48 protein-coding genes and 2 tRNA genes (2 of these 50 only partly in view) are annotated in these 57,671 nt (G+C 35.0%); 25 read left to right on the top strand and 25 right to left on the bottom strand.

Annotated features, from left to right (window positions below; all coding sequences use genetic code 11):
* Positions 1-1,068, top strand: the 3' portion of a protein-coding gene (locus tag RM520_RS12420; RefSeq protein ID WP_311388211.1) for a M3 family metallopeptidase. Its footprint begins 957 nt before the window's first position; only the last 1,068 of its 2,025 coding nucleotides appear in the window; its start codon lies beyond the left edge, outside the window; its stop codon occupies positions 1,066-1,068.
* A 15-nt stretch (positions 1,069-1,083) separates the two neighbouring features.
* Here the strand turns inward: RM520_RS12420 and RM520_RS12425 are convergent, their stop codons facing one another.
* Positions 1,084-2,226, bottom strand: a complete 1,143-nt coding sequence (locus tag RM520_RS12425) for a sterol desaturase family protein (RefSeq protein WP_311386000.1) — start codon at positions 2,224-2,226, stop codon at positions 1,084-1,086.
* Positions 2,227-2,466: 240 nt separating this feature from the next.
* On the opposite strand from RM520_RS12425, the gene RM520_RS12430 reads away from it, so the two are divergent.
* From RM520_RS12430 to RM520_RS12445, 4 genes are all read left to right on the top strand, one after another.
* On the top strand, positions 2,467-2,970 hold the full coding sequence (locus tag RM520_RS12430; protein ID WP_311386001.1) for a GbsR/MarR family transcriptional regulator: 504 nt from the start codon (positions 2,467-2,469) through the stop codon (positions 2,968-2,970).
* A 389-nt stretch (positions 2,971-3,359) separates the two neighbouring features.
* A complete protein-coding gene (locus tag RM520_RS12435) occupies positions 3,360-4,271 on the top strand; it encodes a TIGR01777 family oxidoreductase (protein WP_311388212.1) in 912 nt (303 codons plus the stop codon).
* Positions 4,272-4,420: 149 nt separating this feature from the next.
* Positions 4,421-4,975: a sigma-70 family RNA polymerase sigma factor gene (locus RM520_RS12440; protein WP_311388284.1), complete on the top strand. Its 555-nt coding sequence runs from the start codon at positions 4,421-4,423 to the stop codon at positions 4,973-4,975.
* A 3-nt stretch (positions 4,976-4,978) separates the two neighbouring features.
* Positions 4,979-5,209: a hypothetical protein gene (locus RM520_RS12445; RefSeq protein ID WP_311386003.1), complete on the top strand. Its 231-nt coding sequence runs from the start codon at positions 4,979-4,981 to the stop codon at positions 5,207-5,209.
* Here RM520_RS12445 and RM520_RS12450 read toward each other — a convergent pair.
* A complete protein-coding gene (locus tag RM520_RS12450; RefSeq protein WP_311386004.1) occupies positions 5,206-6,030 on the bottom strand; it encodes a UbiA prenyltransferase family protein in 825 nt (274 codons plus the stop codon). The genes RM520_RS12445 and RM520_RS12450 overlap by 4 nt on opposite strands.
* A 126-nt stretch (positions 6,031-6,156) precedes the next feature.
* On the opposite strand from RM520_RS12450, the gene gcvP reads away from it, so the two are divergent.
* The 4 genes from gcvP (at position 6,157) to RM520_RS12470 (ending at position 11,782) form a co-directional block, all read left to right on the top strand.
* Positions 6,157-9,018 carry an aminomethyl-transferring glycine dehydrogenase gene (gcvP, locus tag RM520_RS12455; protein ID WP_311388213.1) on the top strand — a complete coding sequence of 954 codons (2,862 nt, stop codon included), beginning with the start codon at positions 6,157-6,159 and terminating at the stop codon, positions 9,016-9,018.
* Between the two features lie 171 nt (positions 9,019-9,189).
* A complete protein-coding gene (locus RM520_RS12460; protein WP_311388214.1) occupies positions 9,190-10,248 on the top strand; it encodes a 3-oxoacyl-ACP synthase III family protein in 1,059 nt (352 codons plus the stop codon).
* Between the two features lie 151 nt (positions 10,249-10,399).
* Positions 10,400-10,921 (top strand): methyltransferase, encoded by a 522-nt coding sequence (locus RM520_RS12465; RefSeq protein ID WP_311388215.1) that lies wholly within the window; start codon positions 10,400-10,402, stop codon positions 10,919-10,921.
* Positions 10,922-10,930: 9 nt separating this feature from the next.
* On the top strand, positions 10,931-11,782 hold the full coding sequence (locus tag RM520_RS12470) for a glycosyltransferase family 2 protein (protein ID WP_311388216.1): 852 nt from the start codon (positions 10,931-10,933) through the stop codon (positions 11,780-11,782).
* A 5-nt stretch (positions 11,783-11,787) separates the two neighbouring features.
* On the opposite strand, the gene pafA is transcribed toward RM520_RS12470, so the two are convergent.
* The gene (gene pafA / locus RM520_RS12475) at positions 11,788-13,455 is read right to left on the bottom strand and encodes an alkaline phosphatase PafA (protein ID WP_311388217.1); all 1,668 of its coding nucleotides are present in this window, start codon (positions 13,453-13,455) and stop codon (positions 11,788-11,790) included.
* Positions 13,456-13,567: 112 nt separating this feature from the next.
* On the opposite strand from pafA, the gene RM520_RS12480 reads away from it, so the two are divergent.
* Both RM520_RS12480 and RM520_RS12485 read left to right on the top strand, forming a co-directional pair.
* Positions 13,568-14,308 carry an MlaE family ABC transporter permease gene (locus RM520_RS12480; protein WP_311386010.1) on the top strand — a complete coding sequence of 247 codons (741 nt, stop codon included), beginning with the start codon at positions 13,568-13,570 and terminating at the stop codon, positions 14,306-14,308.
* Positions 14,305-15,072 (top strand): ABC transporter ATP-binding protein, encoded by a 768-nt coding sequence (locus tag RM520_RS12485; protein WP_311386011.1) that lies wholly within the window; start codon positions 14,305-14,307, stop codon positions 15,070-15,072. Before RM520_RS12480 ends, RM520_RS12485 begins: the two co-directional genes overlap by 4 nt.
* A gap of 1 nt (position 15,073) precedes the next feature.
* On the opposite strand, the gene RM520_RS12490 is transcribed toward RM520_RS12485, so the two are convergent.
* The 3 genes from RM520_RS12490 to RM520_RS12500 are packed head-to-tail and all read right to left on the bottom strand — an operon-like array spanning position 15,074 to position 18,228.
* Positions 15,074-16,528 carry a DUF389 domain-containing protein gene (locus tag RM520_RS12490; RefSeq protein WP_311388218.1) on the bottom strand — a complete coding sequence of 485 codons (1,455 nt, stop codon included), beginning with the start codon at positions 16,526-16,528 and terminating at the stop codon, positions 15,074-15,076.
* Positions 16,529-16,531: 3 nt separating this feature from the next.
* Entirely contained in the window at positions 16,532-17,611 is a 1,080-nt protein-coding gene (locus tag RM520_RS12495; RefSeq protein ID WP_311388219.1) for a mannose-1-phosphate guanylyltransferase, read from the bottom strand.
* Positions 17,612-17,622: 11 nt separating this feature from the next.
* Entirely contained in the window at positions 17,623-18,228 is a 606-nt protein-coding gene (locus RM520_RS12500) for a SprT-like domain-containing protein (RefSeq protein WP_311388220.1), read from the bottom strand.
* A 66-nt stretch (positions 18,229-18,294) separates the two neighbouring features.
* Here RM520_RS12500 and RM520_RS12505 point away from each other — a divergent pair, with 66 nt between their 5' ends.
* From RM520_RS12505 to RM520_RS12520, 4 genes are all read left to right on the top strand, one after another.
* A complete protein-coding gene (locus RM520_RS12505; protein ID WP_311388221.1) occupies positions 18,295-20,673 on the top strand; it encodes an alpha-L-rhamnosidase-related protein in 2,379 nt (792 codons plus the stop codon).
* An 11-nt stretch (positions 20,674-20,684) separates the two neighbouring features.
* Entirely contained in the window at positions 20,685-21,317 is a 633-nt protein-coding gene (locus RM520_RS12510) for a peptidylprolyl isomerase (protein ID WP_311388222.1), read from the top strand.
* A 64-nt stretch (positions 21,318-21,381) separates the two neighbouring features.
* Entirely contained in the window at positions 21,382-21,801 is a 420-nt protein-coding gene (locus tag RM520_RS12515; RefSeq protein WP_311388223.1) for a 3-keto-disaccharide hydrolase, read from the top strand.
* A 6-nt stretch (positions 21,802-21,807) separates the two neighbouring features.
* Positions 21,808-22,107: a 3-keto-alpha-glucoside-1,2-lyase-like domain-containing protein gene (locus RM520_RS12520; protein ID WP_311388224.1), complete on the top strand. Its 300-nt coding sequence runs from the start codon at positions 21,808-21,810 to the stop codon at positions 22,105-22,107.
* Here the strand turns inward: RM520_RS12520 and RM520_RS12525 are convergent.
* The 6 genes from RM520_RS12525 to porV form a co-directional block, all read right to left on the bottom strand.
* The gene (locus RM520_RS12525) at positions 22,104-22,784 is read right to left on the bottom strand and encodes an SDR family NAD(P)-dependent oxidoreductase (RefSeq protein WP_311388225.1); all 681 of its coding nucleotides are present in this window, start codon (positions 22,782-22,784) and stop codon (positions 22,104-22,106) included. The genes RM520_RS12520 and RM520_RS12525 overlap by 4 nt on opposite strands.
* On the bottom strand, positions 22,785-23,804 hold the full coding sequence (locus RM520_RS12530) for a M28 family metallopeptidase (protein WP_311388226.1): 1,020 nt from the start codon (positions 23,802-23,804) through the stop codon (positions 22,785-22,787). It lies immediately after the preceding gene.
* 85 nt (positions 23,805-23,889) lie between these two features.
* On the bottom strand, positions 23,890-25,524 hold the full coding sequence (locus RM520_RS12535) for a dihydrolipoamide acetyltransferase family protein (RefSeq protein WP_311388227.1): 1,635 nt from the start codon (positions 25,522-25,524) through the stop codon (positions 23,890-23,892).
* A gap of 5 nt (positions 25,525-25,529) precedes the next feature.
* A complete protein-coding gene (gene pdhA, locus RM520_RS12540) occupies positions 25,530-26,528 on the bottom strand; it encodes a pyruvate dehydrogenase (acetyl-transferring) E1 component subunit alpha (protein WP_311386022.1) in 999 nt (332 codons plus the stop codon).
* Between the two features lie 81 nt (positions 26,529-26,609).
* Positions 26,610-27,098 (bottom strand): cytidine deaminase, encoded by a 489-nt coding sequence (cdd, locus tag RM520_RS12545; RefSeq protein ID WP_311388228.1) that lies wholly within the window; start codon positions 27,096-27,098, stop codon positions 26,610-26,612.
* 83 nt (positions 27,099-27,181) lie between these two features.
* Complete coding sequence (porV, locus tag RM520_RS12550) at positions 27,182-28,324, bottom strand: type IX secretion system outer membrane channel protein PorV (protein ID WP_311386024.1); 1,143 nt, start codon at positions 28,322-28,324, stop codon at positions 27,182-27,184.
* 365 nt (positions 28,325-28,689) lie between these two features.
* Between porV and gldJ the strand changes: the two genes are divergently transcribed.
* From gldJ to RM520_RS12570, 4 genes are all read left to right on the top strand, one after another.
* Entirely contained in the window at positions 28,690-30,351 is a 1,662-nt protein-coding gene (gldJ, locus tag RM520_RS12555) for a gliding motility lipoprotein GldJ (RefSeq protein ID WP_311386025.1), read from the top strand.
* A gap of 65 nt (positions 30,352-30,416) precedes the next feature.
* The gene (locus tag RM520_RS12560) at positions 30,417-31,691 is read left to right on the top strand and encodes a UDP-N-acetylmuramoyl-tripeptide--D-alanyl-D-alanine ligase (protein WP_311388229.1); all 1,275 of its coding nucleotides are present in this window, start codon (positions 30,417-30,419) and stop codon (positions 31,689-31,691) included.
* Positions 31,692-31,770: 79 nt separating this feature from the next.
* Positions 31,771-32,142: a thiol-disulfide oxidoreductase DCC family protein gene (locus RM520_RS12565; protein WP_311388230.1), complete on the top strand. Its 372-nt coding sequence runs from the start codon at positions 31,771-31,773 to the stop codon at positions 32,140-32,142.
* A 156-nt stretch (positions 32,143-32,298) separates the two neighbouring features.
* A complete protein-coding gene (locus RM520_RS12570; RefSeq protein ID WP_311388231.1) occupies positions 32,299-33,102 on the top strand; it encodes a hypothetical protein in 804 nt (267 codons plus the stop codon).
* Between the two features lie 50 nt (positions 33,103-33,152).
* Here RM520_RS12570 and RM520_RS12575 read toward each other — a convergent pair.
* Together RM520_RS12575 and RM520_RS12580 are read right to left on the bottom strand one after the other, a co-directional pair.
* Positions 33,153-33,227, bottom strand: a tRNA-Val gene (locus RM520_RS12575).
* Positions 33,228-33,254: 27 nt separating this feature from the next.
* Entirely contained in the window at positions 33,255-33,665 is a 411-nt protein-coding gene (locus tag RM520_RS12580; RefSeq protein WP_311388232.1) for a 6-carboxytetrahydropterin synthase, read from the bottom strand.
* A 135-nt stretch (positions 33,666-33,800) separates the two neighbouring features.
* Between RM520_RS12580 and RM520_RS12585 the strand changes: the two genes are divergently transcribed.
* Positions 33,801-35,627, top strand: coding sequence for an arylsulfatase (locus RM520_RS12585; protein WP_311388233.1), 1,827 nt, complete (start codon positions 33,801-33,803; stop codon positions 35,625-35,627).
* 19 nt (positions 35,628-35,646) lie between these two features.
* Here RM520_RS12585 and uxuA read toward each other — a convergent pair whose 3' ends face one another.
* The 5 genes from uxuA to RM520_RS12610 all read right to left on the bottom strand — a co-directional run bounded on the left by uxuA (position 35,647) and on the right by RM520_RS12610 (position 41,565).
* On the bottom strand, positions 35,647-36,807 hold the full coding sequence (gene uxuA, locus RM520_RS12590; protein WP_311388285.1) for a mannonate dehydratase: 1,161 nt from the start codon (positions 36,805-36,807) through the stop codon (positions 35,647-35,649).
* 36 nt (positions 36,808-36,843) lie between these two features.
* A complete protein-coding gene (locus RM520_RS12595; protein ID WP_311388234.1) occupies positions 36,844-38,157 on the bottom strand; it encodes a gluconate:H+ symporter in 1,314 nt (437 codons plus the stop codon).
* A 77-nt stretch (positions 38,158-38,234) separates the two neighbouring features.
* The gene (locus tag RM520_RS12600; RefSeq protein WP_311388235.1) at positions 38,235-38,948 is read right to left on the bottom strand and encodes a gluconate 2-dehydrogenase subunit 3 family protein; all 714 of its coding nucleotides are present in this window, start codon (positions 38,946-38,948) and stop codon (positions 38,235-38,237) included.
* A 2-nt stretch (positions 38,949-38,950) separates the two neighbouring features.
* Positions 38,951-40,672, bottom strand: coding sequence for a GMC family oxidoreductase (locus RM520_RS12605; RefSeq protein WP_311386033.1), 1,722 nt, complete (start codon positions 40,670-40,672; stop codon positions 38,951-38,953).
* Between the two features lie 23 nt (positions 40,673-40,695).
* Positions 40,696-41,565 carry an AraC family transcriptional regulator gene (locus RM520_RS12610; protein ID WP_311386034.1) on the bottom strand — a complete coding sequence of 290 codons (870 nt, stop codon included), beginning with the start codon at positions 41,563-41,565 and terminating at the stop codon, positions 40,696-40,698.
* Between the two features lie 386 nt (positions 41,566-41,951).
* Between RM520_RS12610 and RM520_RS12615 the strand changes: the two genes are divergently transcribed.
* The 3 genes from RM520_RS12615 to RM520_RS12625 all read left to right on the top strand — a co-directional run bounded on the left by RM520_RS12615 (position 41,952) and on the right by RM520_RS12625 (position 50,251).
* Positions 41,952-45,110, top strand: a complete 3,159-nt coding sequence (locus RM520_RS12615) for a SusC/RagA family TonB-linked outer membrane protein (protein ID WP_311388236.1) — start codon at positions 41,952-41,954, stop codon at positions 45,108-45,110.
* 4 nt (positions 45,111-45,114) lie between these two features.
* Entirely contained in the window at positions 45,115-46,803 is a 1,689-nt protein-coding gene (locus RM520_RS12620; protein ID WP_311388237.1) for a RagB/SusD family nutrient uptake outer membrane protein, read from the top strand.
* Between the two features lie 127 nt (positions 46,804-46,930).
* A complete protein-coding gene (locus tag RM520_RS12625; protein ID WP_311388238.1) occupies positions 46,931-50,251 on the top strand; it encodes a VCBS repeat-containing protein in 3,321 nt (1,106 codons plus the stop codon).
* A gap of 58 nt (positions 50,252-50,309) precedes the next feature.
* Here the strand turns inward: RM520_RS12625 and RM520_RS12630 are convergent.
* The 6 genes from RM520_RS12630 to nhaD all read right to left on the bottom strand — a co-directional run bounded on the left by RM520_RS12630 (position 50,310) and on the right by nhaD (position 55,212).
* Positions 50,310-50,384: transfer RNA gene (locus RM520_RS12630), tRNA-Val, on the bottom strand.
* A gap of 75 nt (positions 50,385-50,459) precedes the next feature.
* Positions 50,460-51,671 (bottom strand): bifunctional folylpolyglutamate synthase/dihydrofolate synthase, encoded by a 1,212-nt coding sequence (locus RM520_RS12635; RefSeq protein ID WP_311386038.1) that lies wholly within the window; start codon positions 51,669-51,671, stop codon positions 50,460-50,462.
* Positions 51,671-52,573 carry an energy transducer TonB gene (locus RM520_RS12640; protein WP_311386039.1) on the bottom strand — a complete coding sequence of 301 codons (903 nt, stop codon included), beginning with the start codon at positions 52,571-52,573 and terminating at the stop codon, positions 51,671-51,673. Before RM520_RS12640 ends, RM520_RS12635 begins: the two co-directional genes overlap by 1 nt.
* A 165-nt stretch (positions 52,574-52,738) precedes the next feature.
* Entirely contained in the window at positions 52,739-53,125 is a 387-nt protein-coding gene (locus RM520_RS12645; protein WP_311386040.1) for an ExbD/TolR family protein, read from the bottom strand.
* Between the two features lie 9 nt (positions 53,126-53,134).
* A complete protein-coding gene (locus RM520_RS12650; RefSeq protein ID WP_311386041.1) occupies positions 53,135-53,827 on the bottom strand; it encodes a MotA/TolQ/ExbB proton channel family protein in 693 nt (230 codons plus the stop codon).
* A gap of 56 nt (positions 53,828-53,883) precedes the next feature.
* Positions 53,884-55,212: a sodium:proton antiporter NhaD gene (gene nhaD / locus RM520_RS12655; RefSeq protein WP_311386042.1), complete on the bottom strand. Its 1,329-nt coding sequence runs from the start codon at positions 55,210-55,212 to the stop codon at positions 53,884-53,886.
* A 220-nt stretch (positions 55,213-55,432) separates the two neighbouring features.
* On the opposite strand from nhaD, the gene RM520_RS12660 reads away from it, so the two are divergent.
* Both RM520_RS12660 and gltB read left to right on the top strand, forming a co-directional pair.
* Positions 55,433-56,575 (top strand): acyl-CoA dehydrogenase, encoded by a 1,143-nt coding sequence (locus RM520_RS12660; protein ID WP_311386043.1) that lies wholly within the window; start codon positions 55,433-55,435, stop codon positions 56,573-56,575.
* Positions 56,576-56,879: 304 nt separating this feature from the next.
* On the top strand, positions 56,880-57,671 hold the beginning of the coding sequence (gltB, locus tag RM520_RS12665; RefSeq protein ID WP_311388239.1) for a glutamate synthase large subunit. It continues 3,714 nt past the right edge of the window; the window shows 792 of its 4,506 coding nt (coding positions 1-792); its start codon is at positions 56,880-56,882; the stop codon falls past the right edge of the window.

Consider the following 57,671-nt stretch of genomic DNA (forward strand, 5'->3'; position numbering starts at 1 on the left):
GACGGAATTGGCCAATTAGAAAAATGGGATAATTCTTATTATTCTGAAAAATTGAAACAGAAGCTATTCAGTTTAGATGACGAATTGCTAAAGCCATACTTTAAGTTAGAAAATGTTATCGATGGAGTTTTCAAGGTAGCAGAAAAACTTTTTGGATTACAATTTAAAGAAGTTTTCAATGTAGATAAATATCACGAGGAAGTAAAAACCTTTGAAGTCTATGACGAAGATCAAAATTTCGTCTCTTTGTTTTATGCCGATTTTCATCCAAGATCAGGAAAAAGAGGTGGAGCGTGGATGACTTCATTTAAATCACAGTTTAGAAAAAACGGTGAAGAATATAGGCCACATGTTTCTAATGTTTGCAATTTTACTCCATCCACACCTACCAAGCCATCATTATTAACTTTTAATGAGGTAACTACTTTATTTCATGAGTTTGGTCACGGTTTACATGGAATGCTCGCTGACACCATATACCCCAGTCTTTCCGGTACCTCTGTTTATTGGGATTTCGTAGAGCTACCAAGTCAAATATTAGAAAATTGGTGTTACGAAAAAGAAACACTTGAACTTTTTGCGAAACATTATGACACGGGCGAGTTAATTCCAATGGATTTGATTCAAAAAATAAAAGATTCTGCAAGCTTTCAAGAAGGCATGGCAACCCTAAGACAAATTAGTTTTGCAAAATTAGATATGGCATGGCATAGCAATGACCCCACCCCAATAACTAATGTAAAAAGCTTTGAGAAAGAATCCTTTGAAGGAACAAATTTATTTCCAGACACTCCTCAAACCTGTATGAGTACTGCTTTTGCTCATATTTTTCAGGGAGGATATTCTTCAGGGTACTACAGTTATAAATGGGCAGAAGTACTTGATGCTGATGCTTTTGCATACTTTAAAGAGCATGGTATTTTCAACAAAGTCATCGCTAAAGACTTTAAAGACCATGTACTATCTAAAGGTGGCACAGAAAAACCAATGATTCTTTACAAACGTTTTAGAGGAACAGAGCCTAAAATTTCCGCCCTTCTTGAACGGGGAGGCTTAATCACTGCTTAATTTTAAAACAAAAAATTATCGGTCACTTCGCTCTTCGGGGAGTAAATCATTCTTAAATGGGTTTTTCACAAAAGGAAAAATAAACTGTTTCATAAACCCTTTAGGAAAAGAGGCATCTACCAAACCTGTACCTTTCGGCCATTCATTACCAGGCAGGTAATAGGTGCCAAAAATCTTATCTATAAAAGGAAATACTACGGCAAAGTTATTTCCGTAATGTTCTGGCTCTTGGCAATGATGCCAATGATGATATTGCGGAGTTGTGATAATATATTTCAAGAATCCAAAATTGATTCTAGTATTTGCATGAATAAAGACCGCATGGATAGCTATAAAAACTATATATACATTGAAAGTGAGTGTTGAAAAACCTAAAACGTACAATGGCATATAAGACATGCTTCGAGTAAAAAAGATATCAATAAAATGGGTTCGAGAACCCGCTAGCCAGTCCATATTTTCAGTCGAATGATGGATGGAATGAAAACGCCAAAGAAAATAGTGTGAATGAAAAATACGGTGAGCGGCGTATTGAAATAAATCTGTGACCACTAAAGCAATTAAGAGTTCAATTACAAATGGTAACTCATTTACCCAAGTATGAACCCCGTCAAGATTCATCCAACCAAAAAAGGCCACCGCCGGCTTCTTGGTTAGCACGCCAAATAATTGAATTGCTAAATGACTAATACCAAAATAAACAAGGTCAGTGCGCCATTCTGGATGAAATTTAGATTGAAGCTTATTCTTTGGAAAAACCAATTCTATTGGCACAAATATCAATACCATTACTAATAAATCCAATATAAGCCAATCTAATCCTAAACTCCAATTCATTTTTTCTACCGCCCTACCCTCTACGGTCATTCCCCCTAGTAATACTGCCAAAGCACCTAATACTACTCCAACAACCGCATACTTTTTATTATTTGCTAGCAGTAGGCTTACCAGTGCAAACAGAAAGGTTGCTATAATACCTCCTAACATTAAATTTTCAACAATTTCAGGAGTGTAAACCTCTCTAAATTCTGGTGTGGTTAGTTGCTCAGGAAATTTAAAACAAAGAATTCCACCTAAAGAAAGTGCACCCAAAAATATTGATAGTGCACCACTTATCTTTCCTTCTCCAATACGCATTCGTTTATGTTTGTTTTCCATTATCCAGTATAAAATGGTGAACTTTTATATTAAAAATAATCTTCAATAAAATTCGCACAAAAAATGAATAGTAATTTCGGGCTTAAAAATAACATCATAAAGATATTCATTAATGTAAACCTAATCTTGATTAGTCATAACGACTGAAACAAAAGAAGATTATGAAAAGCCGTTGACTACATATCATTTCAAACTTTCAATAATTATTGAAAGTTTGAAATAAATTATTATATTTGTGTTATGGAATATCAAGAAGCAAAAAACAAATTTATAAGCACATGGGGTAGTTTAGGCACTTTATGGGGCATTAATAAAGCAATGGCACAAATTCAAGCGCTTCTTTTTATTTCTACTAAAGCACTGACGACTGAAGAAATTATGGAGGAGCTAAAAATCTCTCGAGGCAATACAAGTATGAATGTGAGACAACTTATTGATTGGGGTATTGTTAAAAAAGAATTGGTTGCAGGAGAGCGCAAAGAGTTTTTTTCTACCGAAAAAGATGTGCAGGAATTGGCTAGAATCATTGCGACGGAACGCAGTAGACGAGAAATTAAACCAGTTATCAAAACTCTAGAATCAGTGAGCAGCATAGCGAATGATGGAACTGCAGCCACCCAAGAGTTAATTAAACAAACCAAGGCATTACATGAATTGGCCGAAACAGCGGACACTATGCTCAATAAAGTAATTAATCAAAAACAAAACTGGCTTACCAAATCATTATTTAAAATGTTGAGCTAATTTTTTTAATTATTAGTTTCAATTTTTTCTGAAACTTTTAAAATAAATATTATGAAGAAAATATATTATATAAACCTTATAGCTTTCATTATTACTTTACTGCTTTATTTAACGATTTGGCTCGGCCTAATTGCTCAAATTGCCCTAGGCTTTATTCAGCTTATATTAAGTTTGATTCTGAGGTTTGACTTCAACTACTCCGATAAGCGGAAGCATCTTAACTATTATCATTTAATTGTAATTTTTTACTCAGGTCTGTTCTTTATACCTGTAGTATTTGAAAGTTTTATGAATAACATTTTTGGTATTATTATTTATATCATTCTACCAATGTCAATAGCCTCTTATTTCACATGGATTGTTGATTCACCAAAAAAAACAATATTATAATGAAGAAACTAATAATAGCCGGTGGAACCGGTTTTCTAGGAAAATCGCTGATTGAATATTTTAGCCCAAAATTTGACAATATTACAGTTCTTACACGAGGTAAAAGTCGATTGATTAAGAATATTAAATATTTGAATTGGGATGCAGAAAACATTGATGATTGGCAACAAGAAATTGAAGGAAGTGATGTTCTTATAAACATGACTGGTCGTTCTGTGGACTGCCGTTATAATCAAAAGAATAAAAAAATAATCCTTAATTCTCGGGTTAATTCTACAAAGGTTCTAGATCAAGTCATTCAAAACTCCATTGAACCTCCCAAAGTATGGTTAAACTCTTCAACTGCAACTATCTATCGTCATTCTTTGGATATAGAGATGAGCGAGAATGGAGGCGAGATAGGTAGTGGGTTTTCAGTTGAAGTGGCCAAAGCCTGGGAAAATGCCTTTTTCTCTTCGGTTAAAACAGGAACAAGAAAAATAGCACTGCGTACGAGTATAGTATTTGGTAAGGGTGGCGGAGCGTTTACTCCTATTAAAAATTTAGCTAAACTTGGTTTTGGGGGTAAACAAGGCTTAGGAAATCAAAAAGTAAGTTGGATACATATAGACGATTTTGTTAGAAGTATAGAATTTATTCTTCAAACAGAAGATATTAATGGGGTAATTAATCTTGTGGCTCCAAAACCAACAAACAATTTTAAATTAATGAAAACAGTAAGAAATAGTCTCGGAGTTCCATTCGGGATTCCATTACCAAAAGGTTTATTGGAAATTGGAGCAAGACTAATCCAAACTGAAACCGAACTTATTCTGAAAAGCAGAAATGTAATCCCGACAAAACTTTTGAAGGCCGGATTTAAATTTAAGTACAACACTATTTTTAGCGCCATAGAAGAAATATGCAACTAATGAACATATTTATAGATATCAATAATTTCGTTAAGATTAGGCCAAAACTTCTAGCTGTGAACTTCTTGTGATATATTTTGAAGTCGTTTGTACGAAAACAAAATATAGTTAACTTAAAACCTGTAATTTTGAAATTCCGAAAAACGACTATGCCCCTTAATGAATTAGATCCTAATACTTGGATAGACAATTATGCGGATTACCTCTTTAATTACGCAATTACACGTGTGAGCGATGCAGAAATTGCTAAAGATTTAGTACAAGAAACTTTTTTCGCTGGTTTAAAATCTGCTAAAAATTATAAGGGTGATGCTGCAGAACGTACATGGTTAATCGCAATTTTAAAAAGAAAAGTGATTGACCATTATCGTAAAATCAATTCTAAAAAAGGTAAGGCTGAAGTTCGTATGAGTTATGCAAACACTTCTGAAGACGAAGGAGATTGGTTAGAAGAAAGAGTTGCAGACCCCTCTAATTTGGGTGGTGATGAAACCATTGAGAATCAAGAGCTTGGTATGGCAATTCATGATTGCATATCAAAACTACCTAAAAAACAGTCTTTAGTTTTCACAATGAAAACAATTCAAGGCATGAGTACTGAAGATATTTGTAATGAATTAGGCATAAATCCGTCAAACTTGTGGGTAATGATACATCGTGCCCGCACCGCATTAATGGGGTGTATGAATCAAAACTGGTTTTAGATTATGATGATTTCCTGTGAAAAAGCAGCTGATATTTGCAATAAGAAACAATATAAAGAAGCGTCTTGGTGGCAAGTTGTAAAACTTCGGTTTCACATTCTTATATGTAAAACCTGTAATCAGTTTTCAACAAAAAACACCAAGTTCACAACGTTATGTGACAAAGCTAATCTTCAAATGATTTCAGAAGAGGAGAAAAAAACGATGAAAAAAGAATTGGAAAAACAGTTTTAATAGACCGCTTTTACCAATACCAATAGCATTAAATAAACCAAAGGCAGTACTTCTACCCAAAAAGAAGCGAAAAATTTGCTTTGGTCTTCTTTGGTCATTTTAATTATTGCAAAAAGCAATAAACTAAACATAACAACACTTATCCACTCAGCTTGTAGCGCAGTCGTTTTAAAAAACTGAAGTGAAAAATAGGCCACGATTAAAACATAGCCGATGGATTTTGTCTTCAAAATACCAATTCGTTGAGGCAAAGTTCTAAGGCTTGGTTCGTCATATTTTAAATCTCTTATTTCAAAAGGAATCAATAAAATTAAAACCAATAATACTCTTTGAGTTATTAAAAGAAAAACTTCACCCGTTAGTGATAAATTAGCATCTAGCACAGGCAATATTACTGTGCAGCCCATCCAAACGAGGGCAACTAAATAAACTTTCATCCCTCCTAAACTCCTCAAATTTTTTGTCTGTGGCAAAAAAGGAATAGCATATAAGGCGCTTATTAATATTAAAATTAGGATGCTGAACCAAAGGTTATTATCTAACTGCAAGAAAAAATATAATGCTGAACTAAAGGCTAAAAAACTAAAAATTTGAATTAAACGATGATAAGGATTTGATACGATTATATACTTTTTTGCTTCAACACCAAACTTCATAAAATTGTAACAAACAATAGTACCGAAAAAAAGAAAACCTACAAGGTCATAATTTGTTGAAACTTTTAAGAGTTGAAGCGAAATAAAATAAAGACACACAACAGCTAAAGCCACGTGTATACTAGCATCTAGATAAAAATTAAAAACTTGCTTAAAAAGCTTCATTAAACAAAATTAGACAAACCAAAGTTTTGGTGAATTTCCCGTTAAAAACTTTACATTCAAGGTCTTCAAAAGTGCTCAATTTCATAGAATAAATGCCTAATTTTGTGGTCTTTATTTTGATATAATATGAATACAGACGCGTTTGCATTGCGCCATATTGGCGTTCACGAAAAAGATTTAAAAAAGATGTTCGAAATCGTTGGCGTAAATGATTTGGAAGAACTTATTAGTCAAACCATTCCTCATGATATTCGCCTTAAGGAAAAATTGAATTTACCAGAAGCCATTAGTGAACATGATTTTTTAAATCATATCCAAAATCTTGCGAATAAGAACAAAGTATTCAAATCTTATATTGGCTTAGGTTATCATGAAAGCTTGACACCTTCAGTTATCAAAAGAAATATTCTTGAAAATCCAGGCTGGTATACAGCCTATACTCCTTATCAAGCTGAAATTGCACAAGGCAGATTAGAGGCCCTATTAAATTATCAAACCATGATTTGTGATTTAACAGGTATGGAACTCGCAAATGCATCACTTTTAGATGAAAGTACCGCTGCCGCTGAAGCAATGACCATGTTGTATGATATCCGCAGCAGACAACAGAAGAAAGCAGGGGTCTTAAAATTCTTCGTTTCTGAAGAAATTTTACCTCAGACATTGAGTCTTTTAAAAACACGTTCGACACCTCTTGGTATTGAGTTAGTTATCGGTGATCATGAAAAGTTTGAATTTTCAAATGATTTTTATGGCGCCATTTTGCAGTACCCTGGTAAATACGGACAAGTTCATGATTATGAGGCTTTTGCAACAAAAGCGCAAGAGAATGATATTAAAGTTGCTGTTGCAGCAGATATTTTAAGTCTAGTTTCTTTAACTGCACCTGGTGATTGGGGTGTTGACGTAGTGGTCGGAACTACCCAACGTTTTGGAATTCCGCTGGGTTATGGTGGCCCTCATGCGGCTTTTTTCGCAACGAAAGAAGCATACAAGCGAAGTATTCCTGGACGTATTATTGGAATGACCAAAGATACTGATGGTAATCCTGCCATGCGTATGGCTTTGCAAACAAGAGAACAACATATTAAACGAGATAAGGCAACCTCAAATATTTGTACTGCTCAAGTACTATTAGCCGTAATGGCTGGCATGTATGCTGTTTATCATGGTCCTGAGGGATTAAAATTTATAGCGAATAAAGTTCATGATAAGGCTAAATTATTTAGTAAATTTCTTCAAAAGCTAGATTACAAACAACTTAATTCAGTTTTCTTCGATACCCTTAAGATTCAAGTTAACGATTCAATGAAAATTAAAAACGTTGCGGAAAAGCATGGAGTGAACTTGAATTACATTGACGAAAATATGGTTTCATTATCTTTTAACGAAGCAACTTCAAATAATGATTTAAAAGCTTTGATGAGTATTTTTTCTTCTGCAAAAAAGGACAAAACAGAGAGTCATGGCTTTAAGTCTTATGCCAATGAAATAGATGTTATTCCACATGAATTAAAAAGAGACTCAACATTTTTAGAGCAACCGGTATTCAACTCTTATCATTCAGAAACCGAATTGATGCGTTACATTAAAAAATTGGAGCGAAAAGATTTAGCTCTAAACCATTCTATGATTTCATTAGGTAGTTGTACCATGAAATTGAATGCCGCTTCTGAAATGCTACCCTTAAGCTTAGCTAATTGGGGTAATATTCACCCCTTTGTTCCACTAAATCAAGCCGAAGGATATCAGTTTATGCTTCAAGAACTTGAAAAACAATTAAATGTGATTACCGGTTTTGCAGGAACTTCGTTACAGCCAAATTCAGGAGCACAAGGAGAATATGCAGGTTTGATGACAATCAGAGCTTATCACGAGTCTCGAAATGAAGCACATCGTAATATTTGTATTATTCCAGCTTCAGCTCATGGAACGAATCCAGCTTCAGCTGTGATGGCCGGCATGAAAGTAGTTGTAACAAAAACTGATGAGCACGGTAATATCGATGTGGTTGACTTAGAAGAAAAAGTCAATGTACATTCTGAAAATTTAGCAGCCCTAATGGTTACTTACCCTTCTACCCACGGGGTGTTTGAATCTTCTATTAGATATATTACAAAATTAATTCATGATAATGGAGGCCAAGTTTATATGGATGGCGCTAATATGAATGCTCAAGTTGGACTCACCAACCCTGCAACTATTGGAGCCGATGTATGTCACTTAAACCTACATAAAACATTCGCCATTCCGCATGGCGGGGGTGGTCCTGGCGTTGGTCCAATTTGTGTAGCTCCACAATTAAAACCTTTCTTGCCTTCTAATCCCGTTATTCCAACCGGGGGAGAAAAAGCGATTACAGCAATTTCTGGCGCTCCTTGGGGCAGTGCTTTGGCGTGTCTAATTTCTTACGGATATATAAAAATGCTTGGTGCTGATGGGGTAACCGATTCCACTAAGATAGCCATCTTGAGTGCTAATTATATCAAAGAAAGACTTAACGGCAAGTATGATGTGCTTTACACCGGAGAGCAAGGCAGAGCTGCACATGAAATGATTATAGATTGCCGACCTTTTAAAGAAAATGGTATTGAAGTCACTGATATTGCCAAACGACTTATGGACTATGGATTTCATGCACCGACCGTTTCCTTTCCAGTTGCAGGTACTATGATGATAGAACCTACCGAAAGTGAAAGTCTAGCAGAGTTAGACAGATTTTGTGATGCCATGATTTCCATTAGAAAAGAGATTGATGCCGCTATAATTGAAAACCCGAATAACGTATTAAAAAATTCACCACATACATTGGCCATGGTGACATCTGATAACTGGGATTTCCCTTATTCTAGAGAACAGGCTGCTTTTCCTCTCGATTTTGTTGGGGATAACAAGTTTTGGCCAACAGTAAGGCGCACAGATGAGGCATTTGGAGACCGTAATTTAATATGTACTTGCACACCTATTGAAGCATACGCAGAAGCCTAATTAGCTCAATGTTTTAAAGAGATAAGCCCATTATTTTAAATTAATAATGGGCTTTTCAATTTTACAGAAATCGTTTACTTGGTCTTGGCTGTCGTAACAACTACTATGCATGCATAGTAGCTAATGTTGTTTTAATGTATATTGTGCATTACATAGAATTACTAACCACTCATGAAAATAGGAATTACCGGAACAGGGAGCTATTTACCAGAAATTATTACTAAAAACGAAGATTTCATTAATCATAAATTTCTAGGCTTAGATGGAAGTGAAATACCCAACTCCAATGAGGTCATTATTGAAAAATTTCAAGCAATTACGGGCATTGCTGAACGCAGATACGCTAAAGCAGAATTAAAAACTTCTGATCTTGGTTTTCTTGCTTCCGAAAAGGCTATTGCTGATGCTGGTATTAATAAGGAAGAATTAGATTATATAATTTTTGCACATAATTTTGGTGATGTAGAAAAAGGTAAAATTCAAGGTGACACTTTGCCCTCTCTTGCCACAAGGGTGAAACATCTGCTACAAATTAAAAACACCTCTTGTGTTGCTTATGACATGCTTTTTGGCTGCCCTGGTTGGATTGAAGGCATTATTCAAGCCAAAGCTTTCATTCAGAGTGGAATGGCTAAAAAATGTTTGGTTATTGGCGGTGAAACCCTTTCAAGAGTAATTGACCCGCATGACCGAGATAGCATGATATACTCTGATGGTGCCGGCGCGTGTATTTTAGAAGCAGATAGTAAGAAAGGTGAAATTTTAGCACACGCAAGTCAAACCCATGCTAATGGCGAGGCTTACTACCTTTTCTTTGATAAAACTAATGACCAAAATGGGTGTTCAGATACCCGATATATTAAAATGCATGGTCGCAAAATATATGAGTTCGCTTGTTCCAATGTTCCACAAGCCATGGCTGACTGCTTAAACAAAACAGGTATTTCAATTGATGAAGTCAAAAAAATATTTATTCATCAAGCCAATGAGAAAATGGATGAAGCTATAATAAAACGTTTTTATAGACTTTATGGCAAAGAAGTGCCTGAAGGTGCTATGCCGATGATTATAAAAGAAATGGGGAACAATTCGGTAGCCACCGTTCCTATTCTTTATGACCGCGTCCGAAAAGGCAATGTAGAACATCATAGCTTAAAAAAAGACGATGTCATAATATTTGCAAGCGTAGGTGCAGGAATGAACATCAATGCTATCGTTTATCGCTATTAAAAAACAAGGCGTCTAAGTGAGTAGATACATAACTTCAATAGGGTAACTTTTAAAGCCGCCGATGATTGGCTTAAGGTGACATTATTTCAAGACTTATCTTTTTTAAATGATAATTATGGAATTTGTCATTTGAAATTTAGATTTTTACAAGATGTACGAAGGTAAATATCCACACAAAAGGTATCGAATCACCCTTGAATTTCTTCAAAAACATATTTCTAAAGAAGTAAATATTTTAGATTTAGGAGTTGAAAACCCCTTTTCTGAAATCATGAAATCTGAAGGTTTTAATATTGAAAATACTTCAGGGGAAGATTTAGATATTGATTTTAAAAGTGTTTCTAATTCGAACGCTGAAGTGGTTACAGCATTTGAAATTTTTGAACATTTAATTGCACCTTTTAACGTTTTAAGAGAAATAAAGGCTGATAAATTAGTAGCCAGTATTCCAATGCGTTTATGGTTTTCTTCAGCTTATAGAAGCAAAACAGACCCTTGGGATCGTCATTATCATGAGTTTGAAGATTGGCAATTTGATTGGTTATTAGAAAAAGCAGGTTGGAAAATTGTTGACTCCGTTAAATGGACTAATCCGACCAAAAAAATAGGCTTTAGACCTTTATTACGCTTCTTTACAAATAGGTATTATCTTGTTTATGCCGAAAGAGCCTAAATTTGTTCTATGCGCATAAGCATTATCATTCCAGCTCATAACGAAGAAAAGTTTTTACAAACTTGCTTAGTATCATTTGTTTCTCAATCGCAACCTCCTGAAGAGCTTATTATAGTTGATGATAATTCTTCTGATGATACTCTTAAAATAGCAACCAGATTTAGTCAAAAATATGATTGGATTTCAGTTTTACAAAGAAAAAGCACCGACGAACATATTCCAGGTAAAAAAGTGGTTGACACCTTTAATTATGGCTTAAAACATACCTCGTCATATGATTTAATAGGAAAATTTGATGCTGATATAATTCTGCCAAGTAACTACTTTGAGCAAATGAGAATCCATTTCCAAAGCAATTGGAAACTGGGCATGTGCTCCGGCTTATTATATATAAAAAAGGGGGAAGACTGGTTTTACGAAACTATTGCAACTAAAACACATATTCGCGGACCAATAAAATTGTACCATAAAGCGTGTTTTAATAAAATTGAAGGACTAAGACCTGCAACGGGCTGGGATACCGTGGACACTTTACTTGCAAAATATCATGGCTTTGAAACTTTTACCGATGAGCACTTAAAGGTCAAACATTTAAGACCAACTGGTCATGGTTATAGCACCAAGAATTATAAAGCCAAAGGAGAGGCTTTATTTAAAATGCGTTATAGTTTACCATTGGCAAAAATCGCATTGTTAAAAATGGCCTTGCAAGCTAATAGCCCTAAGCTATATTTACAAGGAGTGTTTAGTTACTTGGGAGCTTGGTTTAGTGGCAAAAAAAGTTTTGTTACCTCTAATGAAGGTAAGTTTATACGTAGACTTCGATGGAAAGGTATATTAAATAAGATATTTAATATTTAACCATTTTACTTTAAAACCTCAACTATTGGCTTACCGGTTGTTCCATTTGGAAAAGCCACACCTAACATACTGGCCAAAGTTGGCGCAATATCAGGTATCTCTGTTCTTGAAACCGTCCCTCCCTTTTTAATACCATTCCCATAAAACAACAAAGGAACATGAGTATCATAAATTTGTGAAGAGCCATGAGTTGAACCTGTTTTTGGATATGATATAAATCCAGGTTTTAAAACATAAAGTACGTCCCCTGAACGTTTCTGATTCCATCCATTTTGCAAAACATAAGGAATACCTCTTGTATACTCTTGCTGCCACATTTGATACCCAGTAAAAACTTTATCAACATCAGCATAACTTTGTAACTCCAGCGCAATTTCTTCTTGAACATCATCTAAGTCCATATCTAAATTGTTGATGACCTTTCTATCTAAAAACACCTGATAGTTACTTATGTTTTTAACTAAATCAGTAGTTCCATATTTGTATTTTAAGAACTCGTTGAACTCTTCTTTAAGTTGTTTTCCATTCAAATAACCCGCGGGTATTTTTTGATCTATTAAAAATGATGGTACATGAATAGCGCCATGATCAGCAGTTAAAAAAACAGTATATTGACCAGCACCTACTTGACTATCTAAGGTGCTTAACAACCTCGCTAAATCTTGATCTAAACGTAAATATGTATCTTCTATTTCTTTAGAATTAACCCCAAACTTATGCCCTACATAATCTGTACTCGAATAACTTATTGCTAAAAAGTCAGTATCAGAGTCCATACCTAAATTTTCATTATTTAAAGTTTCAATAGCAAAATCTGTTGTAATGCTATTTCCATAAGCAGTAGATCGTAGAGAATTGAAATTACCATTAGCTTCCCAAAACTTTGGTAAATCATGTGGAAAGGTTGTCGTGGTTTCACCCTTTGATTTCCCTTCATAAGTATTCGCATCTGAACCACTTTCAATATAACTACTAATCGGTTTTAAGGTTTCCCAAGGTTTTTTATATACTTCAACGGCATCTGAAGCATTGAAATTCGCAACCCAATTTGGTAAAACATCCATATAATAAGAACTTGTAATCCAGTTTCCAGTTGTTCCTCCCTCAAACCAATAAGCAGCATTAGCAGTATGTCCACCCGGTAATACCGCTCCCCTATCCTTTAGGGCTACAGCTATAGTTTTACCTCTCATCTGAGTATGTAATCGCAATTGGTCCGTTATCGTTGTTGTTAACATTCGATGAGGAGACATTTTACCAGCATCCGAACTTGAACCTACAGTATTGAAGGCCTCATCAGAGGCACAATACACTTCCTTATCATTTACTTTGTCATACCAATTATTCCCTATAATGCCATGAGAAGAAGGACTCGCTCCAGTATAAACAGAAGCATGCCCTGGTCCTGTGCTAGTTGGAGCATAATTAAAATGATGGTTTTTACAGTTAAAGCCTTGGTTAACCATTCTTTTAAAACCGCCATCTCCGTATTGATTCCAAAAACGAGTCAAATAATCATAACGCATTTGATCAACTACAATACCAACAACCAATTTTGGATTTTGCCCTGATTCTGACACAACAACTTTACTTTTTCCTTTTCGTTGTGCCGTACTTATTGAAAAACTCAATACAACAGCTATCACTAAAAGAACTAGATTATTTTTTTTCATCTTCTTAATTTGAATGTAACAAAGCTATCAATTAATATTTTTTAAAATTTAATTCAAGGTTAAATACACAGCAATATTGTTATTTTTACTGAACAAGTTGATTTTCATTTTAATGAATTACATAGCTGCAATTGGCAAGTATTTTATAATGGTTAGGGAGGTTTTTAAAAAACCAACTAAATGGCGCATTATGCGTTCTTTAATTTTGAAAGAAATTGATGAACTAATTTATGGCTCTATGGGCATTATTATTTTTATTGCCTTTTTCATAGGTGGTGTTGTTACCATACAAACAGCCCTCAATTTAAACTCCCCTTTTTTACCAAAAAGTTTAATTGGTTTTGCCACGAGACAGTCCGTAATATTAGAATTTGCACCAACATTTACCTCAATAATTATGGCAGGTAAAGTGGGGTCTTATATCACATCGAGCATTGGTACCATGAGAGTTACTGAACAAATTGATGCTCTTGAAGTAATGGGTGTAAACTCACTAAATTATTTAGTTTTTCCTAAAATTATCGCAATGCTAATGTATCCTTTTGCCGTTGCAATTGCCATGTATGTTGGTGTATTAGGTGGTTGGGTAGCAGCAGTGTTTGGAGAGTATGCACCAAGTGGAGAATTTATTAAAGGATTACAATTAGATTTTATTCCATTCCATATTACCTACGCTTTCGTAAAAACCCTTGTTTTTGCCATTGTTATTGCAACTGTGCCTTCTTTTCATGGGTTTTATATGAAAGGTGGAGCATTGGAAGTTGGTAAGGCAAGTACCACAGCTTTTGTTTGGACTAGTGTAGTCATTATCATTTTAAACTATGTATTAACACAATTAATGCTTGGACAATGATAGAAGTAGAAAACGTACATAAATCTTTTGGTGACACTCATGTTTTAAAGGGTATTGACACTTGTTTCGATCAAGGCAAGACTAATCTAATAATTGGACAAAGTGGTTCCGGAAAAACAGTATTCCTAAAATGTTTATTAGGTCTTTTTGTTCCTGAAGATGGTACTATAAGTTATAGTGGTCAAAAATATTCTGAGTTATCAAATAGCGAAAAAAGAGACTTAAGACAGGATATGGGTATGGTTTTTCAGGGTAGCGCACTCTTTGATTCTATGACTGTTGAAGAAAATGTAATGTTTCCAATGGATATGTTCACCAAACGCAATATGAGTGAAATGCGTGACAGAGTAAATGAAGTATTAAAGCGCGTAAACTTGGTAGATGCCAATACAAAATACCCCTCTGAAATTTCTGGTGGAATGCAAAAAAGAGTGGCAATCGCACGAGCAATTGTGATGAATCCTAAATATCTTTTTTGTGATGAACCTAACTCTGGTTTAGATCCAAAAACAGCTATCGTCATTGATAATCTAATTCAAGAAATCACAGATGAATATAATATTACAACCGTTATTAACACCCATGACATGAATTCGGTGATGGAAATTGGTGAAAAGATTATTTTCTTAAAGAATGGTTTTAAAGAGTGGGAAGGGACCAATAAAGAAATCTTTAAAACTGACAATCAAGCAGTAACTGATTTTGTGTATTCTTCAGAATTATTCAAAAAAGTACGCCAAATGTACATTGAAGAAAGAAATTAAGTTACTCTACTTTATTCACTTGTATCGTACTATCTTTTAAGCGCACTTTAAGCCAACTTCTTATTTTGGTCATTTCAGTGTTAGTAACTTCTTCAGAAAGGCCATCTTTCAACCTTACCTCAAAGAGCGAAATAGTATCTTGCTTGTTAAAATCTGTTTGAATTCTGTTTGAAAATCCAATTCCGGCAACGTGCTCATAATTGACTTTTGCCTCCGCAGTAATCTCATCAAACGGAATACTTTTTTCTGCGTATTTACCTAAGTTGGCTACTTCCTCTTCCAATACACGAATTCGTTCATCCTTGGTTAGTAATTCGGCCTTTTTTGACTCATACAACTCATTAACATAGTTAAATTTCTGTTCTGAATCGTCACGACCTCCATGCAAGACTCTTAATTCCGTATCCATAAGCCTTGAAAAGGTGTTCTTTTTATTTCGCCACATATTGATGATATTCTCAGGAACTTCTTCAGTACCTAAAATAGCTAACTCTAAATAAGAACCTGCTTTTTTATCAAAATGAACATCAGTTAAATCGTTTTCATAACGCCCATTGCCTTTGAACTCATAAATTTCAACAGTATCAGCCAAAAATTCTTGTGCTTGCTTTCTAAACAAAGATTCTTGTAACACGTTATAAAAAGTAATCCCTGCAGGAATCATTACGGCCAAACCAACCAAGGAAGCTAGTCTGGCAATAAACCTTCTTCGTTTTGAATTCGCATAACGCACCATTGGAAAACGAAGATATTTAATAACTAAAAATGTTGCTAAAGCAATAAAAATGGTATTTATGGTGAATAAATACATCGCTCCTAAAGCGTAAAGTGGTTTTCCTATTGCTAGACCAAAACCAACTGTGCACAGCGGCGGCATTAAAGCAGTTGCAATTGCCACACCAAAAATAACACTGGCAATAGTTCCTTTTTTTGCACGTGCAATGACCAAAGCTAATCCACCAAAAAATGCAATTAATACATCTCGAATATCTGGGGCTGTTCGAGCCAGCAGCTCAGAAGATTCGTCTCTTAATGGAAATAAATAAAAGAATAGGAAAGCAGTTAGAACGCTTAAAACTACCATAACCCCAAAATTCTTCAGAGAACGTCTCAGCATGTCAATATCATTAATTGCTAATGATAAGCCCATACCTAAAATAGGTCCCATGAGTGGGGAAATTAACATCGCTCCAATAACTACAGCTGTAGAGTTAGCATTTAAACCAACGGAAGCTATAAAAATGGAACAAATTAAAATCCATGAAGTATGCCCTTTGAAAGGAATATCAACAATAATGGATTCTTTAGTAGCTACGGGATCTGTGTTACTACGTATTTCTAATAACTCAAAAAGAAATTTTCTTCCACTACCTAATAGTCCTTGAAAGTCTTTTTTTACTTCTTGCCCTGTAGCGTCTGTAGCCGCCTCTTTATCTTCAAATAGATTATCACTCATAATTTATGCATACTGATCACCAAATTCATCTTTTACTTGGCCACGTACCTGCTTGATATCTTGCTGTTTCGATTTCGGGTAAATTAATAAAACATCATCTTTATCTACTATTATATAATCTTCCAATCCATCAACTACAACAATTTTACCTTTTGCCGCACTAATCATATTACTTTTAGATTCTATCAAAAGTGATTGTGCATTTACAACAGCATTTTCCGATTGGTCTTTATCTAGTTTTTCATAAAGTGCACCCCAGGTGCCTAAATCGTTCCAATCAAAGGTCGCTGGCAACGTAAAGATTGATTTAGAGTTTTCCAAGATAGCATAATCTATTGAAATGTTTTCTGCTTTAGGATAATTCTCTGCTATAAACTCTTGTTCATCAGCGGTGTTATAACAAGATATTCCGTTATTAAAAAGTTCAAATTGTTTCGCCTGATAGCTTTTAAAAGCATTCACAATCGTGGAGACACTCCACATGAAAATACCAGCATTCCACAAGAAATTTCCTTGGGCTAAAAAGTCTTTAGCCGTTTCTAAATTTGGTTTTTCACGAAATTGAGCCACCTTTTTTATTTGATTAGCATCTTGCTTTTCATACTCGATATAACCAAAACCGGTGTTCGGATAAGCTGGTTGAATACCCAAAGTACAAAGTACATCCTCATTCTCACACTTTTCAAAACATGCGGTCACATCATTCTCAAAGGCTTGCTCATCTTCAATCCAATGATCACTTGGAGCTACTATCATTACTGCGTTAGGATTCATTTTTTGAATCTTCAAGGCAGCATATAAAATACAAGGCGCTGTATTTCTCATGGCAGGTTCCAAAACTACTTGGTCTTGTTTTACCAATGGCAATTGTTCTAAAACCAAATCGTTATAGCGCTCATTTGTCAAAATCAAAATATTCTCTGTTGGAATAAATTTATTAAGTCGAGAAAAAGTTTTTTGAATTAAGGTATCACCAGTACCCAACATATCATGAAATTGTTTTGGGTTATCTGTTGTACTCACAGGCCAAAAACGAGATCCTACACCACCAGCCATTAAAACGGCATAATAATTCTTATTCATAGTTGATTGATTTAATCACTTATTAATTCTACTTCGGCATTGGGCTGAAACAAGTATAACCTGCCGCTTGCTAGTTCAATACATTCATAACGTTTAACGCGCTTTTTACCTTTTTGAAAAAGCTTTCCATTATAAATTCTGAATTTACTCCCCAATGGTATTTCAAAAACGTAAGAATATTCGTTCTGTTGCGTTTCATCAAAAGCTTTTAATGCTATTGATAGTTTTGCATCTGTACTACTACTTGCTTTAGGGTTTTTAAAGTGCTGAGCAATTAGAGGTAACAATTTCGTAGGGAAAATTTCTGGTCTAATGAATGGAATCATCAAATGTTGAAAGGTTCGTTTCCATTCTAATCCATGAGGTTTAATTCGGCGACCAAATTTTTCAAATGCCACTAGGTGTGCAATCTCATGTACTAAGGTTATCAAAAAACGGTATTTATTTAGTGAAGCATTGACCGTAATTTGATGTAGTCCATTAGGTAATCTTCTATAATCACCATGGCGTGTGACACGATGATTCACAATTTTAAGATTTACCCCATGTGTTTTTATCAAACCAAAACAAGGTGCTACAGCTCTCTCAGGAAGGTATTTTTGTAATACATCGCTCACACTACAAAAATAAAGGATTATATCAATTGTTGATATTGGCTATATTTATATATCAAATAATTTTCTATGAAATACGCCTCTAATATCTGCTTTTTTCTTTTGATTATGTTGCTGATTAACTGTCGTGAGCAGGCAGAGATTACCATAGTTAAAGAACTAACTAAGGTTAATGGAATTAAGGGTAAATCTGAATATTTAGCTTCACCCTTTGTGACCGCTGGCAACCGAGTGTATATGGTGGGGCACCAAGATGGTTCTTTTCCTGAACTAGGTTGGCATATTAAAGGAGAAATGGGAGGTATTTGGAATCACCCCATAAAATTGATGGATGGATTTGAGATTGAATTTAATTGGGAAGGTGATTCTCTTTCTTTAAACCAAGCTGAGTCGTTTATAAACTATCCATTTGCCAATTCACATGAATTCTCTTTTAAAAACAAAGGGCTTAAAATAAAGCGAAGTCAATTTGTACCTGACGATACGGAAGGTTTAGCTGTACAACTTGAAATTTATAATGATAGTAACGCACGTCAAGCTTTTCAACTTTCTTTTACGGGTCATTCTGATTTAAGACCTACATGGCTAGGCGAACGCACCGATATGATTGATAGTAAAGATTCTGCTATTTTTAATGATGCTATTGATGGATGGGTAATAAAAGACGAGAATAATCCTTGGTATGTTTGTTTTAATGCTTCTATGAAGTCCAATAGACATGCATTTAGTCCCAATTCTTATCAAGGCATTGGCAGTTCTAATCTACTAGGGTTTGATTTAACCTTAAAACCTAACGAATCAAAAACCATAACCTTTACAATAGCAGGGTCATACAAATCTGAAGCAGCAGCCATTTCAACCTTGCAAAACATTCAAAAAAACTTCCCGACCTTATTACGAGAAAAAAAAGAGCGTTATCAAAAATTAGCCGAGAAAACTAAACTTACTATTCCTGATAAAAAGTTAGAACAAACTTTTGAATGGCTTAAATACAATTGTGATTGGCTCATTAGAACAGTTCCTGAAATTGGAACAGGAATTACGGCTGGTATTCCTGATTATCCGTGGTGGTTTGGTGTTGATAGTGAGTATGCCTTACAAGGTTATATGGCGGTAGGGCAAGAAGATGCTGTTTATAACACTATCAAATTGCTAGATAGCGTTTCTGAAACCTTAAATGGGAACGGAAAAATCATACATGAAATGTCTACAAATGGGGCAGTTTTTAATCCAGGAAACATTAATGAGACCCCACAGTTTGCCACTTTAATTTGGCGTATATACCAATGGAATGGTGATAGGCAATTTTTAGAGAAGTATTTTCCAACTGTTGAAAAAGGTTTGCAATGGCTTATGGAGGCCAATGATTTAGATAAAAACGGATTCCCAGAAGGATTTGGAATGATGGAAATCCATGGACTAGATAGTGAAATGATTGATGTTGCTGTCTACACTCAAAAAGCATTTGCTGATGCTGCTAAAATGGCCAAAATTCTAAAAAAAAATGCTTTATCCAATACCTATGAAGCAATTGCAATAAAACTAAAAGAGAAAATAAATACAGATTTCTGGTCAGAAGATTTTAATTCGTACGCAGATTTTATTGGAACTGATGAACAGACTTTACACCTTATCGAAGATGCTATTATCAGAGCAGATACACTTGATAAACCCTGGTCGATAAAAGAGATGAAAGAAACAAAGCAATTTATTTTAGCCAATCCTTCTGATAAACCAAGACCTTTTGTTTTACATCACAATTGGGTGGTTAACACTCCTATGGAAATGGGTATTGCGGACAAAGAAAAAGCTTTAAAAGCTCTAGTAACTGCCAAAGATTATGTAAATCCGTTTGGGGTTTTTGTAACAGGAATTGACAGAGACGAATCCGCTGGCGCTAACGAAAACACGTATAAAGCACCACCCATTTTTACTTATACAGGTGCTGTAATGACTTTACCTACTGGGGTTTCTGCCATAGCCGAAAATAATTATGGAAGACCAAACCACGCCTTGGATTATTTGGAACGTATGACTCGTTCGTTCAGTTATGCACTACCTGGCAGTATGTATGAAGTATCACCTGATTTTGGAATGATGGCACAGGCATGGAACATCTATAGCTATGCCTACCCTATTGTGCATCAGTTTTTTGGTATACAACCTAATGCCGCAGAAAAAGAAATTGTAATCAGGCCTCAAATGCCTGATAAATGGAACGAAGCTTCATTAGAAAACATAAAAATTGGGGATAACGAAATTTCTGTTTACTATGAATTAATAGAAGGAAAACCTTCGGTTAATGTTAAACAAACCAATACAGAATGGACCATCAAGCTAGAACTTTCGAATACCGAGCAACCGGCTAAGGTAATTGGTAATATAAAAACAATAGATGGTACGATGATGGTTGAGGGTAAAGGCGATACTATTTCGGTAATTTATTAACTCTTGAATAAATGAAAAAGCTAAGAAACTGTTTATCTCTTATTTCAATTTTTGTTTTAATCATAGCCTGTTCAAGTTCAAAATTCAAAACGAGCTGGACAAAAATAGAAGCACCAGAAACATTCAAGACTGAGTTTAAAACTTCAAAAGGCATTTTTACGGTTGAAGTTGAACGAAAATTATCACCTAAAGCAGCTGACCGCTTTTACCAATTAGTAAAAACTCGTTATTTCGACACTATTTTATTTTACCGTGTTAACCCTGGGTTTGTAGCGCAATTTGGGAGTAATGACAGCGTGATTTACAAGGCATGGAATAGCTACAAAATCCCTGACGAACCAGTTTTACAAGGGAACAACAAAGGCACTTTGAGTTTTGCTCGAGGAGGAAAAGAAAGTAGAGGCACTGATTTGTTTATCAATTTAAGAGACAACCATCGGTTAGACACGCTATATTATAACGACGTGACTGGTTTTCCAACATTTGGCAAAGTGACTAACGATATGGAAGTTTTGGAAGCTTTGTATGATGGTTATGCGGATACTACCATGGATACTCTTAATTTGATGTATAAAGATTTGAATGCTTTTATAAAAAAGTATCCAAATCTCGATACTATTTATAAAGTGGAGTTTATTAATTAATAGAGTTATAAAGTTCAATTTTAATAATTGTATTTATCTTTAATAACCTCAAAACCAAAATGATATGAGACATGTTTTAAGCTTATTCAAGGCAGGTCTAATTGTTTTGTTATGTTTTTCTTGTAATGAAACTAATGAAGTTAAACTTTTTGATGGCACCTCATTAGACGGTTGGGAAGGGTCAGAAACTTTTTTTAGAATTGAAGAAAAAGCAATAGACGGTGGAAGTCCAAAACAACCTATAGATAAAAGCTACTACCTATGTACTAAAAAACACTTTGAGAACTTCGAATTGAAGTTAAAGACAAAATTTAATACTAACTATCTTATGATTAATGGAGGTATTAGCTTTAGAGCAAAACGCGTACCTAATTCAAATGAAGTAATGGGATATCAAGCTGATGTGGGCTATATTGATGCAAGTGCTTTAGCTATATTTTCGGATTTTACACCCAAGGATACCACTGATATTTATCCGCTTTGAGGTAGTTTGGTTGATGAAAATAGACTTGATATAGCACGCAATCCAAATCCAGAAATATTTCCGGTAATTTTTTATAAGGTAGCTGATAAAAAACTGATTGAAAGTATTATTCAACCAAAAGACTGGAACGAAGTAATGATTAAAGCGAATGGCCCCAATATTGAAATTAAAATCAATGGTGTTTCCACAGCTAAATTTACAGAGGAAGGCAATGTACCGACAACAGGGTGTGTTTGCCTGCAAACACATGCTGGCGCACCTTACGAGGTTCTGTACAAGGATATAACAATAAAACAAATAGATTAGGGGGTACTATTACTTACTTGCAGCAACTTACCATTATAAAGCTTATTTCCATTAAGTGAAAAGTTAAGTATGTATTGAGCCATTTCTTTTGCACCTATTGGTGCTTCGTACCCTGGGAAAGCCTCTGCTAGCATTTCAGTTTGCACGGCACCTAAGGCTAATACATTAAACGACGGGCCGGTTTCCTTAAATTCTTCTGCCCAAAGCTCTGTTAAGGTAATTACCGCTGCTTTACTAGAACTGTAAGCCGAAAGGCCAGGGAATTTCATACTACCCTGCACACCGCCCATGGAACTAATTGTAACAACATGAGACTCTTTATGCATTTTAGGCAAGAGTATTCTTGTCAACTCTGCTACCCCAAAAACATTTACACGATAAACCTGTTCAAAGTCTACTGAAGTTGTGTCAAAAAAAGGTTTATTCAAAAGGCAACCTGCGTTATTAATCAATATATCTAAAGTCTCCCAATCACGAATAAACTCAGTTACTTTTTTATAAGCATCAGCTTCGCCCAAATCAAAAGCAAATGTTGCGATATTAGCATGATTTAAATCTAGAATTGGTCTTGGGTTTCGTGAAAGGGCAAGTACTTTATGACCTTCGTCCGCAAATAATTTTGCTAACTCAAAACCAATTCCTCGACTAGTTCCTGTAATAATAATATTTTTTGACATCTATTTCAACTTAACTTCTTGACCTTCAGTATTGGCAATTCCCTCTAATACTGGAATCATTTTATTAACCATGGTGGCCATGTGTTCAAAATCTAAAATTTCATTCTCATCACCTACTTTATGGTAATGGTCAAAATTTGTAAAATCAAAAGTGCAAAAGGTATGTGAAGGCACTTCAAATTCGTTATGAAAAGGGTAATTATCGGAGCGTTGAAATAAATTAAATTCCTTAGCAGTAGGTAAAAATCCAACTAAATTTTCTTTTGCTATAACATTACTTACAGCAGCCAAATTTGACATTTCATATCCAGTAATATACACTTGATAATCTTTATCTTGCAATGGGACTCCGGTCATTTCAAAATTCAGCATTGCATATAGATTTAGATTCTCGCTCTTCATTCTTTTAGCCAAATGTTTAGACCCTAACAATCCTTTTTCTTCTGCACTAAAAAGAGCAAAAATCAGACTTCTTTTATTAGTATTCGTTGTGCCAAAATAGCGTGCAAATTCCATAACGGATGTTGTACCTGAAGCGTTATCATTAGCTCCATTAGCAATTGCATCACCATTTTCTGGTGTAATCATTCCAATATGGTCATAATGTGCTCCAATCAAAATATACTCGTTCTTTAAGATTGGGTCAGAACCTTCTACAACACCAACAATATTATAAGAGACTTTATCAAAATTTGATAGTGTATCACGATAAGTTGAATAGTATGATTTTATACCATTCTCCTCAAAACCTTTTTCAATATAAACGGCCGCCTTTGCAATTCCTTCACTACCGGAATCTCGTCCTTGCAACTCATCAGAAGCTAAAAAATTCATGATCTCACCAATTTTTTGACTATCCGTAAAACTATTATCATCAACGGAAGCCACCTTTGTGATTTTAGCCTTAACTCCTTCTGGGCCACGAATATCCGTAGCGGCATCAGTCGAAGTTTCTTTCATTTGAGTAGTTCCACAGGTATAGGCTAAAGCTAGTACACCAATTGCAAGTAAACTTTTCATAGTTATTGATTTATTTTTAAAGATAAAAAAAGCATCCCATTAAAATTAGGATGCTTTTCTATGTAAATTAAATTAGCTTATCAACTTAAGCCAACATTGTAACTGGGTTTTCTAAATAAGCCCTTAAAGTTTGTAAAAATTGAGCTCCCGTGGCACCATCAACTGTTCTGTGATCACATGCTAGTGTAACTTTCATAGTATTACCAACAACAATTTCTCCGTTTTTAACGACAGGCTTTTCAACTATAGCACCTACCGATAAAATAGCTGAATTGGGTTGATTTATAATGGAAGTAAACTCCAAAATTCCGAACATACCTAAGTTAGAAACAGTAAAGGTGCTTCCTTCCATTTCAGCAGGAGTCAACTTTTTATTTCTTGCACGACCTGCCATATCTCTTACGGCACCGCCAATAGTAGTTAAATTCATTTGGTCTGTAAACTTTAAAACAGGAACAACCAAACCATCATCAACTGCAACTGCTACACCAATATGAACATGGTGATTGTATCGAGTAGTATCATTATTCCAAGTCGTATTGACTTGAGGATGTTTTTTCAAAGCCATCGCACAAGCCTTTAATACCATGTCATTAAATGATACTTTAATATCTGGTAATCCATTAATCTGAGCACGAGAAGCCTTCGCATTATCCATATCCACCTCAATGGTTAAGTAATAATGCGGAGCAGCAAATTTTGATTCGCTAAGGCGTTTGGCAATTACCTTACGCATTTGAGAATTTTTAACTTCTTCAGAACCTTCTTCACCTACTGGCAAATTAATAGGAGCCATGGCAGTTACTGGAGCCGAAGCTGTTTCAGTTTTGGACTCAGGAACAGAGGTAGAACTAGCGATATTTGGCTGAAAACTTTCAACATCTCGTTTAACAATTCTCCCATTATCTCCACTTCCTTTAATATCAGCAAGATTAATTCCTTTATCTGAAGCAATTCTTTTTGCTAAAGGTGAAGCAAAAATTCTACTACCATCACTAACAACAGTGTTACTTGCTTGAGAAGTCACATCTGATTTTGGAGCTTCAACGGCTGCTTCTTTGTTTTCCGCTGGAACCGCTACAGCCCCACCTGAACTAGCACTTAAAACAGCGTTTACATCAGTACCTTCTGGACCTATTATCGCTAGAAGAGAATCAACTGGAGCACCTTCACCTTCTTGAATACCAATATGTAACAGAGTGCCAGAATAAAATGATTCAAATTCCATTGTTGCCTTATCTGTCTCGATTTCAGCAAGAATATCTCCCTCTTCAACAAGGTCACCAACTTTTTTAAGCCAAGCAGCAACAGTACCTTCTTCCATAGTATCACTCAATCTAGGCATTGAGATTACCTCAACTCCTTCAGGAATTTCAGTAAGACTACTTGCTTCTGCTTCAACAGCAGGAGTTTGCGTAACAACCGCCGCTTCTTCAGCAACTGGGGCTGCACTTCCTCCGATTAAATCAGAAATGTCTTCACCTTCTTCACCAATAATTGCTAATAAGGTATCAACCGGAGCACCTTCACCCTCTGCGATTCCGATATGTAAGAGCGTACCTTCATTAAAAGACTCAAATTCCATGGTCGCTTTATCCGTCTCAATCTCGGCTAAAATATCACCTTCTTCAACTTTTTCTCCTACTTGCTTTAGCCATTTTGCAACGGTACCTTCTTCCATGGTATCGCTCAAACGAGGCATATTGATTACTTCTGCCATCTACCTTAGAGTTTATGTTTTAAAAATGGATAGTCTTCTTGTTCGTAAACCATATCATATAATTGTTGTACTGGCGGAAATTCTGATTCTTCAGCAAATTTTTCACATTCCAATACTAAGCTTTTGACTTTTTTATCAATAGCTTTTAAATCATCTTCAGAAGCATACTTCTTTTCTAGAATCACGTCTTTTACCTGCGTGATTGGGTCAATTTTTTTGTATTCTTCAACTTCAGCCTTAGTTCTATAATGCTGAGCATCTGACATTGAATGACCACGATAACGATAAGTCTTCATTTCTAAGAATGTTGGACCACCACCTGTTCGTGCTCGCTCAACAGCTTTATCAACTTCCTTGGCAACAGTAACAGGGTCCATACCATCTACTTGAGCACATGGCATTTCATAACCCAATCCTAATTTATAAATATCAGTTGAATATGACGTTCTTGCTACAGACGTTCCCATAGCATACCCGTTATTCTCACAGATAAATACAACAGGTAATTGCCAAAGCATTGCAAGATTAAAAGATTCATGCAAAGAGCCTTGTCTTACAGCACCATCTCCCATATAGCACAAGGTCACATTATCACGTTTAAAATATTTATCAGCAAATGCCATACCAGCACCTAAAGGAATTTGTCCCCCAACGATACCATGACCTCCATAGAATCGGTGTTCCTTTGAAAATATATGCATGGAACCACCCATACCTTGTGATGTACCCGTAACCTTTCCATAAAGTTCTGCCATAACCCTTTTTGGGTCAACACCCATACCGATTGGCTGTACATGGTTTCTGTAAGCAGTAATCATTCTATCTTTAGTTAAATCCATTGCGTGCAATGAACCTGCTAAAACCGCTTCTTGACCGTTATATAAATGCAGAAAACCTCTAACTTTTTGTTGTATGTAAACTGCCGCTAGTTTATCTTCAAATTTGCGCCAAAACAACATCTCTTCGTACCACTTAAGGTAAACCTCTTTTGTGACTTTTTTCATCAATAGGTATGTTAAATAAAATTACCCTGTTTTTGGGAAAAACAAAAATAGGGATATATCTCTTTTTGAGAAAAATTTGGATTAAGAATCACTCAAAAAAGAATTATTAAATGCTAAAGGCAAAATGTCTGCTATAGCACTACATTTAAAAATCTGCCCGCTTTCACCTCTCATAATCACGCTAATTGGGCTTTTTTGTTTATACTCATACTCAGCAATAGCTTGACGACAATTACCGCATGGACCAGCAGGTTCTTTTACTTCATGCTCTAAAGATGTTGCACTAATAGCTATACTTTTAATAATTTGATTGGGGTAATTTGCCCCAGCATAAAAAATTGCAACACGTTCTGCGCACAATCCTGATGGATATGAAGAGTTCTCTTGATTATTACCCAACACTATTTCACCATTACCTAAAAGAATTGCAGCTCCTACTTGAAATCTTGAATATGGAGCATAAGCTTTATTTCGTGCCGTAACCGCCATTTGCAATAGATTGGCTTCTTCTTTTGCAAGCTCCTTCTCCGTTTCAAAAACGCTTAGTTCAAAAGCAATTTTCTTTTTCAAATTAAATACAATTAAGTAATGGTCTAAAATAAGAAAACCCCGACGCAATGTCAGGGTTTTACAATGAATTTAAATATTTCTTATTAATCGTTATAAAATTCTTCTCCAAAATTAAATGTTAAAGAAAAACGCAACGTATTCTCTAAAGGATTTCTTACTTGAGAGGTAGAAAACAAATAGGATAAATCAACTTGTGCCGACTTGAATTTAAAACCTGCTCCTAAAGTGAAAAATTGTCTTGCACCTTTATTAGGGTTTTCATTAAAATATCCTGCTCTAAACATAAAAGCATCTTGATATTTATATTCTGCGCCTAAAGACCAAGTAACTTCTTGAAGTTCTTCACTAAAACCATCTGGCGCATCACCAAAAGATTCAAACACACCATTAAAGAAACTAATATTATTGTATTCATCATTATCCTCAGCATCAATATCGCCATCACCGTCAAAATCTCGAGGAGTTGGCACTAGTAACTTATTGAATTCAGTGTAAAGCCCTAAAACATTGTCTTGGTCTAAGATAAAATCAAACCCACCACCAAACTTTAAATTGGTTGGCAAAAAGTTTTGTTGGCCTCCTTCATCATATTGAATTTTTGCCCCAAGGTTAGAAATATTAAAACCTGCTCTCCAACGTCCATCAAAAGAGTTATAAGCAATTTCTCTAGAACGATAAAAACCAGCTACATCAACTGCAAAAGAATTTGCTGCTTGAGAATCTTGTTGTCCGTCTTGAAACCTTAAGTTCGAACTAATAAAGCGACCACCAACTGCCATTGAAAAGGTAGGGCTTAGCTTTAAAGAATATGAACCATCTAAAGAAAATTCATTAGGCTTTACAATTGTAGGTGTTTCATCAATTGTTTGTCTTAATTCAATTTCACCAAGACCAAAATATTTTATTCCAAAAGCGAAAGCACTTTGGTCATTTAACTTATTGTAGATACTTGCATTTAACAACGAAATATCTGTAACGATACTTTCTAAATAAGGTGTATAACTAACACCTATACCCATTTTCTGAGTTGCAAAGGCATATTTTGCCGGATTCCATTGTTGAGAAAACGCATCTACTGAGGTAGCAACACCCATATCACCCATACCAGCAGCTCTGGCATCGGCGGCTATATTCAAAAAGGGTACGGCTGTTGTAATAGTACGTTCTTGTTGTGCAGATACTTTAACGATAAAGCATAAAGCAATCAAAAGAATTAACTTTTTCATTTTTTTCATTTAAATTTTAAAGTGGTCGAAGGTCTTAATTAGTTAACAAATGCTAAAATAATTTAGACGTATTACTCTTAAACGAGCTTTTCATCGAATTCTTATACCCTAATCCCGAATTTTCGATAAAAAGAACCACATAATTATTCCGTAAGGTTGTTAAAGCAATGAACTCACCATACTATATCTCTTTTTCGTGCGTTATTTGGTAAGATAGAACTGGAAATAAAATTTGGACATAAAAATTTTCATTTTATAAAATATTGTATCCATCTTTTCGTTCTATTGCCGAAAGTGATTCAAATCAAATAAAACTAAAGTGCCGATATATTAAGTTTAATCGGTTTTGAACTCAAGTCCTAATTATGAAAAAATACTTTTTAAAAGTTGTACTTTCTTTAGCTGTGATAGGTGGAACAATGTCGAGTTGTAAAAACTCTTCATCATCATCTTCTAAAAACGTCTCAAGAGCTACAGGATGGAAAATTAATGCCAAGGAAGGCGGTTTTCAGTACAATTCTAGTTTCAAAGAACAAGAAACACCTCCAGGAACTGTCTTTATTGAAGGTGGTACCTTTACTAAGGGACAAGTTCAAGATGACATCATGCATGATTGGAATAACTCTCCAACCTCTCAGCATGTTCAGTCATTTTACATGGATGAAACTGAAGTTACTAATGTAATGTATTTAGAATATTTAGATTATTTGAAGGCTGTATACCCTCCAGAAAATCCTATGTATGAGAATATTTATAAAGGTGCTTTACCAGATACTTTGGTATGGAGAAATAGATTAGGTTTTAACGAAACTATGACTAATAGTTATTTACGCCACCCAGCTTATGCAGAATACCCTGTTGTCGGCGTTAACTGGATTCAGGCCACTCAATACGCAGAATGGAGAACTGACCGTGTTAACGAAGCCACTTTAGAAAGAGAAGGTTATTTAGCTAAAGATGCTAAATACCAGGTTCTTAATGGTGAAATAGGTGGGACTTTTAGTACAGAAGCTTATTTAAACAACCCAGAATCGGTATATGGCGGACAAATTGATTCACTTCAAGGAAATCAAAAGAAAGATTCTATTAATAATTTTGCTAAACGAAGCAGTGGAATTATAACACCAGAATACCGTTTACCTACTGAAACGGAATGGGAATATGCTGCCCAGGCCTTAATTGGCAGCAGAGAATACAATAATTATAGAGGTAGAAAAAAATACCCTTGGGAAGGTGACTACACTAGAAACGGACAACGTTTAGGTCGTGGTGATCAATTGGCAAACTTCAAACAAGGAAAAGGAGATTATGGCGGAATCGCAGGTTGGTCTGATGATGGTGCTGATATTACTGGTGAAGTAAAATCATACAAACCAAATGATTTTGGATTATATGACATGGCCGGTAACGTATCTGAGTGGGTTGCTGATGTATATAGACCGATTGTGGATGATGAAATTAGTGATTTCAATTACTACCGTGGTAATATTTATATGAAGAAAGCAATTGGTGAAGATGGCAAGGTTCAAATTTTAAGAGACTCAGTCGTTTTTGACACCTTACCTAATGGTAAAGTAGTTGCAATGAACTTACCAGGTGAAATTAAAATGGTCGCTGTTGACGAAGAAGAAACCTATTTAAGAACTAACTTTTCTTCTAGTGATAACAGAGGTTATCGTGATGGAGATGCCGGATCTTCAAGATTCTTCCAAAGATTTAGTGATGAGGAGTCGGACAACAGAAAAATGTATGATTCTCCAAAGCACAAAGTAGATCGTGACTCAACAGGAAAATTATTACGTCAATATGATACTTCTAATTATAGAACTTCATTAATTAATGATGAAGTACGAGTATACAAAGGAGGGTCATGGAGAGATAGAGCTTTCTGGTTAGACCCTGCACAACGTCGTTATTTGCCGCAGTATATGGCAACTGATGATATCGGATTTAGATGTGCAATGTCTAGAGTTGGTTCTAAATCAAAAACAAAGAACAAAACAGTTCGTCATAAGAAAACGAAATAGTGTTTTATTTAAATAAAATTAAAAGCCCTTAGCTTAACTGTTAAGGGCTTTTTTTATCTTCGATTATGGATTTAGCCGAATTGCACAAGATTTTTTTACAGCACCCCAATGCCTGCACAGATACTCGAAAAATAGAGAAAAACTGTATTTACTTTGCTCTTAAAGGACCAAACTTTAATGGAAATAAATTTGCCAAAGATGCATTGAATAAAGAAGCTGCATATGCAATTATCGATGAAGAACAATTCCATATAATAGGCAAAACCATTTTGGTAGCTGATGTTTTAAAAACACTCCAAAATTTAGCCTCTTACCACCGAAGTCAAAATAGAGCAAAAATCATATCACTCACAGGTAGCAATGGTAAAACCACTACTAAAGAATTAATTTATTCAGTACTCTCAAAGAAATATAAAACTATTGCAACTGAAGGTAATTTAAATAATCATATTGGTGTTCCGCTTACACTTTTAACGATAAAAGAAGATACTGAAATTGCAATTGTTGAAATGGGTGCTAATCATCAGAAAGAGATTGAATTTTTGAGCTCTATTGCACAACCAGATTTTGGCTATATCACCAATTTTGGAAAAGCTCATTTAGAAGGATTTGGAGGTCTTAAGGGTATAATTAAGGGTAAAAGCGAATTATACGATTATTTACTCAGTAATAAAAAACATGTTTTTCTTAATGCTGATGACAATATTCAAGAGCAAAAACTTTCACATTACATTAAAAAATTTGGTTTCAGCGAAACTAATAAGCAATACTATCCAATAAAATTTTTAGATGCCAATCCATTAGTCAGTTTAGAGTTCGAGAATATCATTGTAAGAACTCAATTAATTGGCTCCTATAATTTCACAAATTGCGCTATTGCCATTTTAATTGGCAAATATTTCAATGTCTCAAAAACAGATATCAAAGCGGCGATTGAAGGTTATGAGCCAAAAAACAATAGATCTCAACTCATCAAAAAAAATGAACACCGCATTGTTCTTGATGCTTATAATGCTAATCCTAGTAGTATGAAAGCCGCCTTAGAAAGTTTTTCTAAACTAGATTCAGAAAACAAAATTCTTTTTTTAGGTGATATGTTTGAACTTGGTAAAACGGCTTCTGATGAACACCAAGCTATTGCGAGTTTAGCACTCAAAATGGGGTTTGAAAATACTTTTCTTATTGGAGAAAATTTTTTTAACGTTGCTACTTCATTTCAAAAATTTAAATCTTTTGAAGATCTTAAAAATTATTTAAAAACGATAATCTTAAAGCCTTCCTCTATACTGATAAAGGGATCTCGTGGTATGGCTTTGGAACGTATAATAGAAAATCTTTAAATCTTAAACTTTTCTAAAACTTATTTTTTCTTGAAATGAATTTTAGCCTTTTCCGACCTAAGGGGCATATTTAAATGTCATGAAAGAGAATATTATAATTTTTGATGGGGAATGTAGTCTATGTAATGGTGTTGTAGGATGGTTGTTAAAATTTGCACCTACAGATAGTTTCAGTTTTGTTGCATTTCAGTCGTCTTACGGTCAAAATCTTTTACACACATATGGATTTCCAAAAAAGGAACTAACTACGGTCATTTTAATTAACGAGGCTGGAGCACATACACATTCTGATGGTTTTTTGAAGATAGTTGCTCAAATACCGGAATGGAGATTCGTTGCTGCCTTACTTGCCTTTATTCCTCGAATAATTAGAGACGCTATTTACAATTTAGCATCTAAGAACAGAATAAAATGGTTCGGAAAATCAAAAACATGCGCTATAGGGTTTTAACAGAAGTTGAGGATTGCTACCGAAATTCAAATCTTTGAAATTTTGGTTTCAATTACAAAATTCATTCAATAGTTGTAATTCACGACGTTTATCGAAAAAACAAGGTTTTTAGCAATATGGTTTTAAATCCATGCGTTCTCTAAGAAACCTACTTATATGAGAACTCTAATTCGTACAATTCTAATATTTTCAATTGCTTTTCAATCTTGTAGCATAGATGAAGAAACCGTTAATCAAATAAGCCAAGAAAATTCTGAAGAGTCTTCTGATGATTCCGCTGAGGAAGTAGAAACTGGAAGTGATGAAGAATCTTCGGAGGACGGAAGCAACTGTCCTGAAAATATCGGATTTCTGTTTGAAGAAGCAAACGGCCTTGTCTCAATCGAATTTGAGGATAATGAATTTCCTGATGGATGGGTCTTAAAAAATGATGTTTCTGGTGTTTCTGGTACTGGTTATATGCAATGGGAGGGTAATCCTAGTTTAGGGAATCCAGGCACTGGTATGATTACATTTCCGATAAGAATTAGCAATGCCGGAACATATAGGTTTACTTGGAGTTCTTCTTACAGAAAAGGGGATAATGGCACAGAACACAATGATACTTGGCTAAGATTTCCTGATGCAGATGATTTCTATGGGAAGAAAAATGATGGAAGTATCGTATACCCAAATGATTCCGGAAAACAACCAAATCCAAATGGTTCATCAAAAGATGGGTGGTTCAAGATATATCGTAGCGGAGATAATAATGAATTTAAGTGGCAGGCAAGGACTTCCGATAACGATGCCCATGATATCTACATTACTTTCGAGAATGAAGGGACTTATTTAATGGAAGTATCAGCGCGTTCAGATTTTCACGCCATTGATAGAATATTAATGCATAAAGATGAGATATCCAATAATGATGCAATAGAGCAAGCGGAAAATTTTAGTGCAAAAACAGTCTGTGATTAAAAAAGACCTTCGTAAAATAAAATATTCATTCTTGTCCTGAAGGATTAAAGTGGAGTATACTGGATTCGAACCAGTGACCTCTGCCCTGTCAAGGCAGCGCTCTAAACCAACTGAGCTAATACTCCAATAAGTTTCGCAATATCGTAAAAATGTTACCAATCACCATATTCTGCTGAATTCTTTTGTGTTTCATGCAATGTAATTTGAAGTAACTGGCTTACATCCAATTCAGGCTTTAAAATATCATAAATTATTTTGACAAAATATTCAGTTGACGGCAAAATGTCTTCAAATTCAGGACAGTCTTCATTAAGGTTTTTATGATCAAAACGATCTTCAACTTCTTCCTTAATCAATTTACCCAAAACAGCTAAATCCATCACAAAACCAGTTTCTGGATTTACCTCACCGCGTATTCTAACCTCTAAATCAAAGTTATGGCCATGATAATGAGGGCTGTTGCATTTGCCAAAAACCTTCATGTTTTTTTCATCACTCCATTTAGGGTTATGTAAACGATGTGCAGCATTAAAATGTGCCTTTCTACAAATTGTAGCTATCATATTTTATCAATAAAAGTGCAAATTTAATTTAAAATTCACTCCTGAATTAATTTAGTCAAGAAAATGACAAAATAGTATTTAAAATTAGAAAAGACTTCAAGTAATTTTAAACCAACTTTTAAATCAAAGTCATACATGAAAACTAATAAACATTTTTTTTTTGGTTTATTGGTGGTTTTATACTCTTGTAATACTCAAACTGAAAAAGTATTCGTAAAACCTAACGTTATTATCATTCTGACTGACGACCAAGGCTGGGGTGATTTGAGTTTTAATGGGAACACAAATTTGAGCACCTCAAATATTGATGCTATTGCATATGAGGGAGCAGTTATGAAAAACTTTTTTGTACAACCCGTATGCTCACCAACAAGAGCAGAGCTCCTTACAGGTCAATATTTTCCTAGGCTTGGAGTTTATGCAACATCTGCTGGTGGAGAACGAATGGATTTAGGTGTACCAACAATTGCTGAAATTTTTAAAAACTCGGGGTATCAAACTGCTGCCTACGGTAAATGGCATAATGGTATGCAACCACCCTATCATCCAAATTCAAGAGGATTTGATGATTTTTATGGTTTTTGTTCTGGACATTGGGGAAACTATTTTAGTCCTATGTTGGAGCATAATGGCAAAATAACCAAAGGCGAAGGTTTTTTGGTGGATGATTTAGTTAACCACGGAATAGATTTCATTTCAGAGAACAAAGATGAGCCATTCTTTTTATATCTACCTCTAAATACACCTCATAGCCCGATGCAATCTCCAGATCAATATTGGGCTAAATTTGAAAATAAACAGCTAGTAAAGAAATACCAAGGCTCAGAAGAAGAAGATGAACAATTTACTAAAGCCGCCTTAGCTATGGTAGAAAATATTGATTGGAATGTGGGGCGATTGAATACTTATTTAGAAGAATCAGGGCTTCAAGAGAATACCATCATAATATTTATGTCTGATAACGGGCCTAACGGATGGCGTTGGAATGGCCATATGCGCGGTAAAAAAGGGTCAACAGACGAGGGTGGTGTTAAATCTCCATTCTTTATTAAATGGCCTAAGAAAATTGAGGCAAATAGCTCTTCTCAACAAATTATGAGCTCAATTGATTTATTACCAACCTTAAGTAGTTTGGCGAACATTTCTCTGGCAGATAGCATTAAATTAGATGGAATTGATCTTAGCAAGAATTTATTACATAGCGAATACCCTTTAAAGGACAGAGTTGTATACAACCACTGGAATGGCAATACAAGTATTCGCACACAACGTTATCGTTTAGACCAAGAAAATAGGCTTTACGATATGGAAGTTGACAATGCCCAGAAAAATGATATCTCAAGTGAACTAGTGCTTATTAAAGATTCTTTAGTTAACCTAAAAACCAACTGGGAAAAGGAAGTAAAAGTTGCAGTTTTTGCTAGAGAAGAATCTAGCTCCAATTTGTTACCGGGAGAAATAAGTAAAAGTATTAAACCCAAAGAAAAAAGACTTTTCCCAATTGGAGCGAAAGATTTTCCATTCACCCAATTACCGGCACGAGATGGTATTGCTCATGGCACAATCAAAAGAAGTAATCGTTGGCCAAATGATTCCTTTTATACGAATTGGACCAGTATCAACGACTCTATAACTTGGGATGTGAAAATTTTAGAAAGTGGGACTTTTGAAGTATTCCTTTATTATACTTGTAAAGTCGAGGACATTGGAACCGAATTAGAGCTCACTTTTAAGACTTCAAAGATTACTCGGAAAATCATCGAAGCCCATGACCCACCATTGATTGGTAAAGAAAAGGATAGATCACCGCGAATGGAATCTTATGTTAAAGATTTCACTAAAGTCAAAATGGGAAACATAAAATTAGACAAGGGGTCCGGAACTTTAGTTTTAAAGACGATAGACATACCAGGAAACCATTCTATTGATTTTCGTCTCTTGAATTTTAAAAGTATAAATTAGAGTTTTTCCAGAATATTGATCAATCCAACATGGCAATGATACCTTTTTCTAGCCCTCGTAATTCGGCCAATCCTTTTAAACGTCCAATTGCTGAATATCCAGGATTGGTGTTTTTAAGAAGGTCATCCAAAATTTGATGACCATGATCAGGTCGCATAGGAATGTTAACTTGGCGTTCTTTAGATAATTCTATTATTGTTCTTACAATAGCTGTCATATCAGTACTTCCCTGTAAATGATTTGCCTCATAAAAACTACCATCTTCTTCCAGAGTCACATTTCTTAGATGTAAAAAATTGATTCTATCTTTAAAATTATTTAAAATAGCTATCAAATCATTATCCTTTTTTGCTCCTAAAGAACCCGTGCAAAAGCATAATCCATTTGACGGGTTAGCAACCTCATCAAACAAAAAAATTAAATCTTTATGCGAACTAACAACACGTGGTAAACCTAAAATATCGAATGGTGGATCATCAGGATGTATGGCTAATTTCAAGCCTAAACTATCAGCTAGCGGACATAATTCTTTTAAAAAGAATACCAAGTGACTTCTTAATCGTTCAGCATCAAGTTGTTTGTATAAATCCAAATGCTCTTGAAACTGATTTAAAGTAAAACTTTCTTCGCTACCCGGCAAACCAGCTATGATGTTTTGCTGCAATTCATATTTTTCATGTAATGACATACTTTTAAAGTAATAATCAGCTGCAGCAATTAATTCTTTTGAGTAATCGTTTTTAGCGTTAGGTCTATTCAAAATAAATGCATCAAAAGCAATAAGCGCTTTCAAATCAAACCGTAATGCTAAAGAACCTGTTTTGAGTTTGAATTTTAAATCAGTTCTAGTCCAGTCTAAAACTGGCATAAAATTATAAGTGACATTGAAAATTTCGCAAATCGCTAAATTTTTTAAAGATTGTCTATAGTTTTGAATCAACTCAATAAAATTACCTGATTGGGTTTTTATATTTTCATGTACTGGAATACTCTCTACAACTGACCAAACGAGCCCGGCATCTTCAATTCTCTTTTTTCGACGTAAAATATCCTTTATGGGCCATACCTCACCATTGGGTATGTGATGTAAAGCACTTACTACACCTGAACAACCTGCTTGTCTAATATCATTTAAACTTACTGAATCCTTTGGACCATACCATCTCATGGTTTGTTCCATCCTAAAAAATTCATTGGTTGTACTCATTAAGAATATTTAAACAAAAGCATCTAACAATAATACCATGGAGATTCCGACCAAACCAACGATAGTCTCCATTATAGTCCAAGACTTAAAAGTATCTTTTAAACTTAGATTAAAATACTCTTTATACATCCAAAAACCAGCGTCGTTAACGTGAGAAAACATTAAACTACCTGCGCCAATTGCTAGTACCATAAGATTTGGATTAGCACCTGTTGTAGCAATTAAAGGAGCAATAATACCAGCGGTAGTAAGCCCAGCAACTGTAGCAGAACCCAAACTTACTCTAATAATTGTAGCCATAATAAAACCTAAAATCAGTGGATTGACGTCCCATCCACCTAATAAATCAGCAATATCACTGCTTACACCGCTGTCAATAAAAATCTGTTTTAAAGCACCTGCTCCAGCTACTATTAATAAAATCATGGCCACATCTTTCACGGAATCTGCATAGCCATCCATAATGCTTTTCATTTTCACTTTTTGATGAATACCTAAGGTATAAGTTGCAATAAGCAATGAAATAAGCATTACAGCTATTGGATCTGCTAAGAAGGCAAAAAGACCATCTAAGGTTGCATTACCGGTAGATAGATAAGGTAAGACCGAAGACCCCGCCAATAAGAAAACCGGGAGTAAAGCTGTTACAAAACAATTAATTCCGCTGGGTAAATCTTCAGTGGCAATTTCCTTGGGAATAAATGTTTCAAGTGGGTAAGACTCTATACCTTTTAGAGTTTTCGCGAAAAATGGTCCAGCAATCACCATACAAGGTATTGCAACGATAAATCCATATATTAAAGTAGTGCTGAGGTTTGCACCGAAAAGGTCAACTAAAGCAGTTGGTGATGGGTGTGGTGGCAAAAAACCATGGGTAACCGATAATGCCGCTAACATTGGAATACCAATATAAACTGCAGGGAGTTTATATTGATAAACTACTGAAAATATTAAAGGGACTAATAATACAAAACCAACATTATAGAAAAGTGGAATACCCACTATGAAACCAGTAATAAGCAGCGCCCATTGAATATATTTTTCACCAAAAGATTTCATTAACACTTCAGAAATCTTTTTAGCAGCACCACTATCAGAAATTATTTTACCGAACATCGCCCCTAAACAGATTATTATAGCGAGAGAGCCCAGCATACCGCCAATTCCTGTTTTTAAGGATTGGGAAATATCACCAAGAGGAATTCCGAGCAGAATACCAGCCAAAATAGAGACAATTAAAAAAGCTAAAAATGGATTAACCTTGCCCCAGGTAATCAATAAAATAAGGACTAAAACACAAAAAACAACTGCTAAAATGGTCATTGAAATAATTTAAATGCGTTACTATTCTAAAATCAATAAGAGGTACTTAACTGCTGAGCATTCTTCATAAAATAACTTTAAGTTAAAAGATTACCTTTATCATCCCACTCGGCAATTACACCACGCTTGGATTGATCTACACATTTTGCTAACCATTCAGGATCATATGCAACACCGTGTTGGTCTAGAACATCTTGAGGTACGCCATCCCAAACATTTGGCATATTACCTTTATATCCTAAATCTGCAATACCGACTTTAGAAGTATAATAACCACAAACTGTTAAGTTTCTCATTAAAGCAAAAAACTGGATTTCAAGCGGTTGCTCATCTAAAGGCACTTCAGGGTCATGCCAACAAATTTGATCACATATCTGCTGTTGTTGTTCTAACGTCGCTAACTTAAATTCAATACCAAACTCCGTATTTGATTTATGATCTAACCACATCAAACCTCCTAAAAGAGTAGGTTTTAATTCTGGAATATCTTTTCCCATAAATTCCACAAATTCTGGAACATCTGCTTCTAATGGTCCTCCGTTTGGCTCTTGAGGTGGCAAAATCACAGTGCTTAAAACACCAACTGTTTCTAGTTCGTGGGCATTAAAAAGTTCTTCAGCATTCAATTTTTCAATTCGTTCTAACTCCTTTGGTGTTCGCCCGAAGTATTTTTCATCAACATTTGCCAAGGCTTCTTCCGAAGTAGAACCATCTGCTTTACAACCATGAAAAGCTAGTGCGGAAGCACCAGCACCAAGGATAATGGTTTGTATACTTTTTCTTCTATCCATGATTAAATATTTTGTTGTTTTAATTGTTCAATGATATAATCTGAAGCGCGCCATGACAAGGCCAAAATAGTCCAAGTACAGTTTTTATCTGCTTGTGATACAAATGGTCCTGCATCTACAATAAATACATTGTCCACATCATGTAATTGATTAAACTTATTTGTAACCGAAGTTTTTGGATCATCACCCATCCTCGTAGTTCCTACTTCATGGATAATTTGACCAGGAGCAAGCAAGCCATAATTACTTTCTTTTCCAGGTTTATCACCTAGAGGATGACCTCCCATATTATAAATTAACTCTTCAAAAGTATCTTGCATATGCTTAGCTTGTTTCTTTTCAAGATCAGACCATTTATAATTAAACTTAAGAACAGGAATACCATATTCATCAAGTGTAGTAGGGTCTATTTCACAATAATTATCTTTTCGAGCTATACCTTCACCTCTACCACCAAATCCAACAACTGATCCATAATACTTTTTAACATCTTCTCTTAAACTAGCACCATAACCTCCAACTTTCAAACCAAAGAATTTATTAAAATCATTAACATTAAAACCGAAACCATAATTAGGTTGCCCCATTCCACCCCAGACTTCAATGTGGTAACCACGAGGGAAATCAAGTTTTGAATTATCACCCCACCAAGGCGAATATACATGCATACCGCCTACACCGTCTTCGTTATAAGATGTTTTTCGATTCATTAAACCTGGTATAAAACCTGCAGCACTTGCACCAGTAGAATCATGTAAATATTTACCAACCAAATCGCTACTATTGCCCAATCCATTAGGATGCTGCTTGCTTTTTGAGTTTAACAATATTCTAGCAGAACTACAGGCAGAAGCTGCCAACACCACAACTTTTGACTTTAATTTATATTCTTTTCTATCCTCCTTATTAATATATGAAACACCAGTTGCTTTTCCTTCTTCATTTGTTGTTACTTCTCTAACCATGGCATTTACGTAAATTTTCACTTTACCACCGTTCTTTTGAGCGGGAAAAATTAAACAACTACCAGATGAAAAATCTGCATAAACAGAACAAGACCGAGAGCATTGGCCACAATAAAAACAGACTCCACGATCATTATTGATTCTTTTAGTTAACATAGACATTCTTGAAGGGATAACCGGAATGCCTGATTTTTTTGCTCCATTGATGTAAAAAAGCTCATGAAGTCTTGGTTTTGGCGGAGGAAGAAAAAATCCGTCTGGGTCATTCTCCATGCCCTCATTTGTTCCAAAAACTCCAATTAATTTATCAACTTTATCGTAGTAAGGTTTAACATCGTCATAGCCTATAGGCCAATCTTCACCCAATCCATCTCTTGTTTTTCCTTTAAAATCTTTCGGACCAAAACGAAGTGAAATTCGGCCCCAATGATTGGTTCTTCCGCCTAACATGCGTGAACGCCACCACTTAAACTCAGTACCCTCTTCAACTGTATAAGGTTCACCGTCCACTTCCCAATCACCGTATGACATGTCCCATTCTCCAAAAGCCCGGTCGGTTCCGGCACCTCTTCTTGGTGACTCGTAAGGCCATTTCATTTGAGTCATTGTTTTAGGATCTGCTGGGTCAAAATAAGGGCCAGCCTCCACTACTGCCACATTAAGGCCAGCATCGGCTAATTGTTTAGTTGCCATTCCACCTCCGGCTCCGGAGCCTACAATAATGACATCAAATTCCTCTGAATCTTCAATTATCTGCATGTTCTAATTTTTATAAAATTGATTTACTGAATCCTAGTCAATCTGTAAAATTCTTTACGATACTGACTCGGAGTACATCCTTTTGTTTTTTTAAATATTCTATTAAAATTGGCAATGTTGTAAAATCCACATTTATAGGCAATTTCAGATATTCCATCTTCTTCTTCAGCCAACATGCGAGAAGCGTTTTCAACCCTTACTTCATTCAAATATTCTACAAATGTTCTTTCTGTACTTTTCTTTACAAACCTATTGAAGGAAACTTTACTCATGTTCAACATACTTGACACTTGATCAAGTGTTATTTTACTGGCATAATTCTCTTGAATAAAATTGTAGAAGAGTTTAACTCTATTGCTATTGTCAAAATCACTTCTTGATGTTTGTGAAACCGATAACAAACGTTGATGTGATGTTGTTGAAAGGTCATAAAGAATGGAAAACATTTCTAAAAAATATTCTATCCCTTCTAGTTCTGAAACCTTCATAATACGAGGAGCAATTTTTTTTGCCTCACTTTTATCAAATAAAATACCATGAACCGACTTTTCCATCATTTCACGAAAAGGTTTCATGATACTACGTCTAGTTAAATTTTCTTCAAATAAATCGTTATGAAATTGAATCGTTACCTCATGGACGCTATTCTTACATTTATCCATTTTCCACCCATGGTATACATTTGGCCCTACTAAAACCAATTCATAGTTATCAACCTCTTCAATATTAAAACCAACTGTTCGTTGCATACCCTTTCCATCAAGAATGAAATTTAATTCTAGTTCAGGATGAAAATGAATAGGATAATCAAAGGTGTCTCTAAAGCGATCTATAACCAAAAAACTGTCTTGTGGAGACAGCGCTGTAATCTCTCTTTGATATTTTTTTAACATACGAAAACGTTTGAAATCTGATATTAATACTATTTTGTCATAAAAAACAACAAAATTTTTGACGTCTCAAAATAAATAATACCAATAAGCCCTAAAGTTTGTTAAAAATTCAAAGATTCTACAAATTAAATATCACAAAATTCAACATTAGCTACTGATTTTGTTTAGATAATAGTTAAATAAATTTTTAATATTCTCATTTTCAGATGTTTAGATTTAATTTAACACTAAATTTACTTTATTTAATAATAGTATAAGAGAATGATAATATAGTACAAGTTTTGTGCTACTAGTTTATATAATTTTATCAATTATGCAATGTGGACTCCTATTTCAGGATAAGCGAGCTGAACTATTTAACATAACTTAATTAATAACTCATGATTATGAAACAATCAAATGAACTTGGCCTATTTGCAAGGAGAACCAAGACCATGACATTGTTTAAAGCAGCCCAAGGGTTAGCTTTAGCTTTATTTATGGCTTTTGGAACTCAAGCAGTTCAGGCAAACAATTTTAATTTAGAAGAGTTAATTGCTTTTCAATCAACAGTGACCGGTACAGTTACTGATTCAGATGGAGCGCCGCTGCCTGGCGCCAACGTCATTGTACAAGGAACATCTAATGGTACACAAACTGATTTTGATGGTAACTACACTATTGATGCTGATGCTAATGCTACTTTAGTTTTTAGCTATGTGGGTTTCGCTACGCAAGAAATTTCAATCAACGGACAAAGCACTATAGATGTTAGCATGACAGAAGATGCTAATCAACTTTCTGAAGTTGTTGTCTTAGGTTATTCTTCACAAACAAGAGGGGATTTAACGGGATCTGTTGCCTCTGTTGATGTTTCAGAAGCAACTAAACAACCTTTAGTCAATGCTGCTGAAGCTTTAGAAGGTAGAGTTACTGGTGTAACAGTAACCAACACCGGATCACCTGGTGCGGCTCCGAAAATTGTGATACGTGGTTTCGGTACTAGCAACAATACAAACCCATTATATATTATTGATGGCGTTCAAACGGATAATGCCAATATCCTTAATAGTATTAACCCCGCGGATATTGATCAGATAAACGTTTTAAAAGATGGTGCTGCAGCAATTTATGGTGCAAGAGCATCCAATGGGGTTGTAATTATTACTACAAAGGGTGGTGGTTATAATCAAGAAAAGCCAATCGTTTCTTTTGATATGTACACTGGTTTTTCAAGAGCTAATAACACTCCTGATTTACTAAATGCTCAGCAACATGGTGACATGATTTTTCAAAGTCTATCAAATGATGGGGCTACAGTAACTCATCCTCAATACGGTAGTGGAGCAACAGCGGTTGTACCATCTTCATTGATTGATTATAGTAGAGTGGTTTCTTATGACCCTATTACTAGAGCGCCAAGAGGTGCTACAGTTGCTCCTGGAGGAACTGATTGGATTGACGCTATAAGCCAAGACGGAGCTACACAAAATGTAGCTGTTTCAGTTTCAAACGGTGGAGAAACTGGTAGATACTTTTTATCTGCTAACTATCTGAACAGAGAAGGTATTCAATTAGCTACTGGTTTTAAACAAGGAACTACTAGATTAAATTCTGAGTTTAAGATTGGAGACAAAGTGACTATTGGAGAGCATATGAACATATCGTTTTCTAATCAAGCTAACAATACTAGTCGTGTAAACGATGCCTTGAGAATGAGTCCAATTATACCTGTTTACGATGATGAAGGTGATTTCACAGGTACTGGGGGACCAGGCTTAAGCAACACAAGAAGCCCAGTTGCTCAATTACTTAGAGCAAGTGATGACTATAATAAAATCTTAAGAGCTTTTGGGGATATCTATTTAGCTGCGGAAATTTACGAAGGTCTAACATTTAAAACTACGTTTAGTGGAAATGTTGAATCATTCAACCAAAGAAGATTTCAAGCTTTAGATCCTGAACATATTGAGCCTTTAAGTACGAATACATTATTCGAACAAAGCATTCAAAACTTTAACTGGACTTGGAATAACACATTGAACTACAGCAAAATATTTGGTGATCATAACTTAAATGTTTTAGTTGGTTTAGAAGCAGTTGAAGAAGGTAGTAAAGGAAATCAAATCAGTAGAAACGGTTTTCTGTTTGAAACACCAGATTTCTATTTACTAAACAATGGTAGCGGAACACCAAACGTTGATTTTGCCTTTGACGGAGAGAATTCTTTATTCTCAATCTTCGGAACAGCAAATTACTCTTTTGCTGGTAAATATTTTGCTACAGTAACTGTGCGTAATGATAAGTCATCTCGTTTCCTTGGAGATAATCAAAGTCAAACCTTCCCATCATTCAGTGCTGGTTGGTTAATTAGTGATGAAGATTTCTTTCCAAAAGACGGTTTCGTAAGCAGATTGAAGTTAAAAGGATCTTGGGGACAATTAGGTAATCAAACTTTACCTGCCAATAACCCAACTATTAACATCTCATCACTGAATGAGCAATTAGCAAATTATTCGTTGAATGGAAGTACAATTTCTACTGGAGCAATTTTAGCTACGGTTGGTAATCCTAATTTGAAATGGGAAACTTCTCAAACAACAAACTTTGGTATTGAAGCTGGTTTGTTTGATAATGAAGCATTCATTTCATTTGAAGTATTTGATATTGATACAAAAGACTTAATTACAAGAAACAATAGTTTAATCAGTACAACAGCTATTGACGCTACTGCTCCACTTGTAAATCTTGGTGATATTCAAAATACAGGTTTTGATTTAGGTATCGGTTATAACCATTCTACAGATTACGGTTTAAACTATGGTATTCAAGCAAATATTTCTAAATATAAGAATGAGGTAAAAAGCCTTATTAGTGATTTCCAAGTTGGTAGAACTGACTTAAGAGGTGGTGCTGTTACTAGAACTCAAGTAGGTAGAGCAATTTCTGAGTACTACGGTCGCGAAGTAACTGGTTTTGATGACAATGGTAGATTTACTTACAGAGATGTAAATGGTGACGGAGTAATTGATGACGAAAATGACAGAACGTTTATTGGTTCACCTCATCCAGATTTTACTTATGGTATTAATCTTAGTGCAGACTACAAAGGTTTTGATATAAGCATGTTCTTTTCAGGATCTCAAGGTAATGACGTATATAACTATGAAAAAATCTTTACTGATTTTCCAACGTTCTTTAATGGTAACAGAAGTGCAAGAGTCTTAGATTCTTGGACACCTTCTAATACCAACGCTACTTTACCTGCTTTAAGCCAAACTATTCAAAATGCAGAGACACAACCTAATTCTTATTTCGTTGAGGACGCATCCTTTTTAAGAATGAAGAATCTACAAATAGGGTATACATTTCCAGAAAATATTGCAAGTACTTTAGGAATGACCAATTTAAGGTTATATGTTCAGGGTACGAACTTATTTACTATTACTGGTTATGAAGGTTTTGATCCTGAAGTCATCTCAAATGACAACTTGTCTTTAGGAGTTGATTTTGGCAATTTCCCGTTAGCCCAAATATTTACAGTTGGTATTAACACAAAATTCTAAAAAAATGAAAAAGAAGTTTATTTATTGTTTTACACTATTAGCCTTAATAATTGGCTGTAGTGACGATTTTACAGACAAACCTGCGGTTGGTGCACTGAGTGATGCTGCATTAGCTAATGAACAAGGTGTAGACCTATTATTGGTCGGAGCCTATTCAGCGCTGGATGGAATTCGAAATAATCAAGGTGCAGCTGACTGGACTGTAAGTGGAGACAACTGGTGGTTTGATGTTATTGCTGATGATGCTCATAAAGGTAGTACAGATGGTGACCAAGCTGATTTATTTTTAATTGAAACTTATGATTGGACTAGTGCTAATCCATATTTCTTTGGAAAATGGAACGGATTATTTGCAGGAGTGAATAGAGCAAATGCTGTTATTTCTTTAATCGCTTCTTTAGAAGATGGAGATTTTAGTTCTCAGCTTGCACAAGCTCGTTTTTTAAGAGGTCATTTTAATTTTGAACTTCAAAAAATATTCGGAAATGTTCCTTACATCTCTGAAGAAAATTTTGCAGCCACAGAATTCAATCAACCTAATCCAGGAGCAATTTGGGAACAAATTGAGGCTGACTTTCAATATGCAGTTGATAACTTACCTGCATCTCAAGCTGATATAGGTAGACCTAATTCTTGGACTGCCAAAGCCTTTTTAGGTAAAGCCCATTTGTTTCAATCTGATTGGAGTGCTGCATTAAGCTTACTTCAAGATGTAATCAATAATGGACCTTATGCTCTGAACGCAGAATTTCTTGACAATTTTAGCCTTGCTGGTGATAATAGTTCAGAATCAGTATTTGCAATTCAATATACTACTGACTCAGGTCAATCATTTAATGGTAACAGAGGTGGAACATTAAACTTTCCAAACCCTGGTCCTTTTGGATCATGTTGTGGTTTTTACCAACCTTCTCAAGATTTAGTAAATGCATATCAAGTTGATGCTGGTGGGTTACCACTATTAGATACGTTTAATCAAAATGATGTTGCCAATGACTATGGAGTTGAAAGCGCAGATGCTTTTACTCCTGAAGCTGGTTTATTAGACCCGAGATTAGACTATACTGTTGGTCGTAGAGGAATAGATTATAATAACTATGGTGCAATGGTTGGTAAAGACTGGATTAGAGCAAGTTTTGCTGATATTTCTGGACCTTATCTACCTAAAAAGAATGTATACCAAGCTGGTGAATCTGGAAATCAAGGAACTGGTGCTTGGGGACAACAACACTCGGGTATTAATTATCATATCATGAGATATGCTGATGTTTTACTTATGGCTGCTGAAGCTGCTGTTGAAACAGGTGATTTAGGTACTGCACTTAATTACGTCAACGAGGTTAGAAATAGAGCTAAAAATATGACATACGTTCAAAACGAAGCTGGCGATGCTAATGCAGCTAATTACTTAGTTGAACCATATGCTTCTTTCGGTGATGCTGACACTGCAAGAAAAGCCGTTCGCTTTGAAAGAAGACTAGAGTTAGCTATGGAAGGACATCGTGTTTTTGACCTCAGAAGATGGGGCAATACTGTTGAAATCTTAAATGCTTATGTTCAAAGTGAAGCAAGAACCATTGAAAATTTTGGTCAAAAAGCAAATAGCTATAGTGCGAATTTGGATTTATTACCAATTCCATTAACAGCAATTGATTTAAGTGGTGGTGCACTAACACAAAATCCAGGATTTTAAAAATTAAGTTTAGTTGAGTTTTATTAGTTTAAGTTAAGCTGCAACGGACAGGGCATTTCATAAGTGCCCTGTTTTTTTTTGCTTATCACTTTACATCTTTTTAAATTTATATCTACAAAAACCTGCTATGAAATTACGCTTTCATCAATTCTTTATTTTCTCATTAATTCTATTGTTGCTAAACAATTGCAGTGATGAAAAGGACAAAATCGTTAGTTCCGAAAATGCTATTTTTAATAAATTAAACCATAAAAAAACTGGCATTGATTTTTCGAACAATCTCCAAGAAAATGACTCCTTAAACTATTTTACTTATGCCTATGTTTATATGGGCGGAGGTGTTTCTGCAGGAGACATAAATAACGACGGGTTGACTGACCTATATTTCACCGGAAACATGGTCCCCAACAAACTATTTTTAAACAAAGGAAATCTACAGTTTGAAGACATTTCAGAAACCGCCGGTGTTCAAGGTGATTCAAGATGGTATACAGGTACCACTATGAACGATGTTAACAATGATGGGTTTTTAGATATTTATGTATCAGTTGGTGGAAAATATGGGCCTAAGGAAAATCAACTATTCATCAATAATGGAGATAACACCTTTAGTGAACAAGCAGAAAACTATAATATCGCAGACCCAAGCAATAGCGTTCAATCTACCTTTTTTGATTATGATTTAGATGGAGATTTAGATTTATATGTGGCTAATTATCCACCAACTCCATTTAATGCCCCAAACTATTTTTATGCCTTTAAACAAAAGTTTCCTAAAGAACTTGAAACTGATCGTCTTTTTAGAAATGATGGCAATACATTTACAGATGTAACTGAAGTAGTAGGTATAAAGACCTTTGGACTTTCTCTTAGTGCAACCATCGGAGATCTAAACCAAGATGGATGGCCTGATATCTATGTATCCAATGATTTTAGCACTCCAGACTATTATTTTTCAAATAATCAAGACGGGACTTTTTCTGAAGTTTCACGATTATCTATGAAGAACACCTCTTTTTATGGGATGGGCGTAGATATAGCAGATTTTAACAATGATCAATTACTCGACATTCTTCAAGTTGATATGACTGCGCAAATTAACCGAAGAGCTAAAGCTAACATGGCTAGTATGAATCCTGATTTGTTTTGGAGTACAGTCAATTCTGGGTTCAATTACCAATATATGCAGAATAGTCTTCAATTGAATAATGGAAATCTTTTGGACTCCATACCTGATTTTAGTAATATCTCAAGAATTGCTGGAGTTTCTTCAACAGATTGGAGTTGGGGACCGTTAATTGCTGATTTAGACAATGATGGATGGAAAGACATATTTATATCAAACGGTACAAGACGTGAAATTAACAACAGAGACTTCTTTTTGGAAATTGAAAAGAAAGGACTTCCAAAAGATAGTACACTACAAAAAACATTGGCCATACCCTCCGAAAAAATAGATAACTACGCCTTAAAAAATAATAAAGACCTCACTTTTAGTAAAATGAATTCTGAATGGGGCATTGAGCATAAAGGCTTTTCTAACGGCAGTATTTATGTAGATTTAGATAATGATGGCGACCTTGAGATAATCACTAATAACATTGATGATTTTGCCACTGTTTTTGAAAACAAAAGTGCTACGAGTAACAATCACCTCACCTTGTCTTTTAAAGGAACTAAAACCAATAAATTTGGAATTGGCACCAAAACAACTCTTTATGCGAAAGATTTAACACAATACCAAGAGATGACACTGACAAGAGGTTTTCAGTCATCAGTCGCACCAAAAATCCATTTTGGACTTGGAGAAATTACTCAAATTGATTCCGTTCAAGTTGTTTGGCCTGATGGACAAATCCAAATTTTAAAAGATTTAGCCAGTAATCAACTAATCCAAGTTGACTATTCGAATTCAAATAAAACCCAAGAATTAAATCAAAAGAATGTAAATAAGCTATTTAAAACAGTAAACGATAAAGCGACAATTGCAGAACACAGGCATATTGAGAATCTATACAATGATTTTCAAGAAGAAATTTTATTACCTCATCAAACTTCCATGTTTGGGCCTAATATCGCAGCAGGAGATTTAAATGGTGACAAAAAAGAAGATTTAATCATAGGAGGCTCAGCCCAAAACATTACAAGCATATATCTACAAACTCAAGATGGTTTTAAAAAATCTGACACCGACGCTTTTAGATTAGATAGTGCTTCCGAGGATATGGGAATCCACATTTTTGATGCAGAAAATGATGGAGACAATGATATTTATATTGTTAGCGGCGGTAATGAATTTGCGCCAAACTCAAAAGAACTTCAAGATAGACTATATATTAATAATGGGAGTGGAACATTCTCAAAGTCCAAATCAGCCTTACCTGAAATGATTACAAGTGGCTCTAGAGTGCATAGTCATGATTTTGACAAAGATGGAGATTTAGATTTATTTGTTGCGGGAAGACTCGTACCCGGTAATTATCCCTCACCTGCTAATAGTTATATATTAGAAAATGTAAGCTCTAGTAAGGGTATAAAATTCGTAAACGCCACAAATAAAATTGCTCCGTTTTTAGAAAAAATGGGGATGGTAACAGATGCCCTTTGGACTGATTTTGATAATGATGGTTGGACCGATTTAATTCTAACCGGGGAATGGATGCCAATAACTGTGTTGAAAAATGATGGAGGGTATTTTAAAAATGTTTCTGAACAAGTTAAAACAAACGACTCTCGTGGATGGTGGTTTAGTATAGAAGAGGGTGATTTTGATAATGATGGGGATAAAGATTATTTGGTAGGTAATTTAGGATTAAACTATAAATACAAAGCCAATGAAAAAGAAACCTTCGATATTTATTTTAATGACTTTGACAACAATAGTACCAATGACATTGTATTGAGTTATTACAATGAAGGAGAACAATTTCCGGTTAGAGGAAGAGAATGTACCTCTCAACAAATGCCGGGAATAAAAGAAAAGTTTAAAGACTACGAGTCTTTCTCAAATGCAACCTTAAACGACGTTTACGCGAAAGACGTCCTTGAAGAATCGTTGCATTATCAGGTGAAATCATTTGCAAGTGTTTATATGGAGAATAAAAACGGAACGTTTGTTTTACATAAACTGCCAAATTTAGCGCAATTGTCGTCTATCAATCAGATTGAAATTGAAGACTTTGATAAAGACGGTAACTTAGATGCTTTGGTTGTCGGAAATCTCTACAGCTCAGAAGTTGAAACACCTCGTAATGATGCTAGTAATGGTTTGTTTTTAAAAGGTGGTGGCAATGGAGGTTTTGAACCAATAACCGCGTTAGAAAGTGGCTTCTACGCTCCAAGTGACGTAAAAGACATGTCTAAGATTACTATAAAAGGCAAAGAGTATTTTGTGATTGCTAAGAATTCTGATTACTTGCAATTCGTTGAAATAATTAAGAAAGAATAAACTAAAGGAATTATCTAGAAAAGAAAAATCCCGATACTAAAGCATCGGGATTTTTTTGTGGGCGCTGAGGGATTCGAACCCCCGACCCCCTCGGTGTAAACGAGGTGCTCTGAACCAACTGAGCTAAGCGCCCTAATTTGATTTCTCAATTAAGGAGTGCAAATATAGCACCATTTTTTCTTTACCTAAAACAAATCCGAAGAAAAAATTAAACTACTTCTGCTACAACAAAAGTACTACCTCCGATATATATAAAATCTCCATTTTCAGCCGCTTCTTTTGCGCTTTTGTATCCTTTCTTGACAGAGCCAAAAGATTTTCCTTTTAGTTTAAAAGATTCAGCAACATGTTTTAATTTTTTCTCGCATAGTCCCCTTGGAACATTAGGCTTCACAAAATAATAACAAGCATCAACCGGAAAAAGAGGCAATATTTGACCTAAATCTTTATCCTTAACAACCCCAAGGACAATATGTAGTGTATTAAATTTCTCATTTGAAATTTGTTTCAATACTAATTGTAGTCCTTCTTTATTATGAGCCGTATCACACACGACCATTGGTTCTTCTTGAATTTTTTGCCACCTACCTAACAAACCTGTATTCGGTACAACCTTTCTTAATCCATTCTGTATATCTACCTCTTCAATTTCAAATCCTCTTAAATTCTTTAATGTGGCTAGAACACCACTAATGTTTCTTTGCTGGTATTTTCCAAGTAAATCAGTTTGGTATACCACTTTTTCCTCCTTATCCGCAAAAGTAATTCTAGATTTCAATTGAGTGGCTATGAGCTTAAAAATCAACTCCAATTCCGATTGAGTTTCACTTATTACAACGGGTACTTTTCTTTTAATAATCCCCGCTTTTTCTAAAGCGATTTTCTCAATAGTATCACCTAAAATATCAACATGATCCAAACCTATATTTGTGATTAAAGAAACTTCAGGAGTAATAATATTTGTAGAATCTAATCGCCCTCCTAAACCAACTTCAATAATTGCAATATCAACTTTTTCTTTTGCAAAAAAATCGAAGGCCATGCCTACAGTCATTTCAAAAAAAGAGAGTTGATGGTATTTTAAATAGGTATCGTTGTTTTGAATAAAGTCTACAACAAATTTCTTGCTGATTTTTTGTCCATTAATTTTTATCCGTTCCCTAAAATCCTTTAAATGAGGTGACGTATAAAGACCAACCTTATAGCCTGCTTCTTGTAAAATAGAAGCTAACATATGACAGCTCGAACCTTTACCATTAGTTCCTGCTACATGAATACTTTTAAATTTTTTCTCAGGTTTGTTTAATTGAAAAGAGAAGTTTTCAATATTATCCAACTTATTTTTCAATGCTGAAACCCCTTTCTGCTGGTACATTGGAAGTTGGGCAAACATCCAATTTACAGTCTCTTTATAGGTCACTACTGTCCTAGTTTAAAATTAACCACTACAAAACCTATTTGTTGAGAAGGAGCGTTTGAATCTAAATTCCATTTGTGCATAAAAGCCGTCTTTCTTGCAGGTTCTAGCAAACAAGGAGCGCTATTTGTGGTACCTTTCACGCCTGGTGTTGCTTTGATAACTTTACCATTTCTATCAACAATTATTTTAACCACAACCCTACCGTCTTCATTACATTCTTGTTGTACTTTTCCTTTAGTAACCAGAGAACGCCCACTTAAACCATAACCTCCAGTTCCTGTTCCACTGCCAGGAGCCCCATAATAAGTTGTTGCGTAAGGGTTTCCATCAGGTTGTCCTTTATCTCCAGCTTTATCATCATTACCTTCGCTACCTGAAGCCGTACCATCAGATTTTCCAATACCGCCCATCATAGCATCTAATTTCTTCTTTTTTGCTTCTTGCTCTTTTTTTAGGCGTTCCTCTGCATCTCTTCTTTCTTGTGCTTTTCTTTGTGCTTCAGCTTTTACTTTTGCAGCCTCGGCGTCAGCTTTTCTCTTTGCCTCCTTCTGCTGTCTTATTCTTATAGATTCTTCGCTCTCTTGGGTTAAAACCTTTTCTGTTGGCTGCTCTTTTACAACTTCATCAACAACTTCTTCAACTTCTTCTTCAACTTCTTCTTGAATTTGCTCAGCTTCAGCTGGGGGCTCAGGAATATCTAAAGGTTCTGACTTAATTTTTTCTTGTGGCTGTTGTTCACCGCTACCAAATTCCATTGTTCCAAAATTCACAGCAATACCGCTCTCTTCAGGTGGGTCTAAATAAGTAAGACCAATATAAAAAAGCAAAAGAAGGAGTACACTTAACAACAATGTTGTTAGTGTAAAGGATTTTTTCTTGTGTCTCGTATCTAAAAAGGACATTTGTCAATTTAGTTTTAAAATCTCGAATCGCTAATTTGTTATATTTCTGCTGATTTTCTAAAAATCAGAATCAATCATTAGCTTAAGTCTAAATAATCTTTGTAAGAGAACTGTGAACGAAAAAGAAAATTGATTTACTATTGCCGACTCAACGCTTGATGAGCATTATTTGGGTCTAACTGCCAAAATAACCTTATAATTATTTCTGTTGGCAATATCCATTACGTTTACAGCTTCTTTAATAGCCACGCTTTCTTCTGCTCTAAGAATAATTGTAGGTTTTTCTTGACCTTCAAGTGCTTTTCTTAATTCAATTTCAATGTATTCTCCGTTAATCTGCTCGTTATTGACATAATACTTCAAATTCTTGTCAATAGTTACTGATACATTTTGTGTGTTCGTTGATTTACCTTTTGCTTTTGGTAGTAGTAAATCCAATGCGTTAGGCGCATTAGAGGTCAGCATAAAAAAGACTAACAATAGAAAAACTATATCTGTCATTGACGACATACTAAAGTCAGGGCTTACCTTGTTTCTTCCTTTAAGTTTCATAAATCTTTTCTAGATTGGTTCATTTAAAAGATCTAAAAACTCAACAGCGTTAGCCTCCATTTTATGTACAATCTTATCTGTTCTATTGACCAAATGATTATATCCTATATAAGCAATAATACCTACAATCAAGCCCGCTACTGTGGTAGTCATTGCGGTATAAATACCTGATGCTAATGAACCCATTTCTGCTTGGCCTCCACTGCTCGCCATTTGATGGAAAGCTAAAATCATACCAATAACAGTACCTAAGAAACCTATCATCGGTGCAGCACCAGCAACAGTTGCTAGGATATTTACATTCTTCTCTAATTTATAAACTTCGAGAGTACCTGCGTTTTCAATTGCAGTATTGATATCATCTAATGGCTTACCAATTCTTGAAACTCCTTTTTCCGTGAGTCTAGCAACCGGTGAATCCGTCTGAGCGCATAACAATTTTGCAGCATCTAACTTACCACCCATAACATGGTCGCGTATTTGATTCATGAAGTTTTTATCAATCTTTGAAGCGGAATTTAGTGCAAATGTTCTTTCAAAATAGATATAAAGTGCAACGAACAAAAGCACAAAAAGTATAACGACAATTATAGTACTTGCAGCACCTCCGTTTAAGATTAAATCTACTACGGATAAAGTCTTTTCTTCGGATATAGATTCAGCTAAATCTTCAGAAGTTATTTGGTCTTGAAATAAAATCATAAGTGGTCCCCAATTTTTATTGTCTTTATAACGGGGATTTCCTTAGAAAATTATATCTAAAAAATAAAATCACGCATGGCAATAAAGACTACTGCTCCAGAAACGAAACCAACGAAGGCCAACCATGCAATTTTCTTTAAGTACCAGAAAAAATCTATTTTCTCCATCCCCATAGCAACTACACCAGCAGCGGATCCTATAATTAACATACTACCACCAGTTCCTGCGGAATAAGCTATGAAATGCCATAAAGGATTATCACCTGTCTCGGAGAACATACCAATACTTGCCGCAACCAGAGGCACGTTATCTATGACCGCAGATCCAATACCTAATAACATTACTACGATATCTGTTTGAGGAATGGCCTCGTTTAAACTTTCGGCATAATTAAATAAAATACCTAAAGACTCTAAGGCTGCAACTGCGAGTAGAATTCCTAAAAAGAAAAGGATACTAGGCAACTCAATTTTAGTAAGTGCCGAGTGCACTGGACTATGATGAGCAGCTTCATGATGTTCGTCATTAATAGCCGAACTAATACTGAATTTTGCATTACTATAAATTTCGGCAAATGTGGCTACAATTGCTAAAGATAACATCATACCTACGTAAGGTGGTAAATGGGTAATTGTTTTAAAAAATGGCACAAAAACAATTGCTCCTAACCCTAAATAAAGCATGGTAGAACCGTACTTAGATTTTGAACCACCTGCATTTTCATCTATCTCAACTTCACCACTAAAAACCTTAAAACGACTAGCAATAACTGTGGGAACAATCATACATACAATTGAGGGAACCAATACACGCATTACTAATGAACCGGCCTCTACTTTACCTGCAATCCATAACATGGTAGTGGTCACATCACCAATTGGTGACCACGCACCACCCGCATTAGCATTTATTATTATCAAGCCCGCAAACCACAAGCGCGTTTCACGGTCTTTAATTACTTTTTGTAAGATGGTAATCAAAACAATTGTTGCCGTTAAATTGTCTATGATAGCCGAAAGAATAAAGGCCAAAATTGAAAAAATCCAAAGTAACTTTCGTTTACTCCTTGTCTTTATATAACCTTTGATGGCGGCAAATCCGTCAAAATAGTCAATGATTTCAACTATTGTCATTGCTCCCAAAAGAAAAACTAAAATCTCTGCCGTTTTACCTAAATGATGGAGTAGGATTTCATCAATATGAGTTGGTACTAACTTTTTAAGTTCCGCATTTACTTCAAACACGTCCATATGCGTAAGCGCAATTACAGCCCATAAAATGGCCATCATCGCCAAAGCAGGAATCAATTTATCTATTTTGAGATTGTGTTCTAAGGTAATAGCCAGATATCCAGCCAGAAAGACAATAATTACTATAGTTTCCATTAATTAGTTGGTTTTGTAGATATGTTAATTATTTCTTGAAAATCAAAATTTCATATATCAATTTCAAGATAAGTTAAATATAGGAATTGGAAAAAAGAACTCCCAATGTGAGCCCTAATTTTTCACTTATTAAATAATTCTTGTATTTTATCCAAAAACCTTAAAGAATTCATACTCAAAACGTATCTTTGAGCAAATTTTTTATCTTATTCTCAGCATTATGGACTTTACCCTTTCAGAAGAGCAGTTAATGATACAAGAAGCGGCAAGAGACTTTGCTCAAAACGAATTGTTACCAGGAATTATTGAACGCGATGATGCTCAAAAATTTCCAGCTGAACAAGTGAAAAAAATGGGTGAACTTGGTTTTCTTGGAATGATGGTGGATTCCAAATATGGAGGGAGTGGATTAGATACCCTATCATATGTTTTAGTTATGGAAGAGCTTTCTAAAATTGACGCTTCATCATCTGTAATTGCTTCTGTAAATAACTCTCTAGTTTGTTGGGGGTTAGAAACTTTTGGAAATGACCATCAGAAAGAAAAATACCTTACAAGACTTGCTTCTGGTGAAATTATTGGAGCCTTCTGTCTTTCAGAACCTGAAGCTGGTAGTGATGCAACTTCTCAAAAAACAACGGCAATTGACAAAGGAGACCATTACATCATTAATGGCACAAAAAATTGGATTACCAACGGAAACTCGGCGGAAGTATACTTAGTTATTGCACAAACAGATGTCGAAAAAGGTCATAAAGGCATCAATGCCATAATTGTTGAAAAAGGAATGGAAGGTTTTGAAATAGGGCCTAAGGAAAACAAATTAGGTATTAGAAGCAGCGATACGCATTCATTACTTTTCAATGATGTCAAGGTACCAAAAGAAAATAGAATTGGTGATGATGGTTTTGGATTCAAATTCGCAATGAAAACATTAGCCGGAGGAAGAATCGGTATTGCCGCGCAGGCACTTGGCATTGCAGCTGGTGCTTATGAACTAGCTTTAAAATATTCCAAGGAACGTAAGGCTTTTGGAACTGAAATTGCAAATCATCAAGCTATTGCTTTTAAACTAGCCGATATGCATACCAAAATTCAAGCTGCGAGACATTTGGTATATAAAGCAGCTTGGGATAAAGACAATAATAAAAATTATGATTTGTCTGGAGCCATGGCTAAATTATATGCTGCGGAAACCGCAATGGAAGTTGCCGTGGAAGCTGTTCAAATTCATGGAGGTAATGGCTTTGTCAAAGACTATCATGTAGAACGTTTAATGCGCGATGCTAAGATTACTCAGATTTATGAAGGCACCTCAGAAATTCAAAAAATTGTTATTTCTCGAAGTATCTTAAAAGATTAAATATCAACACCCCCTAAAAAGAGGGGGTTCTTTTTAATAATTCTATATTATAACAAATCCAACGGGGTTATTTAGAGTACTCTACTTCTCTATTATTCTCATTTCAGTTCAGCCACGGATTCGATTTAGCGTTAGCTCTTATTTTTACTTTCAAATTATCATTTTCGCAATTTAGCATGCTCTTAATTTTGAATTTGAATAATATTTAGTAATCAATTCTAGTACTTGATGATTATGCAGAATTTACTTTAAAACCGTGAATTTAATTTATCAATTATGATATTTTTGAAGAAATACCATAATGATGAAGCCAGAAAAACAAGGATTATATTTACCTGAATTTGAACATGATAATTGTGGAGCAGGCTTCATTTGTAGTCTTCAAGGAAAAAAGTCAAATGATATTATTCATAAGGCCCTTGAGATTTTGGATAAACTAGAACACAGAGGCGCTGTAAGTTCTGATGGTAAAACTGGTGATGGGGCTGGTATTCTCATAGACATTCCGCATGATTTTTTTGAGAACACTTGTGAATTTGAATTACCTCAAGCAGGAAATTATGCCACTGGTAATGTTTTTCTTCCTCAAAAAGAAAATCAGCGCGATTTCTGCATAAAAACGTTTGAAGAAAATATCGAGAAGCAAGGTCTAACCTTATTAGGATGGCGTAAGGTACCTGTAAATAAATCGGTTCCAGGTCGTATAGCTGCTGAAACCGAACCCTTTGTAAAACAAGTTTTCATTGGAAAAGGCGATACCATAGATGATTTTCAATTTAACTTAAAACTTTTTATTGCTAGAAAGGTAACGGAACATGAAATCAACATTTCTAAATTATCTCAAAGTCAATTCTTTTATATTCCAAGTCTTTCACAAAAAATTATAATTTTTAAAGGCTTATTAGTGCCAACTGATATTAGTAGGTATTATGAAGATTTATTAGACCCTAGAGTGGTCACTAGGCTTGCTTTAGTACACCAACGTTTTTCTACTAATACATTTCCAACTTGGGATTTAGCTCAACCATTCCGATATATGTGCCATAATGGTGAAATAAATACTTTAAGAGGTAATGTTGCACGAATGCACTCAAGA

The organism is Croceitalea vernalis (assembly GCF_031846405.1).
In the GTDB taxonomy this organism is placed as follows: domain Bacteria; phylum Bacteroidota; class Bacteroidia; order Flavobacteriales; family Flavobacteriaceae; genus Croceitalea; species Croceitalea vernalis.

What these genes read in the sequence shown, in the direction of transcription:
- RM520_RS12425 (WP_311386000.1), bottom strand. Translation starts at nt 2,226, where the DNA reads ATGGAAAACAAACATAAACGAATGCGTATTGGAGAAGGAAAGATAAGT.
- RM520_RS12430 (WP_311386001.1), top strand. Translation starts at nt 2,467, where the DNA reads ATGGAATATCAAGAAGCAAAAAACAAATTTATAAGCACATGGGGTAGT.
- RM520_RS12435 (WP_311388212.1), top strand. Translation starts at nt 3,360, where the DNA reads ATGAAGAAACTAATAATAGCCGGTGGAACCGGTTTTCTAGGAAAATCG.
- RM520_RS12440 (WP_311388284.1), top strand. Translation starts at nt 4,421, where the DNA reads ATGCCCCTTAATGAATTAGATCCTAATACTTGGATAGACAATTATGCG.
- RM520_RS12445 (WP_311386003.1), top strand. Translation starts at nt 4,979, where the DNA reads ATGATGATTTCCTGTGAAAAAGCAGCTGATATTTGCAATAAGAAACAA.
- RM520_RS12450 (WP_311386004.1), bottom strand. Translation starts at nt 6,030, where the DNA reads ATGAAGCTTTTTAAGCAAGTTTTTAATTTTTATCTAGATGCTAGTATA.
- gcvP (WP_311388213.1), top strand. Translation starts at nt 6,157, where the DNA reads ATGAATACAGACGCGTTTGCATTGCGCCATATTGGCGTTCACGAAAAA.
- RM520_RS12460 (WP_311388214.1), top strand. Translation starts at nt 9,190, where the DNA reads ATGAAAATAGGAATTACCGGAACAGGGAGCTATTTACCAGAAATTATT.
- RM520_RS12465 (WP_311388215.1), top strand. Translation starts at nt 10,400, where the DNA reads ATGTACGAAGGTAAATATCCACACAAAAGGTATCGAATCACCCTTGAA.
- RM520_RS12470 (WP_311388216.1), top strand. Translation starts at nt 10,931, where the DNA reads ATGCGCATAAGCATTATCATTCCAGCTCATAACGAAGAAAAGTTTTTA.
- pafA (WP_311388217.1), bottom strand. Translation starts at nt 13,455, where the DNA reads ATGAAAAAAAATAATCTAGTTCTTTTAGTGATAGCTGTTGTATTGAGT.
- RM520_RS12480 (WP_311386010.1), top strand. Translation starts at nt 13,568, where the DNA reads ATGAATTACATAGCTGCAATTGGCAAGTATTTTATAATGGTTAGGGAG.
- RM520_RS12485 (WP_311386011.1), top strand. Translation starts at nt 14,305, where the DNA reads ATGATAGAAGTAGAAAACGTACATAAATCTTTTGGTGACACTCATGTT.
- RM520_RS12490 (WP_311388218.1), bottom strand. Translation starts at nt 16,528, where the DNA reads ATGAGTGATAATCTATTTGAAGATAAAGAGGCGGCTACAGACGCTACA.
- RM520_RS12495 (WP_311388219.1), bottom strand. Translation starts at nt 17,611, where the DNA reads ATGAATAAGAATTATTATGCCGTTTTAATGGCTGGTGGTGTAGGATCT.
- RM520_RS12505 (WP_311388221.1), top strand. Translation starts at nt 18,295, where the DNA reads ATGAAATACGCCTCTAATATCTGCTTTTTTCTTTTGATTATGTTGCTG.
- RM520_RS12510 (WP_311388222.1), top strand. Translation starts at nt 20,685, where the DNA reads ATGAAAAAGCTAAGAAACTGTTTATCTCTTATTTCAATTTTTGTTTTA.
- RM520_RS12515 (WP_311388223.1), top strand. Translation starts at nt 21,382, where the DNA reads ATGAGACATGTTTTAAGCTTATTCAAGGCAGGTCTAATTGTTTTGTTA.
- RM520_RS12525 (WP_311388225.1), bottom strand. Translation starts at nt 22,784, where the DNA reads ATGTCAAAAAATATTATTATTACAGGAACTAGTCGAGGAATTGGTTTT.
- RM520_RS12530 (WP_311388226.1), bottom strand. Translation starts at nt 23,804, where the DNA reads ATGAAAAGTTTACTTGCAATTGGTGTACTAGCTTTAGCCTATACCTGT.
- RM520_RS12535 (WP_311388227.1), bottom strand. Translation starts at nt 25,524, where the DNA reads ATGGCAGAAGTAATCAATATGCCTCGTTTGAGCGATACCATGGAAGAA.
- pdhA (WP_311386022.1), bottom strand. Translation starts at nt 26,528, where the DNA reads ATGAAAAAAGTCACAAAAGAGGTTTACCTTAAGTGGTACGAAGAGATG.
- porV (WP_311386024.1), bottom strand. Translation starts at nt 28,324, where the DNA reads ATGAAAAAGTTAATTCTTTTGATTGCTTTATGCTTTATCGTTAAAGTA.
- gldJ (WP_311386025.1), top strand. Translation starts at nt 28,690, where the DNA reads ATGAAAAAATACTTTTTAAAAGTTGTACTTTCTTTAGCTGTGATAGGT.
- RM520_RS12560 (WP_311388229.1), top strand. Translation starts at nt 30,417, where the DNA reads ATGGATTTAGCCGAATTGCACAAGATTTTTTTACAGCACCCCAATGCC.
- RM520_RS12565 (WP_311388230.1), top strand. Translation starts at nt 31,771, where the DNA reads ATGAAAGAGAATATTATAATTTTTGATGGGGAATGTAGTCTATGTAAT.
- RM520_RS12570 (WP_311388231.1), top strand. Translation starts at nt 32,299, where the DNA reads ATGAGAACTCTAATTCGTACAATTCTAATATTTTCAATTGCTTTTCAA.
- RM520_RS12580 (WP_311388232.1), bottom strand. Translation starts at nt 33,665, where the DNA reads ATGATAGCTACAATTTGTAGAAAGGCACATTTTAATGCTGCACATCGT.
- RM520_RS12585 (WP_311388233.1), top strand. Translation starts at nt 33,801, where the DNA reads ATGAAAACTAATAAACATTTTTTTTTTGGTTTATTGGTGGTTTTATAC.
- uxuA (WP_311388285.1), bottom strand. Translation starts at nt 36,807, where the DNA reads ATGGAACAAACCATGAGATGGTATGGTCCAAAGGATTCAGTAAGTTTA.
- RM520_RS12595 (WP_311388234.1), bottom strand. Translation starts at nt 38,157, where the DNA reads ATGACCATTTTAGCAGTTGTTTTTTGTGTTTTAGTCCTTATTTTATTG.
- RM520_RS12600 (WP_311388235.1), bottom strand. Translation starts at nt 38,948, where the DNA reads ATGGATAGAAGAAAAAGTATACAAACCATTATCCTTGGTGCTGGTGCT.
- RM520_RS12605 (WP_311386033.1), bottom strand. Translation starts at nt 40,672, where the DNA reads ATGCAGATAATTGAAGATTCAGAGGAATTTGATGTCATTATTGTAGGC.
- RM520_RS12610 (WP_311386034.1), bottom strand. Translation starts at nt 41,565, where the DNA reads ATGTTAAAAAAATATCAAAGAGAGATTACAGCGCTGTCTCCACAAGAC.
- RM520_RS12615 (WP_311388236.1), top strand. Translation starts at nt 41,952, where the DNA reads ATGAAACAATCAAATGAACTTGGCCTATTTGCAAGGAGAACCAAGACC.
- RM520_RS12620 (WP_311388237.1), top strand. Translation starts at nt 45,115, where the DNA reads ATGAAAAAGAAGTTTATTTATTGTTTTACACTATTAGCCTTAATAATT.
- RM520_RS12625 (WP_311388238.1), top strand. Translation starts at nt 46,931, where the DNA reads ATGAAATTACGCTTTCATCAATTCTTTATTTTCTCATTAATTCTATTG.
- RM520_RS12640 (WP_311386039.1), bottom strand. Translation starts at nt 52,573, where the DNA reads ATGTCCTTTTTAGATACGAGACACAAGAAAAAATCCTTTACACTAACA.
- RM520_RS12645 (WP_311386040.1), bottom strand. Translation starts at nt 53,125, where the DNA reads ATGAAACTTAAAGGAAGAAACAAGGTAAGCCCTGACTTTAGTATGTCG.
- RM520_RS12650 (WP_311386041.1), bottom strand. Translation starts at nt 53,827, where the DNA reads ATGATTTTATTTCAAGACCAAATAACTTCTGAAGATTTAGCTGAATCT.
- nhaD (WP_311386042.1), bottom strand. Translation starts at nt 55,212, where the DNA reads ATGGAAACTATAGTAATTATTGTCTTTCTGGCTGGATATCTGGCTATT.
- RM520_RS12660 (WP_311386043.1), top strand. Translation starts at nt 55,433, where the DNA reads ATGGACTTTACCCTTTCAGAAGAGCAGTTAATGATACAAGAAGCGGCA.